Origin of the sequence: Actinomadura sp. NPDC048394 (genome assembly GCF_040651755.1) — a bacterium.
Taxonomy (GTDB): domain Bacteria; phylum Actinomycetota; class Actinomycetes; order Streptosporangiales; family Streptosporangiaceae; genus Spirillospora; species Spirillospora montaniterrae.
The window spans coordinates 110835-165394 of record NZ_JBEZJL010000012.1 but is presented as its reverse complement, the minus strand read 5'-3'; the positions used below and the strand labels follow the sequence as shown (position 1 = coordinate 165394).

At 73.2% G+C, this 54560-nt stretch carries 58 protein-coding genes (2 of these 58 cut by a window edge); 24 read left to right on the top strand and 34 right to left on the bottom strand.

Annotated elements, in window-relative coordinates:
- Window positions 1-183, bottom strand: the 5' portion of a protein-coding gene (locus tag AB0C78_RS11005) for a nuclear transport factor 2 family protein (protein ID WP_360745133.1). The gene continues 150 nt to the left of window position 1, outside the view; only the first 183 of its 333 coding nucleotides appear in the window; it begins with the start codon at window positions 181-183; its stop codon lies off the left edge, out of view.
- Window positions 180-1574 carry an MFS transporter gene (locus tag AB0C78_RS11000; RefSeq protein WP_360745130.1) on the bottom strand — a complete coding sequence of 465 codons (1395 nt, stop codon included), beginning with the start codon at window positions 1572-1574 and terminating at the stop codon, window positions 180-182. The genes AB0C78_RS11005 and AB0C78_RS11000 overlap by 4 nt, the downstream gene beginning before the upstream one ends.
- Before the next feature lie 85 nt (window positions 1575-1659).
- Between AB0C78_RS11000 and AB0C78_RS10995 the strand changes: the two genes are divergently transcribed.
- The 3 genes from AB0C78_RS10995 (at window position 1660) to AB0C78_RS10985 (ending at window position 4143) form a co-directional block, all read left to right on the top strand.
- Window positions 1660-2370 (top strand): TetR/AcrR family transcriptional regulator, encoded by a 711-nt coding sequence (locus tag AB0C78_RS10995; RefSeq protein WP_360745127.1) that lies wholly within the window; start codon window positions 1660-1662, stop codon window positions 2368-2370.
- A gap of 25 nt (window positions 2371-2395) precedes the next feature.
- A complete protein-coding gene (locus AB0C78_RS10990; RefSeq protein WP_360745124.1) occupies window positions 2396-2872 on the top strand; it encodes an Rrf2 family transcriptional regulator in 477 nt (158 codons plus the stop codon).
- A 65-nt stretch (window positions 2873-2937) separates the two neighbouring features.
- Window positions 2938-4143 carry an MFS transporter gene (locus AB0C78_RS10985; RefSeq protein ID WP_360745121.1) on the top strand — a complete coding sequence of 402 codons (1206 nt, stop codon included), beginning with the start codon at window positions 2938-2940 and terminating at the stop codon, window positions 4141-4143.
- A 19-nt stretch (window positions 4144-4162) separates the two neighbouring features.
- Here the strand turns inward: AB0C78_RS10985 and AB0C78_RS10980 are convergent, their stop codons facing one another.
- Window positions 4163-4612 carry a DUF6194 family protein gene (locus AB0C78_RS10980; RefSeq protein WP_360745118.1) on the bottom strand — a complete coding sequence of 150 codons (450 nt, stop codon included), beginning with the start codon at window positions 4610-4612 and terminating at the stop codon, window positions 4163-4165.
- A 21-nt stretch (window positions 4613-4633) separates the two neighbouring features.
- Here AB0C78_RS10980 and AB0C78_RS10975 point away from each other — a divergent pair, with 21 nt between their 5' ends.
- The gene (locus AB0C78_RS10975) at window positions 4634-5392 is read left to right on the top strand and encodes a MerR family transcriptional regulator (RefSeq protein ID WP_360745115.1); all 759 of its coding nucleotides are present in this window, start codon (window positions 4634-4636) and stop codon (window positions 5390-5392) included.
- Between the two features lie 21 nt (window positions 5393-5413).
- Here AB0C78_RS10975 and AB0C78_RS10970 read toward each other — a convergent pair whose 3' ends face one another.
- The gene (locus tag AB0C78_RS10970; protein ID WP_360745112.1) at window positions 5414-6013 is read right to left on the bottom strand and encodes a TetR/AcrR family transcriptional regulator; all 600 of its coding nucleotides are present in this window, start codon (window positions 6011-6013) and stop codon (window positions 5414-5416) included.
- 83 nt (window positions 6014-6096) lie between these two features.
- Between AB0C78_RS10970 and AB0C78_RS10965 the strand changes: the two genes are divergently transcribed.
- Window positions 6097-6852, top strand: coding sequence for an SDR family oxidoreductase (locus AB0C78_RS10965; RefSeq protein ID WP_360745109.1), 756 nt, complete (start codon window positions 6097-6099; stop codon window positions 6850-6852).
- Between the two features lie 27 nt (window positions 6853-6879).
- Here AB0C78_RS10965 and AB0C78_RS10960 read toward each other — a convergent pair whose 3' ends face one another.
- From AB0C78_RS10960 to AB0C78_RS10890, 15 genes are all read right to left on the bottom strand, one after another.
- Window positions 6880-7845, bottom strand: a complete 966-nt coding sequence (locus tag AB0C78_RS10960) for a pyridoxal-phosphate dependent enzyme (RefSeq protein ID WP_360745106.1) — start codon at window positions 7843-7845, stop codon at window positions 6880-6882.
- 42 nt (window positions 7846-7887) lie between these two features.
- Window positions 7888-8682: a MaoC/PaaZ C-terminal domain-containing protein gene (locus tag AB0C78_RS10955; RefSeq protein WP_360745103.1), complete on the bottom strand. Its 795-nt coding sequence runs from the start codon at window positions 8680-8682 to the stop codon at window positions 7888-7890.
- Window positions 8679-9854 carry a lipid-transfer protein gene (locus AB0C78_RS10950; RefSeq protein WP_360745100.1) on the bottom strand — a complete coding sequence of 392 codons (1176 nt, stop codon included), beginning with the start codon at window positions 9852-9854 and terminating at the stop codon, window positions 8679-8681. The genes AB0C78_RS10955 and AB0C78_RS10950 overlap by 4 nt, the downstream gene beginning before the upstream one ends.
- Window positions 9851-10285: a MaoC family dehydratase gene (locus AB0C78_RS10945; protein WP_360745097.1), complete on the bottom strand. Its 435-nt coding sequence runs from the start codon at window positions 10283-10285 to the stop codon at window positions 9851-9853. Before AB0C78_RS10945 ends, AB0C78_RS10950 begins: the two co-directional genes overlap by 4 nt.
- Complete coding sequence (locus tag AB0C78_RS10940; protein WP_360745094.1) at window positions 10282-11352, bottom strand: acyl-CoA dehydrogenase family protein; 1071 nt, start codon at window positions 11350-11352, stop codon at window positions 10282-10284. Before AB0C78_RS10940 ends, AB0C78_RS10945 begins: the two co-directional genes overlap by 4 nt.
- Window positions 11352-12341: a bifunctional MaoC family dehydratase N-terminal/OB-fold nucleic acid binding domain-containing protein gene (locus tag AB0C78_RS10935; RefSeq protein ID WP_360745091.1), complete on the bottom strand. Its 990-nt coding sequence runs from the start codon at window positions 12339-12341 to the stop codon at window positions 11352-11354. Before AB0C78_RS10935 ends, AB0C78_RS10940 begins: the two co-directional genes overlap by 1 nt.
- Window positions 12338-13501 (bottom strand): acyl-CoA dehydrogenase family protein, encoded by a 1164-nt coding sequence (locus AB0C78_RS10930; protein ID WP_360745088.1) that lies wholly within the window; start codon window positions 13499-13501, stop codon window positions 12338-12340. The genes AB0C78_RS10935 and AB0C78_RS10930 overlap by 4 nt, the downstream gene beginning before the upstream one ends.
- 73 nt (window positions 13502-13574) lie before the next feature.
- Window positions 13575-15230, bottom strand: coding sequence for an AMP-binding protein (locus tag AB0C78_RS10925; protein WP_360745085.1), 1656 nt, complete (start codon window positions 15228-15230; stop codon window positions 13575-13577).
- Complete coding sequence (locus AB0C78_RS10920) at window positions 15223-16422, bottom strand: NADH:flavin oxidoreductase (RefSeq protein WP_360745082.1); 1200 nt, start codon at window positions 16420-16422, stop codon at window positions 15223-15225. The genes AB0C78_RS10925 and AB0C78_RS10920 overlap by 8 nt, the downstream gene beginning before the upstream one ends.
- A 117-nt stretch (window positions 16423-16539) precedes the next feature.
- Window positions 16540-16890: a hypothetical protein gene (locus AB0C78_RS10915; RefSeq protein ID WP_360745079.1), complete on the bottom strand. Its 351-nt coding sequence runs from the start codon at window positions 16888-16890 to the stop codon at window positions 16540-16542.
- Window positions 16891-16892: 2 nt separating this feature from the next.
- On the bottom strand, window positions 16893-17606 hold the full coding sequence (locus tag AB0C78_RS10910; RefSeq protein ID WP_360745076.1) for an ABC transporter ATP-binding protein: 714 nt from the start codon (window positions 17604-17606) through the stop codon (window positions 16893-16895).
- A gap of 50 nt (window positions 17607-17656) precedes the next feature.
- Window positions 17657-18385: an ABC transporter ATP-binding protein gene (locus AB0C78_RS10905; protein ID WP_360745073.1), complete on the bottom strand. Its 729-nt coding sequence runs from the start codon at window positions 18383-18385 to the stop codon at window positions 17657-17659.
- Complete coding sequence (locus AB0C78_RS10900; RefSeq protein ID WP_360745070.1) at window positions 18372-20621, bottom strand: ABC transporter permease; 2250 nt, start codon at window positions 20619-20621, stop codon at window positions 18372-18374. Before AB0C78_RS10900 ends, AB0C78_RS10905 begins: the two co-directional genes overlap by 14 nt.
- Window positions 20622-20655: 34 nt before the next feature.
- On the bottom strand, window positions 20656-22077 hold the full coding sequence (locus tag AB0C78_RS10895; protein WP_360745067.1) for an ABC transporter substrate-binding protein: 1422 nt from the start codon (window positions 22075-22077) through the stop codon (window positions 20656-20658).
- A 98-nt stretch (window positions 22078-22175) separates the two neighbouring features.
- Window positions 22176-22937 carry an SDR family oxidoreductase gene (locus tag AB0C78_RS10890; protein WP_360745064.1) on the bottom strand — a complete coding sequence of 254 codons (762 nt, stop codon included), beginning with the start codon at window positions 22935-22937 and terminating at the stop codon, window positions 22176-22178.
- Between the two features lie 190 nt (window positions 22938-23127).
- Here AB0C78_RS10890 and AB0C78_RS10885 point away from each other — a divergent pair, with 190 nt between their 5' ends.
- Window positions 23128-24756, top strand: coding sequence for a class I adenylate-forming enzyme family protein (locus AB0C78_RS10885; RefSeq protein ID WP_360745061.1), 1629 nt, complete (start codon window positions 23128-23130; stop codon window positions 24754-24756).
- 7 nt (window positions 24757-24763) lie between these two features.
- Here AB0C78_RS10885 and AB0C78_RS10880 read toward each other — a convergent pair whose 3' ends face one another.
- The 5 genes from AB0C78_RS10880 to AB0C78_RS10860 all read right to left on the bottom strand — a co-directional run bounded on the left by AB0C78_RS10880 (window position 24764) and on the right by AB0C78_RS10860 (window position 32078).
- Window positions 24764-26191, bottom strand: a complete 1428-nt coding sequence (locus AB0C78_RS10880) for an AAA family ATPase (RefSeq protein WP_360745058.1) — start codon at window positions 26189-26191, stop codon at window positions 24764-24766.
- Window positions 26192-26261: 70 nt separating this feature from the next.
- A complete protein-coding gene (locus tag AB0C78_RS10875) occupies window positions 26262-26873 on the bottom strand; it encodes a PaaI family thioesterase (RefSeq protein ID WP_360745056.1) in 612 nt (203 codons plus the stop codon).
- Entirely contained in the window at window positions 26873-29137 is a 2265-nt protein-coding gene (locus tag AB0C78_RS10870) for an acyl-CoA dehydrogenase (RefSeq protein WP_360745053.1), read from the bottom strand. The genes AB0C78_RS10875 and AB0C78_RS10870 overlap by 1 nt, the downstream gene beginning before the upstream one ends.
- A gap of 12 nt (window positions 29138-29149) precedes the next feature.
- Window positions 29150-30310: a steroid 3-ketoacyl-CoA thiolase gene (locus tag AB0C78_RS10865; protein ID WP_360745050.1), complete on the bottom strand. Its 1161-nt coding sequence runs from the start codon at window positions 30308-30310 to the stop codon at window positions 29150-29152.
- 79 nt (window positions 30311-30389) lie between these two features.
- Window positions 30390-32078, bottom strand: coding sequence for an AMP-binding protein (locus tag AB0C78_RS10860; protein WP_360745047.1), 1689 nt, complete (start codon window positions 32076-32078; stop codon window positions 30390-30392).
- Window positions 32079-32250: 172 nt separating this feature from the next.
- On the opposite strand from AB0C78_RS10860, the gene AB0C78_RS10855 reads away from it, so the two are divergent.
- A complete protein-coding gene (locus tag AB0C78_RS10855) occupies window positions 32251-33171 on the top strand; it encodes a 3-oxoacyl-ACP reductase (RefSeq protein WP_360745044.1) in 921 nt (306 codons plus the stop codon).
- A gap of 93 nt (window positions 33172-33264) precedes the next feature.
- On the opposite strand, the gene AB0C78_RS10850 is transcribed toward AB0C78_RS10855, so the two are convergent.
- From AB0C78_RS10850 to AB0C78_RS10840, 3 genes are all read right to left on the bottom strand, one after another.
- Window positions 33265-34041, bottom strand: coding sequence for an SDR family oxidoreductase (locus AB0C78_RS10850; RefSeq protein WP_360745041.1), 777 nt, complete (start codon window positions 34039-34041; stop codon window positions 33265-33267).
- Between the two features lie 55 nt (window positions 34042-34096).
- Window positions 34097-34843, bottom strand: coding sequence for an SDR family oxidoreductase (locus tag AB0C78_RS10845; protein ID WP_360745038.1), 747 nt, complete (start codon window positions 34841-34843; stop codon window positions 34097-34099).
- A gap of 61 nt (window positions 34844-34904) precedes the next feature.
- Complete coding sequence (locus AB0C78_RS10840; RefSeq protein WP_360745035.1) at window positions 34905-35591, bottom strand: TetR family transcriptional regulator; 687 nt, start codon at window positions 35589-35591, stop codon at window positions 34905-34907.
- 164 nt (window positions 35592-35755) lie between these two features.
- Here AB0C78_RS10840 and AB0C78_RS10835 point away from each other — a divergent pair, with 164 nt between their 5' ends.
- Window positions 35756-37282 carry an FAD-dependent oxidoreductase gene (locus AB0C78_RS10835; RefSeq protein ID WP_360745032.1) on the top strand — a complete coding sequence of 509 codons (1527 nt, stop codon included), beginning with the start codon at window positions 35756-35758 and terminating at the stop codon, window positions 37280-37282.
- Window positions 37279-38457, top strand: coding sequence for an alpha/beta hydrolase (locus AB0C78_RS10830; protein ID WP_360745029.1), 1179 nt, complete (start codon window positions 37279-37281; stop codon window positions 38455-38457). The genes AB0C78_RS10835 and AB0C78_RS10830 overlap by 4 nt, the downstream gene beginning before the upstream one ends.
- Window positions 38458-38530: 73 nt before the next feature.
- Here the strand turns inward: AB0C78_RS10830 and AB0C78_RS10825 are convergent, their stop codons facing one another.
- Both AB0C78_RS10825 and hsaA read right to left on the bottom strand, forming a co-directional pair.
- The gene (locus AB0C78_RS10825; RefSeq protein ID WP_360745026.1) at window positions 38531-39283 is read right to left on the bottom strand and encodes an alpha/beta hydrolase; all 753 of its coding nucleotides are present in this window, start codon (window positions 39281-39283) and stop codon (window positions 38531-38533) included.
- Window positions 39284-39469: 186 nt separating this feature from the next.
- Window positions 39470-40636 carry a 3-hydroxy-9,10-secoandrosta-1,3,5(10)-triene-9,17-dione monooxygenase oxygenase subunit gene (gene hsaA, locus AB0C78_RS10820; protein WP_151540075.1) on the bottom strand — a complete coding sequence of 389 codons (1167 nt, stop codon included), beginning with the start codon at window positions 40634-40636 and terminating at the stop codon, window positions 39470-39472.
- A gap of 154 nt (window positions 40637-40790) precedes the next feature.
- Here hsaA and AB0C78_RS10815 point away from each other — a divergent pair, with 154 nt between their 5' ends.
- The 4 genes from AB0C78_RS10815 to AB0C78_RS10800 are packed head-to-tail and all read left to right on the top strand — an operon-like array spanning window position 40791 to window position 43768.
- Entirely contained in the window at window positions 40791-41951 is a 1161-nt protein-coding gene (locus AB0C78_RS10815) for a Rieske 2Fe-2S domain-containing protein (RefSeq protein WP_360745022.1), read from the top strand.
- The gene (locus AB0C78_RS10810) at window positions 41948-42190 is read left to right on the top strand and encodes a ferredoxin (protein WP_360745019.1); all 243 of its coding nucleotides are present in this window, start codon (window positions 41948-41950) and stop codon (window positions 42188-42190) included. Before AB0C78_RS10815 ends, AB0C78_RS10810 begins: the two co-directional genes overlap by 4 nt.
- Window positions 42183-42983, top strand: a complete 801-nt coding sequence (locus AB0C78_RS10805; RefSeq protein ID WP_360745016.1) for a glucose 1-dehydrogenase — start codon at window positions 42183-42185, stop codon at window positions 42981-42983. The genes AB0C78_RS10810 and AB0C78_RS10805 overlap by 8 nt, the downstream gene beginning before the upstream one ends.
- The gene (locus AB0C78_RS10800; protein WP_360745013.1) at window positions 42980-43768 is read left to right on the top strand and encodes an SDR family NAD(P)-dependent oxidoreductase; all 789 of its coding nucleotides are present in this window, start codon (window positions 42980-42982) and stop codon (window positions 43766-43768) included. Before AB0C78_RS10805 ends, AB0C78_RS10800 begins: the two co-directional genes overlap by 4 nt.
- A 140-nt stretch (window positions 43769-43908) precedes the next feature.
- Here AB0C78_RS10800 and AB0C78_RS10795 read toward each other — a convergent pair whose 3' ends face one another.
- On the bottom strand, window positions 43909-44343 hold the full coding sequence (locus tag AB0C78_RS10795; RefSeq protein WP_360745010.1) for a MarR family transcriptional regulator: 435 nt from the start codon (window positions 44341-44343) through the stop codon (window positions 43909-43911).
- Window positions 44344-44395: 52 nt separating this feature from the next.
- Between AB0C78_RS10795 and AB0C78_RS10790 the strand changes: the two genes are divergently transcribed.
- The 3 genes from AB0C78_RS10790 (at window position 44396) to AB0C78_RS10780 (ending at window position 46703) form a co-directional block, all read left to right on the top strand.
- Window positions 44396-45232, top strand: coding sequence for an alpha/beta hydrolase (locus tag AB0C78_RS10790; protein ID WP_360745007.1), 837 nt, complete (start codon window positions 44396-44398; stop codon window positions 45230-45232).
- A gap of 68 nt (window positions 45233-45300) precedes the next feature.
- A complete protein-coding gene (locus tag AB0C78_RS10785) occupies window positions 45301-45819 on the top strand; it encodes a sigma-70 family RNA polymerase sigma factor (RefSeq protein WP_360745004.1) in 519 nt (172 codons plus the stop codon).
- Window positions 45816-46703, top strand: a complete 888-nt coding sequence (locus AB0C78_RS10780; protein WP_360745001.1) for a hypothetical protein — start codon at window positions 45816-45818, stop codon at window positions 46701-46703. Before AB0C78_RS10785 ends, AB0C78_RS10780 begins: the two co-directional genes overlap by 4 nt.
- A gap of 346 nt (window positions 46704-47049) precedes the next feature.
- On the opposite strand, the gene AB0C78_RS10775 is transcribed toward AB0C78_RS10780, so the two are convergent.
- Window positions 47050-47496: an ATP-binding protein gene (locus tag AB0C78_RS10775; protein ID WP_360744998.1), complete on the bottom strand. Its 447-nt coding sequence runs from the start codon at window positions 47494-47496 to the stop codon at window positions 47050-47052.
- A 113-nt stretch (window positions 47497-47609) separates the two neighbouring features.
- Here AB0C78_RS10775 and AB0C78_RS10770 point away from each other — a divergent pair, with 113 nt between their 5' ends.
- The 6 genes from AB0C78_RS10770 to AB0C78_RS10745 are packed head-to-tail and all read left to right on the top strand — an operon-like array spanning window position 47610 to window position 50112.
- The gene (locus AB0C78_RS10770) at window positions 47610-48419 is read left to right on the top strand and encodes a helix-turn-helix transcriptional regulator (RefSeq protein ID WP_360744995.1); all 810 of its coding nucleotides are present in this window, start codon (window positions 47610-47612) and stop codon (window positions 48417-48419) included.
- Window positions 48416-48604, top strand: coding sequence for a DUF397 domain-containing protein (locus AB0C78_RS10765; RefSeq protein WP_360744992.1), 189 nt, complete (start codon window positions 48416-48418; stop codon window positions 48602-48604). The genes AB0C78_RS10770 and AB0C78_RS10765 overlap by 4 nt, the downstream gene beginning before the upstream one ends.
- Window positions 48605-48616: 12 nt before the next feature.
- Window positions 48617-48805, top strand: a complete 189-nt coding sequence (locus AB0C78_RS10760; protein ID WP_360744989.1) for a DUF397 domain-containing protein — start codon at window positions 48617-48619, stop codon at window positions 48803-48805.
- Window positions 48805-48990: a DUF397 domain-containing protein gene (locus AB0C78_RS10755; RefSeq protein WP_360744986.1), complete on the top strand. Its 186-nt coding sequence runs from the start codon at window positions 48805-48807 to the stop codon at window positions 48988-48990. Before AB0C78_RS10760 ends, AB0C78_RS10755 begins: the two co-directional genes overlap by 1 nt.
- A 10-nt stretch (window positions 48991-49000) precedes the next feature.
- Window positions 49001-49522 carry a GNAT family protein gene (locus AB0C78_RS10750; protein WP_360744983.1) on the top strand — a complete coding sequence of 174 codons (522 nt, stop codon included), beginning with the start codon at window positions 49001-49003 and terminating at the stop codon, window positions 49520-49522.
- A 56-nt stretch (window positions 49523-49578) separates the two neighbouring features.
- Window positions 49579-50112 carry a DUF488 domain-containing protein gene (locus AB0C78_RS10745; RefSeq protein ID WP_360744980.1) on the top strand — a complete coding sequence of 178 codons (534 nt, stop codon included), beginning with the start codon at window positions 49579-49581 and terminating at the stop codon, window positions 50110-50112.
- 11 nt (window positions 50113-50123) lie between these two features.
- Here AB0C78_RS10745 and AB0C78_RS10740 read toward each other — a convergent pair whose 3' ends face one another.
- The 3 genes from AB0C78_RS10740 to AB0C78_RS10730 all read right to left on the bottom strand — a co-directional run bounded on the left by AB0C78_RS10740 (window position 50124) and on the right by AB0C78_RS10730 (window position 53309).
- A complete protein-coding gene (locus AB0C78_RS10740; RefSeq protein ID WP_360744977.1) occupies window positions 50124-50531 on the bottom strand; it encodes a nitroreductase family deazaflavin-dependent oxidoreductase in 408 nt (135 codons plus the stop codon).
- Window positions 50532-50628: 97 nt separating this feature from the next.
- Window positions 50629-51837 carry an MFS transporter gene (locus tag AB0C78_RS10735; protein ID WP_360744974.1) on the bottom strand — a complete coding sequence of 403 codons (1209 nt, stop codon included), beginning with the start codon at window positions 51835-51837 and terminating at the stop codon, window positions 50629-50631.
- 149 nt (window positions 51838-51986) lie between these two features.
- Window positions 51987-53309 carry a hypothetical protein gene (locus AB0C78_RS10730; protein WP_360744971.1) on the bottom strand — a complete coding sequence of 441 codons (1323 nt, stop codon included), beginning with the start codon at window positions 53307-53309 and terminating at the stop codon, window positions 51987-51989.
- A 140-nt stretch (window positions 53310-53449) separates the two neighbouring features.
- Between AB0C78_RS10730 and AB0C78_RS10725 the strand changes: the two genes are divergently transcribed.
- On the top strand, window positions 53450-54385 hold the full coding sequence (locus AB0C78_RS10725) for an NADP-dependent oxidoreductase (RefSeq protein ID WP_360744968.1): 936 nt from the start codon (window positions 53450-53452) through the stop codon (window positions 54383-54385).
- A protein-coding gene (locus AB0C78_RS10720) for a VOC family protein (protein WP_360744965.1) crosses the window boundary here: on the top strand, window positions 54375-54560 show its 5' portion. 249 nt of this gene lie beyond the right edge of the window; 186 of the gene's 435 nt are visible here — the first part of the coding sequence; its start codon is at window positions 54375-54377; the stop codon falls past the right edge of the window. The genes AB0C78_RS10725 and AB0C78_RS10720 overlap by 11 nt, the downstream gene beginning before the upstream one ends.

The following is a 54560-nucleotide window of genomic DNA, read 5'->3' as shown; positions in this document are numbered from 1 at the left end:
GAAGTTCGCCTGGGCGCGCCCGATCGCCTCCGACAGCTCGGCGTGCCCGCGCAGGCCCTCGTAGTCGGGGTCGCTGTAGATCGAGTCGCCGGTGAGGACGGACTTCATGAGCGCCTCCCGGGCGGCGGCGTCCCGCTCGTTCCAGATGTCGAGATAGGCGTTGATCAGGTCGGTCGTGGTCACTTGAGGGCTCCTTCGAGAGAGAGGGACTCCCGTTCCGCGCCGCCGGGACGGGAGGGCTTGAGGGCGAGGGCGACCAGGCCGCCCGCCGCGGTGGCGGCCGCGGCGACCCAGCCGGCGGCGTGCAGGCCGTGCAGGAGGTCGCCCGGGGCGTTGGCGATCGCGACGAACACCGCCAGCCCGAGGGCGCCGCCGATCTCCTTGGCGCTGCTGGCCAGCCCGGACGCGACGCCCTGCTGGTCCGCCGGGACGCCCGCGCCGGCGGAGGCGAACAGCGTCACGAACGCGACGCCGCCGAACAGGCCCCAGACGGCGCTGCCGGGCAGCAGCGTCCAGAAGCCGCCGCCGGCCGTGGTGCCGGCGACCATCGCGGCGATGCCCGCGCCCGTCCCGATCGTCGAGACGGCGAGGGTGGCGCGGATCCCCCAGCGTCCGAGCACCACCGGGGTGATCTTGAGCGCGGCGAGCATGCAGACCAGCGTCAGCGGCAGGAACGCCAGCCCCGCCTCCAGCGCGCTGTAGCCGAGGACGGGCTGCAGGTAGGAGGTCAGGATGTAGTAGCCGCCGCCGAGCGTGCCCTGGAAGACGGCGATCACGATCATGGTGGTGGCGAGGCCGCGGCCGCGGGCCAGCCGCAGCGGGATGAGCGGGTCGCGGGTGCGGGCCTCCACCGCGAGCAGCACCGCGAACAGGACGGCCCCGGCGGCCAGCGACCCGGCGGCGCGCGGGGACGCCCATCCGGCGTCCGGCCCGCTCGCCAGCCCGAACACCAGCAGCGCCGACGCCGCGGTGGCCAGCGCCGCGCCCGGCACGTCGAACGAGCCGGGCGCGCGGGCGGGGTCGGCGGGCAGCAGCCGCGGCGCCGCGACCGCGCAGGCGAGCGCCAGCGGCACGTTGACGAAGAACACCCATTCCCAGCCGAGGTAGTTGGTGAGCACGCCGCCCAGCAGGGACCCGGCGGCGAGCCCCGCGCTGCCCGCCATCCCCCAGGCACCGAGCGCCTTGTTGCGCGCGGGGCCCTCGGCGAAGCCCCGGTAGATGAGGGTGAGCGTCGCCGGGGTCAGCAGGGCGCCGCCCGCGCCCTGCACCGCGCGGGCGGCGACGAGCATCCCCGCGCCGGATGCGAGGCCGCCCGCGAGCGAGGCGGCGCCGTACAGCGCGAGGCCGGTCATGAACATCCGGCGGGCGCCGAGCCGGTCCACGGCCCGTCCGCCGAACAGCAGGAGCCCGCCGAGGCCGACCGAGTAGGCGCTGACCACCCACTGGACGGACGACGGCCCGAAGCCGAGCGCCGTCCCGATCCCGGGCAGCGCCACGTACACGATGTTGTAGTCGAGAGCCACGATGAGCTGCGTCGATGCGAGCAGCGCGAGGCGTGCCCGATGCCGTTCCATGCCATCTCCTGCATGCCGTTGATTTACTACACGCCGTTCAAAGTGAGCACGCCGTACAGTAGTCCAACGCTGTAGAGTGTCAAGCGTGAACGACCCCACCCCGAGCCGCCGCGCCCGGCTGCGCGCCCAGACCAGCGACGAGATCAAGGCGATCGCGCTCGAACTGATGGCGAAGGGCGGCCCGGACGCGATCTCACTGCGCGCCATCGCCCGCGAGATGGGCATGACCGCCGGCGCGATCTACAGCTACTTCGCCACCCGCGACGACCTGGTCACGACGCTGATCGGCGACGTGTACGGCGCGCTGGTCGCCGCGGCGGAGGGCGCCCGCGACGCCGTCCCGGAGTCCGACCCGGGCGGCCGGATCCTGGCCTGGGCGCAGGCCGTGCGGGAATGGGCGGTGGCGAACCCCGAGGGCTTCCGGCTGGTCTACGGCGACCCGGTGCCCGGCTACCAGGCGCCCGACGACGGCCCCGGCAAGGCCGCCGCGCTGCGCGCCTGCACCGGCCTCGTCGGGCTCGTCGCCGCCGCCTGGCCGTCCGCCGCCGCGCTCCAGCGGGACGGGCGCCGCTACGCCTGGGACGACTTCGACCCGGGGCTCGTCGGCCACGTCCGGGAGGACTTCCCCGGCCTGCCACCCGAGGCGCTCGCCCTGACCCTGCGGGTCTGGGGGCGGATGCACGGGCTGATGGCCCTGGAGATCTACGGCCACCTGCGACCGCTCGTCCACGACCCGGCCGCCGTCTACCGGGACGAGATGCGCGACCTGATCGCCGCCCTGGGGCTGACCGCGTAAACCGGGACGTGTATAGTCCCGGTTCATGCGGATGGGCGAGGGCGTCGAGTGGGGACTGCACTGCTGCGTGACGCTCGGCTGGCTGGACGACGCGGCACCGGTCTCGATCCGGCGGCTCGCCGCCTGGTTCGACCTGCCGCAGGAGTACCTGAAGAAGCGCCTCCAGCCGCTCGCCCGCGCCGGGATCCTGACCTCCGCGCCGGGCGTGCGGGGCGGCTGGTCGCTCGCCCGGCCGCCCGAGAAGATCACGGTGATGGAGGTCGTCACCGCGCTCGAAGGGCCGCTCGAGGCGTTCCGCTGCACCGAGATCCGGCAGCGCGGGGCGGGCGGGCGCGACGCCGGCCGGGAGTTCGACGGCCCCTGCGGCATCTCCGCCCTGATGCGCCGCGCCGAGCTCGCCTGGCGCCGCGAGCTGGCCGGCACCACCATCGCCGACCTGATGGAACGCGCCCCCGAGGGAGCCGCCCGCACGCGGCGCAACTACGCCCGCCTCACCGACTGACCGCCTGAACCGCCTGACCGACCGCCGCCCGGCCCCCGGGCTATTTTGGAGAGGAAACAGGGACCTTGAATACCCCGATACATCGGTATGAGACGGCACGGACCGGAGCGGACGACGCGGGCGCCCCGCGCGGGCTCGGCTCGACGCTGATCCTCGGGCTCGGCACCTTCGCCGTCGGGACGGACGCCTACGTCGTCGCCGGGTTCCTGCCCGACATGGCGTCCTCCCTGCACGTCTCCGAAGGCACGGCCGGGCTGTCCGCGACCGCGTTCGCGATCACCTACGCCGTCCTGTCCCCGGTGCTCGCGACCGTCCTCGCCCGCGTCCCCCGCCGCGCCCTGCTCGTCGGCGCCCTCGCCGTGCTCGCCGCCGCCAACCTCGGCTCCGCGCTCGCGCCGGACTTCGCGGTCCTGATGGTCTCGCGCATCGCCGCCGCGTCCGGCGCGGCGGCCTTCACCCCCAACGCCGGAGCGGTCGCCGCGTCGCTCGTCGCCCCCGCCCAGCGCGCCCGCGCCCTGGCCGTCGTCGTCGGCGGGCTCACCGTCGCGACCGCCCTCGGCGTCCCGCTCGGGAACCTCGCCGCCCGGGCCCTCGACTGGCACGCCGCGCTCGCGCTGGTCGCGGCGTTGTGCGCGGTCGCCGCCGCGGGCGTGCTCCGCGCGATGCCCGCGCTCCCCGGCGGCCCCCGCATCCCGCTTCGCCGGCGGCTCGCCGCGCTGCGCCACCCCGGCGTCGTCGCCGTCCTGCCGCTCACCGTCCTCGGCATGGCCGCCGGGTACGGGCTGTACGCCTACGCCGTCCCGATCATGCGGGCCCTCGGCGCCGGCGAGGGCGCCGAGCCCTGGCTCCTGTTCCTGTACGGCGCCGGAGCGGTCGCGGGCAACCTGACGGCCGGGGCCCGCGTCGACCGGCACGGGCCCGTCCGCGTCCAGGTCGCCGGCTACACCGCCCTCGCCGCGACCCTCGCGCTGCTCACCTGCGCGGCCGCGACGGGCACGTCCTGGCTCCCGGCCACCGCGCTCCTGATGATCGCCTGGGGCGCCACCACCTGGTTCCAGACCCCGGCCCAGCAGGTCCGCCTCATCAACGCCGCCCCGCAGGAGACCGCGGTCGTCGTCGGCCTGAACGCCTCCACCCTCTACGCCGGCATCGGCATCGGCACCGTCCTCGGCGGCGCCCTCCTCCCCCACGGCGCCACGGCGGCCCTCGCCGCCTGCACCGCCCTGGCCGTCCTCTGCCTGGTCCACCTGTTCTTCACGCGCCGCCATTGACCCGCGCCGCCGGCACCGCTCAGGGCTGCCGGAGGGCCGAACGCCGCTCGTAGCGCTGCCGGGCCCGGCCGTGCGCCGTGCGGAGCAGGTCCCGGAGCGCCGCCTCGGTCGCCGGCCCCGGGTTCACCACGGCGAGCCAGCCCGCGTCCCCGTAGACGGGATGCGCTTGCAGGACGTCCACCGCGCTCGGGTCCGTGGATTCCGTCCACCGCTCGAAGGCGTCCTTCCCAACGGCGGTGTTCACCCGGAACGCGCCGGGCCGGTCCAGCCGCGATCCCTCGTCGCCGGGATAGTCCTTCGTCACGATCGTCGCGAACGGCTGCGTCGCGGTCGGGACGTTCCCGTCGGGCGCGTAGTAGAAGAACACGTCACCCCAGGCGATCTCCGGCGAGCCGTCGCCCGCCTGGGGCCGGAGGACCAGCACGCCCTCGAAGCCGCCCACGAACTCGATGATCTCGTCGATGCCCATGCATTCGAGCGTTTCATTCAAGTGCTTGTGGAGACTTGGCGCGGCAGCATCCAAGGTAGAGGCGTGGTAGGTCTCCAATCGCCTCTGCGCACGGTCGATGTCGCGCGCCGTGCGGGGTGCTCCGTCCAGCAGGTGCGGAACCTCGAACGCGACGGCGTGCTCCCGCCCGCGTCGCGCACCGCCTCGGGCTACCGGCGCTATACCGAGACCCACGTCCGTTCCGCCGTCGCGTACCGGGCCCTCGCCGCCGGGACCGGCCCCGTCGAGGCCAAGCGGATCATGCGGGCCGCGCACGCCCACCCGGACTCCGGCCTGCTCGCCCTCCTCGACGCCGCGCACGCCCGCCTCGCCGCCGAGCGCCGGGACCTCGCCCTCGCCCGGGAGGCCGCGGCGGCGATCACGGCCGAGCCCATCGGCGACGTCCGCCCGTCCGACGCGATGACCGTGTCCGAGCTGGCCTCCGCCCTGGGCGTCCGCGCCTCCACCCTGCGCCACTGGGACGCCGAGGGCCTCGTCGTCCCCGCCCGGACCGTCCCGCGCGGCACCCGCCGGTACTCCCCCGCCGACGTCCGGGACGCGCGGATCGTCCACCAGCTGCGCCTGGCCGGCCACCGCATCGCCCCGCTCCAGGCCCTCATGCCGGAGCTGCGCCGCGCACGCCGATGGGACGATCTGACCGCCGCCCTCGCGGCCCGGGACGCGGACATCGACGCCCGCTCCAGGGCCCTCATCCGGGCCGCCGCCGCCCTCGCCCCCCTGCTCCCAGCCGAGGAGCCATGAGGTGGATCACGGCGCGGGGGCTTAAGGCCAGGCGGCGAGGGCGAGTTCGGCCACCGGCCGCAGGTCCGCGGCCGTCGCGCCGTCGGCGGCCCGCTGGGAGAAGCCCTGGAGGACGGTCGCCAGGTACTGGGCGAGCGCCCGGGTGTCGGTGGAGCCGGGGAACTCGCCCGCGCGGACGGCCTCGTCGAAGCGGCCGGTGAAGGCGTCGACGTTGGCGTTGCGGATGTCGCGCAGGAACGCCTCGATGTCGGTGTCCTTGGGCGTGACGTTGGTGGCCGAGCGCATGATCAGGCAGCCCGCCGGGTGGGACGGGTCGGTGTAGATCTCGGCGGCCTCGCGCACGATGCGCGCGACGACGTCCCGGGCGGTGCGCTCCTCGCGGAGGGCGGCGCCCGCGAAGCCCGCGGGCTCGGACGCCTGGTAGGCGGCGACGGCCTCCTTGAACAGGGCCTTCTTGTCGCCGAAGGCGGCGTACAGGCTCGCGGGCCGGATGCCCATCGCCGCGGTCAGGTCGCCGACGGAGGTGGCCTCGTAGCCGCGCTCCCAGAACATCTCGACGGCCGTGGCGAGCGCCCGGTCGCGGTCGAAGGTGCGGGGACGTCCCCGGCGGCTCTCGGTCATGACCGAATTCTAGAGCAAACACTCAACAAACCGTGCTACGTTTCTTCTTGAACGATCACTCAACAAGTGGATGGAGCATCGCCATGGAACGTCTCGCGAGCAAGGTCGCGCTGGTCACCGGCGGCAGCCGCGGCATCGGACGGGCCGTCGCGCGGCGGCTGGCGGCCGACGGGGCGACCGTCGCGCTGACCTACGGGTACGACGCCGCCGCCGCGGACGAGACCGTCCGGACCATCGAGAAGGACGGCGGCCGCGCGGTCGCCCTGCACGCCGAGCTGGGCCGGCACGGCGACGCGGCGGCGCTCTGGGAGGCGTTCGACGCGCGGACCGGCGGCGCCCGCGTCGACATCGTGGTCAACAACGCCGGCATCGGCCGCAGCGCGGACCTGGCCGGCCTCACCGAGGAGGCGTTCGACGAGGTGTTCGCGGTGAACGTCCGCGCGCCGTTCTTCATCGTCCAGCAGGCGCTGCCCCGGCTCAACGACGGCGGTCGGATCGTGAACGTCTCCAGCGGCGCGGCCCGCCTCGCGATGCCCGAGGCGATCGCCTACGGCTCGACCAAGGGCGCCCTGGACACCTTCACCCTCAACCTCGCCAAGGCGCTCGGCCCGCGCGGGATCACGGTCAACTCCGTCGCCCCCGGGATCATCGACACCGACGTCAACGCCGGATGGCTGCGCGGGAACGCCGAGGCGTGGGAGCACGCGTCGTCCCTGTCCGCGCTCGGCCGGGTCGGCACCCCCGAGGACGTCGCGGACGTCGTGGCGTTCCTCGCCTCCGACGACGCCCGCTGGGTGACCGGACGCGTCGTCGACGCCACCGGCGGCTCCGCCCTCTGACCACCGCCCGAGGCGGGGCGGGGCAGGTCAGGGGGCCATGCCGACCCAGCGGCGGTAGGCGTCCATGTCGACGTTGCCGCCGCACACGATCGTGGCCACGTGCCGTCCGGCGAAGCGGTCGCGGTCCTCGAGGACCGCCGCGACGCCGAGCGCGGCCGACGGCTCGACGACGAGGCCGGCGTGGTCGAGGAGCATCCGCATCCCCGCGACGATCGACGCCTCCCGGACCAGGACGGCGTCGTCGGCGACCAGGAGGAGGTCGTCCAGCACGGCCGGGATCGGCCGCCGGCCGGCGACGCCGTCGGCGATGGTGTCGGTCGTCTCGGTGGTGACGACGCTCCCGCGCCGCCATGAGAGCGTCATCGCCGGGGCGCCCAGCGGCTGGACGCAGATCACCTCGACGCCGGGTGCCAGCGCCTTGAGAACGTGCCCGACACCGGTGGCCATCGCCCCGCCGCCGAGCGCGATCAGGACGGCGTCGAACGGCGGCGCGGCGGCCGCGAGCTCCAGGCCGATGGTCGCCGCGCCCTCGCAGGTCTCGATGTCGAGGCTGTCCTCGACGAGCCGGATCCCGTCCCGGGCCGCGATGGCCGCGGCCCGGGCGCGGGCCATGTCGAAGTCGCCGTCCACGAGTTCCAGCACGGCACCCAGGGCGCGGATGCGGTCGAGCTTGGCCGCGGGCGCGGAGCGGGACGCCACGACGGTGACGTCGATCCCCCGCCCGCGCCCCGACCAGGCAAGGGCCTGGCCGAGGTTGCCCGCGCTGGCGCACACCGCGGCCCGCGCGCCGGAGCCGGCGAGCCCGCTCGCGACCAGCTCGGTGCCGCGCGCCTTGAAGCTGCGGACCGGGTTCGCGGTCTCGAGCTTGATGCTCACCGCGCATCCGAGCCCGGCCTCGAGCGCCTCGCAGCGGTACAGCGGGGTGTCGAGGAAGGCCGGATCGATCACCTCGCGGGCCGCCCGGACCCGCCCGACGTCAAGCCGCGTCCCCACCACGGCACAGCACCCTAGCCCCGCCCGCCCTTCAGAAGCGGGTCAGGCGAAGGTCGCCTGGGCGGCGGAGAGGACGGTCGTGCCGTCCACCGCGGCTTCGAAGGCGGTGGCGTCGCCGGCCTTCCAGGCGTCCACGGCGAGCTCGTCGCCGGGGAAGACCGGTGAGGCGAAGCGGGCTTCGAGTTCCCGCAGGCCGGCGGGGTGGGCGCCGACCGCGGCGGCCAGCGGCAGCGTGACGGCGGCCAGGGTGCACAGGCCGTGCATGAAGGGGCGCGGCATGCCCGCGGCCTTGGCCGCGTCCGGGTCGATGTGCATGTGGTGGCGGTCGCCCAGCAGCCGGTACAGCGCGGCCTGGTCCGGGTCCGTCCGGACGGGCAGGGAGAGGTCGGGCGCCTCGGCGGGCCGGGGCCGCGCCGACGGGCCCCGCTCGCCGCCGAACCCGCCGGAGCCCGGCGCGAACAGCGACCAGGTCGCCTCGAAGAAGTCGCTGGTGACGGTGACGTCGAAGACGGCGGCGCGGCCCTTGTCCCAGACGTCGGAGACGTGCGCCGACATCTCGACGGCGCCCGAGCGCGGCAGCGGCGCGAGGACGCGGAGCCGCTGCGTGCCGTGCACCGCCGTCCGGACGTCGAAGGCGCCGGCGGAGCCGAGCGCGTCGGGCGCCCACTGCGCGAGCGTCAGCGCGAACGTCGGCAGGACGCGCAGCCGCTCCTCGAAGACGAGGTCGAGGTCGGTGGCGTGCGCGCCGACCGCGAGCGCGTAGAGGATCGGGCGCGTCTCGTCGTAGGAGACGGTGCGGGTGCCGAGGGGGCGGCCCTTCCATTCGCCGGCGTTCACTGGTCCGCTCCGAGGATCAGGCCGCTGGTCGGGACGCCGGTTCCGGCGGTGACCAGGACGTTGTGGACGTCGCCCGGCTGGTTCACGGACGTGCCGCGCAGCAGCCGGACGGCTTCGGCGATGCCGTTCATGCCGTGGATGTAGGCCTCGCCGAGCTGGCCGCCGTGGGTGTTGAACGGCAGGCGGCCGGTGAGGGAGAGGTTGCCGTCGGCGATGAAGTCCTTCGCCTCGCCCTTCGCGCAGAAGCCGAGCTCCTCCAGCTGCGGCAGGACGAGCGGGGTGAAGTGGTCGTAGAGGATCGCGGCCTGGATGTCGGCGGGCGTCAGGCTCGACTGGGCGTAGAGCTGGCGTCCGACGAGCCCCATCTCGGGGATGCCGGAGATCTCGGAGCGGTAGTAGCTCGTCATCATGTGCTGGTCGTTGCCCGAGCCCTGCGCGGCGCCCCAGATGAGGGCGGGCTTGTGCGGCAGGTCGCGGGCGCGCTGGGCGGAGACGATGACGAGGGCCTGGCCGCCGTCGCTCTCCTGGCAGCAGTCCAGCAGGTGGAGGGGTTCGGCGATCCAGCGGGACGCCTGGTGCTCTTCGAGGGTGATCGGGCGCTCGTAGAACCACGCCTTGGGGTTGGTGGCGGCGTGCGCGCGGTCGACGACGGCGACGCGTCCGAAGTCCTCGCTGGTCGCGCCGTACTCGTGCATGTAGCGGGTGGCGAACATGGCGACCCACTGGGCGGGGGTCGACAGCCCGAACGGGGTCATCCACGAGTAGGCGGCGCGGTCGGCGCTGACGTCCATCGGGCGGTTCGCCTGGCCGAGGCCGTAGCGCTCGCCGGACCGCTCGTTGAACGCGCGGTAGCAGACGACGACGTCGGCGACGCCGGTCGCGACGGCCATCGCGGCCTGCTGGACGGTGCCGCAGGCCGCGCCGCCGCCGTACCCGACGCGGGAGAAGAACGTCAGCTCGCCGATGCCGAGGTTGCGCGCGATGTGGATCTCGCTGCTGGTGTCGGCGGTGAAGGTGACCAGGCCGTCGACGTCGGACGGCTCCAGCCCCGCGTCGGTGATGGCGGCGAGGACGGCCTCGCACGCGAGCCGCAGCTCGCTGCGCCCGGACTCCTTGGAGAACTCGGTGGCGCCGATGCCGGCGATCGCGGCGGCGCCGGGCAGGACGCTCACGCGGCGCCTCCCTGCTCGTGGCCGGACGGGAGCTGGACGACGACGGTCCCGGTGACGTGCGGGCCGATCGCGTTGACGCCGCGGACGGCGATCTCGACGCGGTGGCCGTCGTCGTGCTTTCCGGAGACGGTGCCGGTGAGGACCATGGTGTCGCCCGGGTAGTTGGGGGCGCCGAGCCGGATCCTGATCGCCTTGACCCGGGCGGCGGGTCCCGCCCAGGAGGTGACGTACCGGTCGACGAGCCCGTTGGTGGTCAGGATGTTCATGAAGACGTCCTTGGAGCCGCGCTCCGCGGCGAGGGCCGGGTCGTGGTGGACGTCCTGGTAGTCGCGGCTCGCGAGGGCGGTCGCGACGATCATCGTGCGGGTCAGCGGGACGGACAGCTCGGGCAGCTCGTCCCCGACGGCGACCTCGTCGAAGGCGCGGCTCACAGGGCGGCGCCCAGGGCCTCGAGGTCGGCGGACGCGCCGCCGAGCATCCCGGAGATCTGCTTGCCCCACAGGAAGTGCCGGTGGACGGGGTAGTCGACGTCGACGCCGATGCCGCCGTGCAGGTGCTGGACGCGGTGGACGACGTTCAGCCCGCCCTCGTCCGACCACCACTTGGCGACGAGGACGGCGGTGTCGGCGTCCTCGCCCGCCGCGATCAGCGAGGCGGCGTGCCACACGCAGACGCGCAGCGCGTCGATCTCGATGTAGCAGTCGGCGAGCTGGTGCTGCGCGGCCTGGAAGGTGCCGAGCGGGCGGCCGAACTGCTCGCGGGTGGAGAGGTAGTCGGCGGCGAGCCGGAGCGCGCCGTCGGCGACGCCGGTCTGGACGGCGGCGAGCGCGACGCGCGCCAGCCGCAGCGCGGTGCCGAGGGACCCGGCGGGGAGCTGCTGCGCGGGCGCGCCGTCGAGGACGAGGGTTCCGGCGCCGTCGTGCGCGGTGGTGCCGGTGTGCTCCCAGCTCGTCCCGTCGACGCCGGTGCCGAGCAGGAACAGGCCGGGGCCCCCCGGGGTGCGGGCGGCGACGAGCATGAAGTCGGCGCCGTTGGCGTAGGGGACGCAGGCCTTGGTGCCGGTGAGGCGCCATCCGTCGCCGTCGCGGACGGCCTCGCAGCGCGGTTGCGCCGGGTCGGCGGGCGCGAACTCCTCCAGCGCGAGCGTGAGCCGGGCCGTCCCGTCGACGACGCCGGACACCAGCAGGCCGGAGGTGTTGTGCGCGGCGAGGGTGAGCGCGGCGGCGAGCGACGGCCACAGCGGGACGGGCGCGACGGTGCGTCCCTGCTCCTCCAGCAGGACGCACATCGCCTCGACGCCGAGGCCGGCGCCGCCCGCGTCCTCGGGCAGCGCGACACCGAGCAGGCCCGCGGACGCGAGCTCGGCCCAGAGCGCCTGGTCGGTGCCGGTGCCGGACTGCTCGGCGGCGCGGATCCGCTCCTGCGTGGCGTGGTCGGTGAAGATCTGCCGGGCCAGGTCCCTGACCGCTTCCAGCTCCTCGCCCAGGGTGAAGTCCATCAGCGCTCCTCGTGTGCGGCCGGGCGGAACACCGGCAGCGAAAGGTCAGGGTCGGGGTCGATCCAGTCGAGGACGACGGGCAGGCCGACCTCGACGTCCGCCGGCTCGACGCCGGTCATGTTCGCGATCAGCCGGGTGCCCTCGGCCAGCTCGATCACCGCGACGACGAGGGGGTAGTCGAACGCGGGGTGCCGGGGGTGGTGGTTGACCGTGAAGGTGTAGACGTGGCCCCGGCCGGACGACTCGACGGTGTCCCAGGCGAACGAGCCGCACTGGGGGCAGCAGGGGCCGGGCGGGTGCCGCAGCGACTTGCAGTCGGCGCACCGCTGGATGACGAGGCGGTGCTCGCGGGCGGCCTCGAACCAGAACGCGTTGTCCGGGTTGATCGCGGGCCGCGGCCGCAGCGCCTTCGGCTTCTCCTCCGCCGGCTTCTCGGCCGCCGCCTTGGCGGGCGCGGCCTTCTCGGCGGGGCGGAACCGGAGCGTCCGCCACCGCTGCGTGGCGACGACCTCGCCGGACGCGTCCCGGTACGTCTTCACCGTGCTGACGAACCGGCCCGCACCGAGCCCCGTCTTCTTCTCCGGCGAGATCGACTCGACGTGCTCCTCGACGGAAACGTGGTCGCCGGGGACGAGCTCGCGCTCGAACTCCAGCTCGGAGTCGGTGGCGACGACGGAGGTGTAGCCGCCCTCGGCGAGCAGCGCGACCAGCTCGTCGAACCCGCTCGGCTCGGCCGGCGGGCGGACGGTCGCGGCGTAGCCCCGCATCGTCCACGCCTGGATCATCGACGCGGGCGCCACGACGCCGTCGCGGCCGGTGGCCTTCGCGGCGTCCTCGTCCAGGTAGATCGGGTTCGCGTCCTCCATCGCCTCGACCCAGTGCCGGATCATCGGCACGTTCACCGGGTCCTGGCCGGGGCGCCGCGCGACCAGCTCGCGCCCGACCCACGCCTGGAGGCGCTCCTCGTAGTCCTCGCCGGCGCCGCTCATGCGCGCTTCACCCGCGGCAGCCCGAGCCCCTGAACGGCGACCATGTCGCGCAGCACCTCGTTGACGCCGCCGCCGAAGGTGTTGACGATGCCCTGCCGGGACAGCTGCTCGATCTGCCCGTACAGCACCGCGCCCGGCGACTCGGGGCGGATCCGGCCGGCCGCGCCGAGGATCCCGGTGAGCGTCCGCTGCACGAAGATGTGCGTCTCGGTGCCGTAGGACTTCGCGGCGCCCGCCTGCGCGCCGGTCAGCTCCCCGGCCTCGACGGCCATCGTCATCTTCCAGTTCATCAGCCGCATCGCCTCGAGCCGCGCGTAGGTGCGGGCGAGGTCGGCGCGGACCCACGGCAGGTCGATGACGCCGTTCTCGCGGGCCCAGTCCCGGACGTCCTCCCACAGCCGGATCATCCGGCCGCCGAGCGCGGCGAGCCCGATCCGCTCGTGGTTGAGCTGCGTGGTGATGAGCCGCCAGCCGCCGTCGACCTCCCCGACGACCTCGGTCGCCGGGACCCGGATGCCGTTGTAGTACGTCGCGGTCACGACCATCCCGCCGACCGTCTGGATCGGGCTCCAGGAGAACCCGTCCGCGCTGGTCGGGACGATGATGATCGAGATGCCCTTGTGCTTCGGCACGTCCGGGTTCGTGCGCGCGGCGAGCCAGACGTAGTCGGCGGTGTTGGCGCCGCTGGTGAACACCTTGTTGCCGTCGACGACGTAGTGGTCGCCGTCCAGGACGGCCTTGGTGCGCAGCGAGGCCAGGTCGGTGCCGGCGTCGGGCTCGGAGTAGCCGATCGCGAAGACGATGTCGCCGGCGAGGATGCCGGGCAGGAACCTCTTCTTCTGCTCCTCGGTCCCGTACCGCATCAGCGTCGGGCCGACGGTGTTCACGGTGACGAACGGGAACGGCAGGCCCGCGCGCTGCACCTCGTCGAAGAACACGTACTGCTCGGCGATCGACTTGCCCTGCCCGCCGTACTCGGCGGGCCAGCCGTAGCCGAGCCAGCCGTCCTGGCCGAGCATCTTGACGATCTCGCGGAACGTGCCGCCGCCGACGCCCTCCTCGCCGGCCCGGCGGCGGACGTCCGGGGGCAGCAGGCCCGCGAAGTAGGCCCTCAGTTCCGCGCGCAGTTCCTGGTGCGCTGCGGACTCACGCAGATCCATGTACGCCTCTCGTGGTCGTCGGGTCGGTTCGGCCGTGTCCGGGGGTCGGGCGGGTCGGGGCTGGTCGGGCGGGTCAGGGCAGGAAGCGTTCGCGGCCGCTGGCGGTGAACTCCTCGCGGAGCGCCGCCTTGTCCGCCTCGGTCATCGGACGGTAGTCGGGCGCGCCCCGGCCAGCCCAGCGGTAGACGGGGTCGGTGGTGCGCCAGCCTTCGAGCTGCAGCTGCTTCTTGCTGAGCTTGCCGGAGCCGGTCGTCGGCAGCGCATGCGAGACGCGGACGAAGCGCGGCGCGCCCTTGGTGCCGAGGTCGTCCTGCGCGGTGAGGAACGCGGCGAAGTCCAGGTCCTCGAACTCCACGCCGTCCGGCAGCTCGATCGCGGCCATCACCTGGTCGCCGGAGCGCGGGTCGGGGACGCCGAACGCGACCGCGTCCACGATCCTCGGGTGGCGGCGGATCACGGTCTGGGTGAGCAGCGCGGAGATGTTCTCGGAGTCGACGCGGATCCAGTCGCCGGACCGCCCCGCGAAGTACAGGAACCCGGCCTCGTCGATGTAGCCGAGGTCGCCCGTCCAGTACCAGCCGTGCCGGACGCGCTCGGCGTCCGCCTCGGGGTTCTTGTAGTACCCCTCGAACTTCTCGGCGCCGTCGACGTCGACGATCTCGCCGACCGCCTCCTCCGGGTTGACGACGCGGCCGAACCCGTCGAGGACGGCGCGGGCGCACGTCTCGCGGGTCTCCGGGTTCACGATGCGGACGCCGTCGTGCATCGGCACGCCGAACGCGGTCGGCGGCGCGTCCGGCACCCGCTTGATCATCCCGGCGCCCTCGCTGGACCCGTACCCCTCGACGAGCTGCGCGCCGAAGCGGCGCAGGAACGCGGCCTTGTCCTCCGGGGACGCCTCGGTGCCGAACCCGTGCGTGAGGGTGTTGTCGGCGTCGTCGGGCTGCTCGGGCGTGGTGAGGATGTAGCCGATCGCCTTGCCGACGTAGGTGAAGAACGTCGCGCCGTAGAAGCGGACGTCCGGCAGGAACCCGGACGCGGAGAACTTCGGCGTCAGCACGACGCACGCGCCGGCGGCCAGCGACGGCGCCCACAGCGCCATCAGCGCGTTGCCGTGGAACAGCGGCATCGGGCAGTAGCTGATGTCGTCGCGCTTGACGTCGTACTTGGCGCTGTTGTTGCGGCCCAGCTCGGCGAGCCGGCCCTGCGAGCAGCGCGCCGCCTTGGACGCGCCGGTCGTCCCGGAGGTGAACAGCAGCAGCATCTGCGTCTTCGGGGTGATCGCCGGGTCGCGCTCGGGCTCGCAGGCGTGCCGCTCGACGAGCGGCGCGTAGCCGGGGTCGTCGATCAGGAGGAAGCGGTCGCGGGGGACGCCGACGTCCAGGCCGTCCAGCAGCTTCGCGCCCGCCGCGTCCGTGATGATCAGCTGGAGGTCGGTGTGCCGGACCTCCTGCTCCAGGTACGCGCCGGTCCGGGTCGGGTTGATCCCGACGATCGTCGCGCCGCTCAGCGCCGCCGCGCCCAGCCACAGCACGTACTCGGGCACGTTGTCGAGCAGCACGCCGATGTGGAACGGTCCGTCCCGGCGCAACCCGCGGGCCAGCGAGGCGCGCGCCGCGCTGTCCCGGACGACCTCGTCCCACGTCCACGTCCGCTCGCGGCTGCGCAGGCCGGGCCGCTCGTCACCGAGCCTCGCCAGCAGCAGGTCCGCGATCGTCTCGTCACGCACTCGCGGCACCCCAGGCCGGCTCGGTGGACAGGACGCAGTGCGTGCCGCCGTAGATCGCCGTCATGCACTTGTTGCAGTGGATGCACAGCGACCCGGTGGCGGGCTCGTCCTTGATCCGGTTGATCAGGTCGGGCTCGCGCAGCAGCGCCCGCGCCATCGCGACGAACTGGAAGCCCTCCGCCATCGCCGTGTCCATCCCGGCCCGGTCGGTCACGCCGCCGAGCAGGATCATCGGGAGCTTCACCGCGGCGCGGATCTGCCGGGCGTCTTTCAGCAGGTAGAGGTCCTGGTACGGGTAGGACTTCAGGAAGTGCTTGCCGATCAGCTTGATGCCGAGCTTCGTCGGCTGCTTCATCACGGCGGCGAACTCGTGCAGCGGCGCGTCGCCCTTGAACAGGTACATCGGGTTGAGCAGCGAGCTGCCCGCGGTCATCTGGAGGGCGTCGACCGAGCCGTCCTCCTCCAGCCACCGCGCGACCTGGATGGCCTCGTCGATCCAGAAGCCGCCGGGCACGCCGTCGTCCATGTTCAGCTTCGCGGTGATCGCGATGCGGTCGCCGACGGCGTCGCGGACGGCGCGGCCGATGTCGCGCGCGAGCCGGGCCCGGTTCTCCAGCGACCCGCCGTACTCGTCCTTGCGGTGGTTGACCTTGGGGCTGAGGAACGAGCTGGTCAGGTAGTTGTGCCCCATGTGGATCTCGATCGAGTCGAAACCCGCCTCGATCGCCATCCGGCCCGCGCGGGCGTGCGCGTCGACGACCCGCGCGATGTCCGCGTGCGTGGCGGCCTTGGCGACGGTCTGCGTCGTCAGGTGGAAGTGGCGGCTCGGCGCGAGCGAGGGCAGCTTGTTGCTCTTCGGGTTGGCGACCGGGCCCGCGTGCCCGATCTGCGCCTGGACGGCCGCGCCCTCGGCGTGCACGGCGTCGGTCAGCTTGCGCAGGCCGGGCATCGCCTCGTCCCGCCAGTGGATCTGCCGGCTGTCGGTCCGGCCCTCCGGCGCCACCGCGCAGTACGCGACGGTCGTCATCCCGACGCCGCCGCGCGCGTGCCGGACGTGGAAGTCGATCAGCGCGTCGGTGACCTGCCCCTTCCTGGTCAGCCCCTCGTAGGTGGCCGCCTTGATGGTGCGGTTGCGCAGCGTGATCGGCCCCAGCTTCGCCGGGGTGAACACATCGGGGGTTTCCTTGGTCATCGAGTTCCCTGGGTGAGTCTTGCGGGTCGCCGCGGGCCCGAGGTGGGTGGCCACTCGACGTTAATCAGCGGGATGCCCGGACGTTCCGGACATCCCGCTGACTGGGAGCGACAGGCCTCAGCGCGATTCGAGCGCCGCGGTGATCTGGTCGGTGTGGGACTGCGATTCCATGAGCTGGCGGAGGAGCCACAGCCGCAGGACGCGGGTGACGGCCGACGCCAGGTACAGCGCGGCGCCGAGCACCGTCACCGCCAGGAAGCCGATGGCGAGCGTCTGCAGCGACCCGACGTCGCGCATGTCGTCCTGCGTGAGCGAGACGTTGTAGGCGACGAACGCGCCGACCACCCCGACGACCATCGCGAGCGCGCCGGCGATGCGGAGCGCCCCGTCGAAGCGCGGGCCGTCGGCCCTCAGCTTCTGCCGGGCCACGTCGTCCTTGAACCTCTCGCGTCGTTCCTCGGTGAGCATCGTCAACCTCCCAGGTAGTCGCCGGCCATCCGGCCCTCGATCTCGGCGGGCGTCCCGGTCGCCACGACCCGCCCGTTCAGCATCAGCGCCGCGGTGTCGGCGATCGGCAGCACGGCGCGCGCGAACTGCTCGGCCACCAGCACCGACAGGCCCTCCTCGACCAGCCCGGCGACCGTGTCGTACATCTGCGTGACGATCATGGGCGCGAGGCCCATGGACAGCTCGTCGAGCAGCAGCACCGCGGGGTCGGTGCCGAGCGCCCGCGCCAGCGCGAGCATCTGCTGCTCGCCGCCGGACATCGACCCGGCGAGCTGGTCGCGCCGCTTCCCGAGGATCGGGAAGCGGCCGTACGCCTTCTCCTCCAGGTCGGCGAGCCGCGCGCCGGTGCCGGTCGCGGCCCACAGGTTCTCCCGGACGGTCAGGTTCGGGAACACGCCCCGGCCCTCCGGGATCGAGCAGACGCCGAGCTTCGCGGCGTCCTGCGCGGAGATGCCGTTCACCTTCCGTCCGGCGAGCCGCAGTTCCCCGCCCGTCGCCGGGTGCAGGCCCGCGCACACACGCATCGTGGTGGACTTGCCGCCGCCGTTGGGGCCGAGCAGCGCCAGCAACGAGCCCGGCTTGAGGGCGAGGTCGACGCCGTGCAGCACCTCGATCGCGCCGTATCCGGCGCGGACGCCGGCCAGTTCCAGCAGCGGCTCCGCCTCCGTCCCGGTCATGCGTGCGCCCTGTGGGGGGACGACCCCCCACACCCCCCGGTTCGCTTCGCTCATTTGAGAGCCTCCTCGGTGCCGATGTAGGCGGCGATGACCTTCGGCGACTCGCGGATCTCCCGCGGCGTCCCGGACGCGATCAGCTCGCCGTAGTCCAGCACGTGGATCGCCGAGCACAGCCGCATCACGAGCGGCAGGTCGTGCTCGACGAGGCAGATCGCGAGGCCCTCGGCGGCCAGGCCGGTGAGCATCTCCGCGAACGCCTCGGTCTCCCGCTCGGTCTGCCCGGACGCGGGCTCGTCGAGCAGCAGGACGCGCGGCGAGGTCATCAGCGCCCGCGCCACCTCGACGACGCGGGCCCGCCCGATCGGGACGTCCGACACGTCGCGGCCCGCGATGTCGGTCAGGCCCGTCCGTTCGAGGACCGCGTCGGTGGCCTCGTCGAGCTGCTTGCGGGACCCCTTGCGCAGGACGTCGCCCGCGACGCGGACGTTGTCGCGCACCGACAGCGACAGGAACAGCTCCAGCCGCTGGAAGGTGCGCGCCATGCCGCGCCGCGCGCGCTTGGCCGGGGACAGTCCGGTGATGTCGGCGCCGTCCAGCAGCACCTGCCCGGACGCGGGCTTCTGGAGCCCGGTGATGGTGTTGAACATCGTCGTCTTGCCGGCGCCGTTCGGCCCGATGAGGCCGGTGATCTGCCCTTCGTCCATGGTGAGGCCGACGCCGTCGACCGCGGTGTTGCCGCCGAACCGGACGGTGATGTCCCGGGTTTCAAGCAGGGGCATTCGCTTCTCCCCTCAGGGCGGGCACGGGACGGGACGGCCGGTGCGCGGCCGGCAGCCCGAGCGCGCGGTCGATCCTGGCCCGCAGCTCGTCGCTGTACGGCTCGTCCACGCCCGCCAGTTCCGGCGGCGTCTCGCGGGCGCCGCGCTCTTCCGTGATCATCCGTCCGACGACCGGCAGCAGCATGACCACGCACAGCGCGGCGATCGCGAACGTCCAGGCGCCGATCACATCGGTGACCGCCAGGACGTACAGCACCGCGCCCACCGCGCCGCCCCCGTACAGGACGGGCCTGGCGCCGCGCAGCCTCCGGTAGGAGTCGGCGATGTCGTGGACGAACCCGCTCGGGTTGCGGCCGACGCCCATCCCGACCAGCGCGGTCATCACCAGGACGAGGTGGCCGAGCGCGGTGTAGATGTTCGCCATGCTCTCGTGGCTCAGCGCCAGGTCGTTGAACGTGGCGACCAGTACGGCGGACCCGACGCCCGCCATCAGCCCGCCGGCCAGCGCGCCGCTGATGTAGCCGATCCCGGCGACCACGACGAGCATCAGCAGGCCGAGGCTGCCGACGAAGGTGAAGTTCTCCTGCGCGACGGTGCCGGTCGCGGACGCCATCAGCACGCCGCCGAGCCCCGCGATCGCCGCGGAGATCATGAAGACGCTCAGCTTCAGCCGGATCAGGTTCTGCCCGAGCATCGCCGTCGCGGCCGGGCTGTCCTTCATCGCCGCGAGCCGCCGCCCGTACCCGCTGCTGCGCAGCGCCGCGAGCCCGACGCCGATCAGCGCGAACAGCACGGTCGCCGTCATCAGCGAGGACGTCCCGTCCCGCAGGTCGAGCGGCCCGATCTTCAGGGGTGGGACGACCAGCGACCCGCCCGGGAACAGGGTGAACTTCACCCCGAACAGCTTGTGCTCGGTCGTGTCGCGCAACACCATGTTCGACAGGAACTCGCCGAACGCGAGCGTGGCGAGCGCCAGGTACAGGCCGCGCAGCCGCAGCGCCGGGAGCGCGACGAGCCCGCCGACCAGCGCCGCCGCCACCACGGCCAGCAGGATCCCCTGCACGTTCAGCCGCGCGTCCAGGCCGGTGCCGTGCACCCCGAAGTGGAAGGCGACGACCGTCGCGACCGCGCCGAACGACAGCGGCGCGAGGTTCAGCTCGCCCGCGTAGCCGGTGAGGACGGTCAGCGACAGCGCGATGATCGCGAACGTCATGCCGAGCGCGAACGTCGTGATGCCGGAGTCCGACAGCAGCAGGCTGTACAGGTACACGCCCGCGACCAGGACCGCGCCCCACACCGCCGCCGAGCGGACGGTCGGCGGCCGGTACCGCTCGCGGGTCCGGACGGCTGCGCCGCGCAGCCGGTCCTGCGGCAGCACCACCAGCACCACGAACAGAATGATCATCGGCAGCGAGACCCGCAGGTTGCCGGTGAACGTCCCGGCGGACGGCAGGTACGCCAGCACGTAGTTCGCCGCGAGGCCCAGCACCATCGCGCCCGCGAACGTGCGGGGGATGCTGCGCAGCCGGCCGAACATCGCCGCCGCGAACGCGTCGATCACCAGCAGGGTCAGCTGGTCGGCGTCCAGCGCGCCGCCGCTGATCGGCACGATCAGCACCCCGGCGAGGACCGCGAGGGTGGAGCCGAGCGCCCACGACAGCATCGCGGCGCGCTCCGGGTCGTGCCCGTTCAGGCGCAGCAGGTCCGGGTCGTCGACCGAGCCGCGCATCACCACGCCCGCGCGGGTGCGGGTGAACAGCACCCGCAGGCCGGCGGCGATCGCGACCGCCGCGGCCAGGCATACCAGCTCGTGGTAGCGGATCTCGACCCCGCCGAGCGTGATCTTCGCGCCGGAGCCGAAGAACATGTCCACGGTGCGGGCCTCGTCGGGGTCCCAGACCCACTGCGCGAGGTACACCGTGCCGAGCAGGACCGCCACCGTCACGATGATCTTCGTGACGTCCGCGGTGCCGCGCAGCCCCTTCATGATCACGGCGTGCAGGGCAGCGCCCATCGCCGGGCCCACCACCCCGATCACCGCGACGAGCGCCAGCCACGCCGGCCAGCCCCACTGCTGGACCTGCCAGTACAGGAACGTCCCGAACATGGCCTGCGCGCCGTGCGCGAAGTTGAAGATGCCCGAGGTGGTGTAGGTCAGCACCAGCCCCGACGCCGCGATGGAGTACACCGCGCCGAGCACCAGGCCGAGGATCGTGTAGGTCAGGAACGTCGTCATTGATTCACCGCCATATGTCGCGCCTCCGGCGGAATCAGGAGGACTGGGGCTTGATGACGTCGCCGGTCAGGAACTTCGTCGACGTGCGGTCGCCGTTCAGCGAGGTGCCCCAGGTCTTCGGGTCGGTCTTGACCACGAAGTCGCCGCCGCACTCGAACTCGCCGACGTTCTTCGGGAAGACCTGCTCGAACTTCGTCCCGTTCAGCCGCACCATCAGCGCGCAGGACGCGGGCTTGTTCGCGCCCGGGTCGGTCGGCGCGTGCAGCCCGCCGCCCGTCCACTCGTGGACCTTCGCCAGCTCGTTCACCATGCACTGGCGGGTCAGCTGCGACCCGCAGGTCTTGGCCGCCTGCGCCCACAGCAGGAACGCCGACGTCGCCTGCATGCCGAGCAGCGCGACCTTGCCGTGGTGGGCGTTGACGATGTCCATGTACTGCTTGACCGCGGGCACCTTCGCCGCGTTCTCGAACGGCTGGAAGATCATGCCGACGTTGATGTTGTTGCCGATCCCCGCCTTGTTCCACTGCGAGACCAGCGTGCTGTACCAGGTCGCCTCGAACAGGTAGGTCGGCTTCACGCCCGCCCGGTCGATCGTCTCCAGCAGGCTGAACTGCCCGGGGTCCGGCGAGTCGGACGTCCACAGGTACTGCGCGCCGCACTTCTTGATCTTCTGCGCGAACGGCATGTAGCTGCTCTCACCGGCGTCGTTCAGCTTGATGCCGCAGTCCATCGGCTTGACGCCGATCGAGTTCATCGCCGCGGCGACCTTGCCGGAGCCGGTCTCGACCGCCGGGGACGTCGAGTGCAGCACGTCCGTCTTGCCCTTGAAGTCGGGGAACTGCTTCTCCGCGATCCGCAGCGCCCCGATGTTCATCATGTCCACCGGGTACGGGACGGCCTCGAACTTCATCGGCCCCATCGCCGCGTTCGGGCCGACGGTGTAGCCGGCGACGGTCGGCAGCTTGCAGCCGACCCGGTACTGCTCGGCGGCGTCGTCCATCGCGAAGCCCTGCCCGACCAGCATGAAGTCCTGCTTGCAGGCCTGCTGCACCACCTTCACCGACTGGGTGTAGGCGGCGTCGTACTGGTCGCCCTTGATCGTGCGCCCGTTGATGCCGCCCTGCTGGTTGCACCAGTCGATCATGGCGCTGACCGCGTCGCCCATCTCCTTGGACAGGCCCGGCGCGGAGGTGAACCCACGGTCGTCGCCGAACCCGATGCGGATCTCGCCGTCGGTGACGCCCTGGTCCGTGGACCCCTTCGCGTCGCCCTTGCCGCACGGGGACGGCAACGTCCCGAACGACGTGGCGGACGCGGCGGCGCCGGTCGTGCCGCCGTCGCGCGTCCCGCCGCCGCCGGACGTCGTGTCCGTGCCGGACCGCGAGCTGGCGCAGGACGCCAGCAGCGTCACCGCGAGGGCGCCCGCAGCGAGGCGCCCGATCTTCTCGACCTTCATTCGGCCGTGTCTCCTTTCACCGGCCGCGGCGAAGCGGCGGTGGGGTGGGTGGGGTACGGCGGGGGGCGTGGTCTCGTGATCAGCCGAAGCGGGCGGTGTCAGCCGAAGTAGGCCTGGCCGCCGTCCAGCGGCACGGTCGCGCCGGTCAGGTAGCGCAGGCCCGGCTGGACGAGGGCGACGACGGCGTTGCCGATGTCGGCCTCGCAGTCGCCGATGTAGCCGAGCGGGATCGTCTTGCGGAACTCCTCCGCCGCCTCCGGGAACGCCTCCGTCCACCGCTTCAGCCCAGGTGAGAGGGCATGCGGGGCGATGGAGTTGGCGCGGATCCCGTCCGGGCCCCACTCGGCGGCGGCCGTCCGGGTCAGCGACCGCAGCGCCTGCTTGGCCGCCGCGTACGCGCCGTACGTCGTCGGGTCCCAGCGCACCATCGCCGACGTCACGAGGTTGACGATGTTGCCGCCGCCCCGCGCCTTCATCAGCGGATGGCACGCCTTCATGAACGCGAACGCCGCGAACGGGCCGGACACGAAGCCCCGCTGGAACTTCTCGTCGCTCATCTCCAGCAGCGGCCCGTACCCGCCCGAATAGGCGTTGTTGACGAGGATGTCGACGCCCCCGAACCGGCCCGCGACCGCGTCCACCACGCCGGGGATCGCCCCCGTGTCGGCCACGTCGCAGGCGAACGGCTCGGCGTCCGCGCCCCGCTCCCGGACCAGGTCGCACGTCGTCTCCAGCTTGTCGGGCGTCCGGCCGAGCACGGCGATCGCCGCGCCCTCCGACGCCAGCGCCAGCGCGATGCCCTGGCCGACGCCCTGGCCCGCACCGGTGACGATCGCGACCTTGCCGTCGAGGCTTCCCATGTCATCCCCCCTGCATCCGTCCTGGTGCGGTCATGGTGATGTGACGCGGCCCACGCAATAGCCGCAGTCCCGCTCACCGGGAACGCTCCAAGCAGGCCGGGTACCCTGCGGTCCGGTCTCGCTCAGCGGAAAGACCCGCTGGTCCCCGCGGCCGGGGTGAGAGCCTTCGGCCACGCGAGGAGGAGGCTCGATGCCCACGACGGCGATGGAGATCATGCAGCGGCTGACCGGCCCCGGCGGCGAGTTCGAACTGCGCGAGGAGGAGGTGCTCGGCACCCGGCTGCCGGTGTTCGCCGGACGGGCCCGCAGCCTCGGCGAGGTGCTCGCCCGGTCCGCCGCCCTCGGCGACCGCGACTACATCGTCACCGCGGACCGCCGGCTGAGCTTCGCCGAGCACGCCGCGCAGGCCGCGTCGCTGGCGAAGGCGCTGCGCGACGAGCACGGCGTGCGGCCCGGCGACCGCGTCGCCATCGACGCCGCCAACACCCCGGAATGGATCGTCGCGTTCTGGGGCGCGATCGCGGCGGGCGCCATCGCCGTCGGCTACAACGCCTGGTGGGCGCCCCGCGAGATCGAGTACGCCCTCGGCCACACCGAACCGGCGCTCGTCATCGCCGACGCCAAGCGCGCCGCGCAGATGCCGTCCGGTACCCGCGTGCTGACGATCGAGGAGGACGTCCCGGCACTCGCCGCCCGGTACCCGTCCGCCGGTTTCGACCTGCCGGACGTCGCCGAGGACGACCCGGCGGTCATCCTCTACACCAGCGGCACGTCAGGCCGCCCGAAGGGGGCGGTGCACTCGCACCGCAACCTGACCTCGGTGATCGAGTACCACCGGCTGAACGACGCGCTGCTGACCGCGTTCGGCGACCCCGCCGACCCCGCGTCCCGCCGCTACCTCCTCGCGCTCCCCCTCTTCCACATCGCCAGCCTGCACAACCTCGCCGTCCCCCGGCTCGCCACCGGCACCGCCATCGTCATGCACGAGGGCGCGTTCGACGTCGACAAGGTCCTGCGGCTGATCGAGAAGGAGCGCGTGACGAACTGGGGCGCCGTCCCGACGATGGCGAACCGGATGATCGAGCACGGCGACCTGTCCCGCTACGACACGTCCTCGCTCACCGGGTTCGCGCTGGCGTCCGCGCCGTCCTCCCCGGCGTTCAAGGAGAAGCTGCGCGCCGCGTTCCCGCCCGCCGCGAACGCCCTCGTCGACAGCTACGGCCTCACCGAGACCTGCACCGGCGTCGCCGTCGCGTCCCCCATGGACCTCGCCGAGGCGCCGGGCACGCTCGGCCGCCCCGTCGCCGGCGTCGCGCTGGAGATCCGCGACGCCGGCGGCAAGCCGCTGCCCGAGGGCGAGGAGGGCGAGGTCTGCGTCCGCAGCGCCTACAACATGCTCGGCTACTGGCGCGACGACGAGGCCACCGCCCGCGCCATCGGCCCCGGCCGCTGGCTGCGCACCGGCGACATCGGCACGGTCGAGCAGGGCCGCCTCCGCCTCACCGCCCGCCGCTCCGACCTGATCATCCGCGGCGGCGAGAACGTCTACCCGGCCGAGATCGAGAACGCCCTCGCCGAGTACCCGGGCGTGCGCGAGTGCATCGTCCTCGGCGTCCCGCACCCCGACCTCGGCCAGGAGGTCCTCGCCGTCGTCGTCTTCGGCGGCGCCCCCGCCGCCGAGGCGGACCTGGCCGCGTTCGCCCGCGACCGCCTCGCCTACTTCAAGGTCCCGTCCCGCTGGAAGATCACCACCGACCCGCTCCCCCGCAACGCCACCGGCAAGGTCATCCGCCGCGAGGTGGAGAAGACCCTCGGCTGATCCGGGATCAGGAGCGCCAGGCGGCCACCACGTCCTCCGGCGTCCAGACGAGGTCGACGCCGTCGCGCGCCTGGACGCCGGACAGGGACACCACCACGAGCCCGGCCGCGGCCGGGTCGAGCCCCGGGACCTGGACGGCCGCGCGCCGCAGCCCGGCGAGGTCGTGGTCGTCGAAGGGGCCGGCGAGCCACTTGACCGACCCGGCGAACGCGATGCGGCCCGCGACGGGCGCGCGGTCGGCCCCGACCAGGTCGACCTCGGGATCGAACCGCCGGTTCCACCATCCGCCGACCGCCTCCACCTCCGGCCAGGGCAGGTCCGCGCGCTCGAGGGCCTGCCGCACCAGCGGCTCGACGGCGCGCCCGCGCCACGAGGTCCAGCGCCGCCGGACGATCCGGAAGCCCGCCTCCGGGCGGCCCCGCCGCGCCTGCTCGTGCGCCGCCCGCAGCGCCGCCAGGTACAGCCGCAGGTTGCTGTCGGCGATGCGGTAGAGGGCGGGCTTGCCGGGCCGCGCCGACAGCGGCTCGTCGACCGCGATGATCCGCTTCTCCTCGGTGAGGCGCCGCAGCAGGGGCGAGAGCGTCCCCGACGGGAGGGCGCCGTCGCGGCTGCCGGCGGACGCCGCGATGTTGGCGTGCGTGCGGTCGCCGGCCCCGACCGCCTCGATGACGCGGCGGGAGACGTCGGGGTTGGGGAACTCGGCGAGCAGCGACGCCTCCGGGACGCCGAACAGCGCCGCCGCGGGGTCGCCGCACTCCTCCTCGAGGAACTCCAGCGCGGGCGTCCCGTGCGGCCAGGTGCGGACGATCCCGGGCAGCCCGCCCGACACCAGGTGCGCGTCGATGGCGTCCGCCGCCCCCAGCCCGAGGGCGTCGCTCAGGTCCGCCGGGTTCAGCGGGCCGAGGGCCATGGTGTCGGCGCGCCCGTAGAACGGCCGGTCGTAGGCGGTGAGCCGCTCCATCATGTGCACGTCGCTGCCGAGCAGCAGGAGCAGCACGGGCTTGGACGACAGGAGCCGGTCCCAGCCCGTCTGCAGCGCGCCGTCGAACAGCGCGTCCTGCTCGGCCAGCCAGGGCAGCTCGTCCAGGACGAGGATGGACGGCGCGTCCGGCAGCACCGAGGCCAGCACCCGGAAGGCGTCCGGCCAGCTGCCGTTCTGCAGCGTCGGCACGAGTTCGGGGTCCGCCGGCAGCGCCGACTCCCTGACGTCCCGGAGGAAGGCGTCCACCGCCTCGATCGGCGAGGCGCCCTTGGTGGCGGTGGAGAACACGTACGGCACGCCGGCGCGGTCGCAGAACTCCTGGACGAGCCGGGACTTGCCCACCTGCCGCCGCCCGCGCAGCGCGAGTGCCGCTCCCGTCCCGGTCCTGGCGACCCGTTCCAGCCGCTTGCGCAGGACGGCGAGCTCCGCGTCCCGCCCGATGAACCCCGCCAATGTAGCTCCACTCTACGTAGACGGCATCTACATAGATTAGCCCAATCACCGTACGGGCGGGTGGCGCCGGTCAGCGGGGGCGGGGTGGGTATTTGGCTATGAACAGGCCTTCGGCGGTGACGCAGTCGCGGCCGTTCGCGCTGATGGCGCCGGTGGTGCGGATCTTGCGGCCGTCGACGGAGACCTGGCGGGCGGTGACCGTCAGGGGCTCGAACAGCGGCGTCAGGTGGTGGTAGCGGAGGGTCAGCTCCGCCGTCATGCCGGACGTGCCGGCCCACCCGTTCGCGACGCCGAGGGTGTGGTCGAGCATGAGGGCGGAGACGCCGCCGTGGACGCTGGACGGCGGGCCCTGGTAGGGCAGGTCCAGCGTGACGGTGCTCTCGATGGATCCGTCGGGGCGGCCGACGTAGGCGAGCGGCGGCGCGATCGGGTTCTCCGGGCCGGTCGCCGGGTCGTGGCGGGTGTTGCCGTCGCCGCGCCACATGTTCACCAGGCGGTCGCGCAGCGGCGGGGCCTGGGCCTCGAGGTCGTCGGCGACGGCGTTGAGGCGGTCGGCGATGTCGGCCATGTCGGCGCCGGAGATGTCGCCCGCCCGGACGAGCGCGCCGATCACCCGGCGGGCCGCGGCGGCGGCGCCGTCCACGCCGCAGGAGCGGCGGTCGGCCTGCAGGTCCATCGGCATCAGGCCCTCCCGGCGGGCTGCGGGTCGCGGGGCAGCCCGAGGAGCCGCTCGCCGATGATGTTGAGCTGGACGTCTGTGGTGCCGCCCGCGATCGACATGTTGCGGGAGTTGAGGAACATCCAGGTCGGGTCCCCCATGCCGCCGGGGCCCTCGCCGGTCAGCGCGTCCGCGCCGATCCAGTCGACGGCGGTCTCCCACACCTGCTGGATGTGCTCGACGCCGATCAGCTTGCCGATGCTGGACTCGGCGCCGGGCTGGCCGCCGGCGAGGGAGCGCAGCGTGGTGCGCAGCCCGAACAGGCTGCTGGACTGGGCGTCGCAGAGGATGCCGCCGAGGGTGGTGAGGCGCTCGTCGTCGGCGCCCCCGGCGGCGAGCTGGAGGAGGGCCTCGCCGCCGCTGCCGAGGGACGAGTCGTTGGACAGCGAGACGCGCTCGTTGGCGAGGGTGGTGCGGGCGAGCTTCCAGCCGTCGCCGGGCCCGGCGACGAGCAGGTCGTCGGGGATGAAGACGCCGTCGAGGAACACCTCGTTGAACAGCTCGTCGCCGGTCAGCTCGCGCAGCGGGCGGATGTCGATCCCGGGCGACTTCATGTCCAGCAGGAAGTAGGACAGGCCCTTGTGCTTGGGGACGGACGGGTCGGTGCGGGCGAGCAGGATCCCCCAGTCGGCCTGGCGGGCCATGGACGTCCAGACCTTCTGCCCGGTGATCGTCCAGCCGCCGTCGACCTTCTCGGCGCGGGTGGACAGGGCGGCGAGGTCGGAGCCGGCGCCGGGCTCGGAGAACAGCTGGCACCAGCGGATGTCGCCGCGCAGCGAGGCGGGCAGGAAGCGCTCGTGCTGGGCGGGCGAGCCGTGCGCGATCAGCGTCGGGACGACCCAGTTGCCGATGATCATGTCGTGGGCGCGCAGGTCCGCGGCGCGCATCTCCTCGGAGATGACGAGCTGGGCGACGGCGTCGGCGCCCTTGCCCCAGGGGGCGGGGAAGTGCGGGGCGGTGTAGCCGCGGTCGGCGAGGTAGCGGGTGCGCTCCTTGTCGGTGAGGGCCTTCGCGGGTTCGAGTTCGGCGCGGATCTCGGCGCGGACGGCCTCGGCCTCCGGCGGCAGGTCGACGCCGAGTTCGCGGCGGACGCCGGCGAGGGTGAGGGACGCGACGCGGCGCCGCCACGACGCGGTGGAGCCGAGCAGGACGCGCAGCGTCTGGGTGCGGCGCAGGTAGAGGCTCGCGTCGTGCTCCCAGGTGAAGCCGATGCCGCCGAGGGTCTGGATGCAGTCCTTGGCGGTCTGGAACGCGGCTTGGACGCTGGTGGCGCCGGCGACGGCGGCCGCGAGGGACGCCTCGCCGCGCTTCGCGCCGGATCCGTACTGGGCGCCGGATTCGTGCTGGGCCCCGGATCCGTGCTGGGCCCCGGATCCGTGCTGGGCGCGGGATTCGTCCTGGGCGCGGGCGGCGTCCCAGGCGCAGGCGCGGGCCTGCTCGGCGTGGGCGAGCATCCGGGCGCAGCGGTGCTTGACGCCCTGGAACTGGCCGATGGGGCGGCCGAACTGCTCACGGACCTTGGCGTACTCGGCAGCGGTGGTGGTCGCCCAGTCGGCGAGGCCGGACGCCTCGGCGGCGAACAGCGTCGCGGCGAGGTCGAGGACGTCCTGCGAGTCCAGGTTCACAACCGACTCCGCGGGGACGGTTGCGTTCTCCAACCCGACCCTGGCCAGGCGCCGGGTGAGGTCGTGGCTCGGCAGCGCCTCGACGGTGACGGCGTCGCGCGGCAGGACGACCCATGCCGTCGCGTCGCCGTCGGTAGCGGGCAGCACGAACACGTCGGCGAGCTGCCCGCCGAGCACCGGCGCGGAGACGCCGGTCAGCGTGACGACGCCGCCGGAACGCGACAGCGTCAGCCCGCCCGCCTCCAGCCCGACCGCGCCGAGCGTCGCGCCGGACGCGAGCCCTTCCAGGTGCGCGGAGTGCCCGGCCCGGTGCAGCACCGCGCTCGCGAGGACGGTCGGCAGGAACGGCCCGGGGGTCATCGCGCGGCCGAGCTCCTCGACCACGACGGCCAGCTCGACCAGCCCGTACCCGGCGCCGCCCGCATCCTCCGGCAGGTGCAGGCCGAGCAGCCCCTGCCCGGCGAGGTCGTCCCAGAACGCCGGCGCCTTCTCGGCCCCGGCGTCGACGGCCGCGCGGACGGCGGCCTGCGTCACCTGCCGGGACGTGAAGGCCCGCACCGCGTCGCGCAGGTCGCGGTGCTCCTCGGTCAGCCCGATGGTCATGTGCGTGAGTCCTCAGATCCGTTCGATGATGGTGGCCGTGGAGTGCGCGCCGCCGGCGCACATGGTGACGAGCGCGGTGGACTTGTCCGCGCGCTCCAGCTCGTTCACGGCCTGGGTGATCAGGCGGGCGCCGGTGGAGCCGACGGCGTGGCCGAGGGCGATGGCGCCGCCGTTGACGTTGACCTTGTCCATGTCCGGCTCGTGCACCGACGCCCACGACAGCACGACCGACGCGAACGCCTCGTTGATCTCGACGAGGTCGATGTCGGAGAGCTTCATCCCGGCGCGGTCGAGCACGTGCGAGGTCGCCTCGACCGGGCCGTCCAGGTGGTAGTAGGGGTCGGAGCCGACCATGCCGGACGCGACGATCCGGGCGCGCGGCCGCAGCCCGAGCGCGGCGGCCTTCTCCGCCGACATCAGCAGCACCGCGGCGGCGCCGTCGCTGATCTGCGAGGAGTTCCCGGCGGTGTGGATGCCGTCCGGGATGACCGGGTTCAGCTTCGCGAGCGCCTCGGCGGTGGTGTCGCGCAGCCCCTGGTCGCGGCTGACGACGGCGGTCTCGCCGGTCGGGCCCTCCCTGGTCATGACGGGCGCCTCGATCTCGACGATCTGCCCGGCGAACCGGTCCTCGTCCCACGCGCGCCGCGCCCTGGCCTGCGACGCGACGCCGAGCGCGTCGGCGTCCGCACGGGTGATGCCGCGCTTCCTCGCGATCCGCTCGGCGGCGGTGAACTGGTCGGGGTAGTCGATCTCCCAGCCGTCGGGCGCCGGGCTGCCGGTGCCGGGCGCGAGGGCCTGGCCGAGGAACACCCGGCTCATCGCCTCGACGCCGCAGCCGATGCCCGCGTCGATCGCGCCGGCCGCGATCAGCCCCGCGACCAGGTGCACCGCCTGCTGCGACGAGCCGCACGCGCAGTCGATCGTCGTGCAGGCCGTCGTGAACGGCAGGCCCGCATACAGCCAGGCGTTGCGGGTGACGTTGTTGGACTGCTCGCCGACCTGTGTCACGCAGCCGCCGACGACCTGCCCGACCGCGGCGGGGTCGACGCCCGCGCGCTCCAGCAGCCCCTTCTGCGCCAGGCCGAGCAGCTGCGCCGGATGCAGCCCGGACAGCGCGCCGTAGCGCTTGCCGACCGGCGTCCGGACGGCGTCGACGATCACGGCCTCGGCCATGAGGATCTCCTTCTCGAGGTTCGTCGTTGAGCTGTGGCGCGCCCTCGCCCGCGCCTGAACGAGGGCGGCACGCCGCAACTCAACGGGAGGTGGTGAGGAAGCGCTTGGCCCAGCGGTAGTCGGCCTTGCCGCTCGGCGAGCGGACGACCGCGTCCGTGAACGCGACCAGCGCCGGGATCTTGTAGCCGGCGAGGTGCGCGCGGCAGTGCGCCCGCAGGTCTTCGGCGGTGGCGGACGCGCCGGCGCGCAGCTCGACGACGGCGGCGACGCGCTCGCCGAACCGGTCGTCCGGGACGCCCGCGACCAGCGCGTCCATGACGGCGGGGTGCGCCTTGAGGGCCTGCTCGACCTCCTCGGGGAAGACCTTCTCGCCGCCGGTGTTGACGCAGCCGGAGCCGCGGCCGAGCACGACGGTGGTGCCGTCGGCCTCGACGCGGGCCATGTCGCCGAGGACCGCCCACCGCGTCCCGCCGATCACGGGGAACGTGCGGGCGGTCTTCTCCGGGTCGTTGTGGTAGCCGAGCGGGACGTGTCCGGACCGGGCGACGACGCCGATCTCGTCCGAGCCGGGCGGGATCGGGTTCATGGCATCGTCGACGACGGTGAGGCGCGGGCTCGGGGCGATCCGCATCAGCCCGTCCGCGCCGACCTGGACGCTGCCGTCCACCCCGGACTCGGACGCGCCGAACCCGTTGTTGATGTAGACGCCCGGGATCAGCTCGGCGATCTCCTCCTGGACGCTGCGCGAGAAGATCGCGCCGCCCGAGCCGACGACCTTCACCGACGACAGGTCGGCTTCGGCGCCGTGCGCGCGGATCGCGTCGGCGAGCGGACGGGCGATCGCGTCGCCGACCACCGTGACGATCATCGGCTTCTCGCGTTCGATCAGGCGCAGCGTCGCGACCGGGGCGAAGCGGCGCGCCAGGATCGCGTGGGAGCCGGTGAACAGGGCGATGAGCAGCGTGTAGGCGGCGGCGCCGTGCATCAGCGGCATCGTCAGCAGGTAGCCGAACCCGGTGCCGGCCTTCGCGGCGGCGGCCAGGTCCTCGGCGGTGAGGTGCGGGTCGCCGTACGGGTTCCCGCCGCTGACGGCGGCCATGTAGAAGTCCTCGTGCCGCCACACGACGCCTTTGGGCAGCCCGGTCGTCCCGCCGGTGTAGAGGACGTAGTGGTCGTCGGGGCTGCGGCCCTCGCGCAGGGACGGGTCGGCCTCGCCCGGTTCGGCGTCGTAGTCGCGGACGCTGATCCGCGACGGCCACTCCAGCCCGCCGCCCGCCACGCCGCCCCCCACGCCGCCCGCCACGTCGCCTGCCGCGTCGCCTGCCGCGCTGCCTGCGGCGTTTGCGGCGGGCTCGTTTGCGGCGGTCGGGTCCGGGCGGACGATCTCGACGTGGCGGAGGCGGGGGCAGTCGTGCGCGACGCGCGCGGCGGCCGGCGCGTACTCCTCGTCGACGACGAGGGCGGCGAGCCCCGCGTCGGTGTAGAGGTGGCGCAGCTCGCGGTCGGTGTACCGGTAGTTGATGTTGACCGGGACGGCCCTGGCCTTCAGGCAGCCGAGCAGCGTCTCGACGTACTCGGTGCCGTTCGGCATGTGGACGCCGACGTGCTCCCCTGGGCCGATGCCCGCCGTGCGCAGCGCGCGCGCCACGGCGTCAGCGCGCGCGTCGAGCTGCTCGAAGGTCAGCCTGCGCCCGCCGCAGACGACGGCGAGGCGGTCCGGCACGGCCGCGGCCACCGCCTCGAACAGGGTCGCCAGCTGAAGTGTCATGGCGGCGAGACTAGAATTCGTTCTTGCGGCTGGCAAACGACGTCCCACTCACCGGTCCCCGCTGACCACGGACGCGGGACGGGCCCGCTGAGCGGGACCGTCGCCGCGCGCCAACTAGAATACGTACTAGTCTCCGGTCCGGCCGAAACGCACGGACATACCGGGAGCACCGATGAACGCTGACCTCTCCCTGGCGGGCCGCACCGCCATCGTCACCGGCGCGGGCGCCGGGCTGGGCCGCGCCGAGGCCCTCGCGCTGGCCGCGCAGGGCGCCAACGTCGTCGTCAACGACGTGGGCCCGGCCGCCGAGAAGGTCGTCGCCGAGATCACCGGGGCGGGCGGCAACGCGATCGCGGTCACCGGGGACGTCGGCGACTGGTCCATGGGCGACACCCTCGTCTCCGCCGCCGTCGACACCTACGGCTCGCTGGACGTGCTGGTCAACAACGCCGGCGTGCTGCGCGACAAGATGCTGTTCAACCTGTCCGAGTCGGACTGGGACGACGTGATCCACGTCCACCTGAAGGGGCACGCGGCGGTGTCGCGCGCCGCGGCCGTGCACTGGCGGGCGGCGAGCAAGGCCGCAGGCGGCCCGGTCTACGGCCGCGTGGTCAACACCGCGTCCGAGGCGTTCCTGTTCGGGTCGGCGGGCCAGCCGAACTACTCCGCCGCCAAGGCCGGCATCGTCGCGCTCACCCTGTCCACGTCCGCCGGGCTCGGCCGGTACGGGGTCCGCGCCAACGCGATCTGCCCGCGCGCGCGCACCTCGATGACCGAGGCGACCTTCGGCGAGGGCACCTCCCCCGGCGGCCTGGACGCGATGGCGCCCGAGCGCGTCGGCACGTTCGTCGGCTACCTCGCCTCGCCCGCGGCGGAGAAGATCAGCGGCCAGGTGTTCATCGTGTACGGCGACATGGTCGCGCTGATGGCCGCGCCGACCGTCGAGCAGAAGTTCACCGCCGCGGACGGCGTGTTCTCCGTCGAGGAGTTCGGCGCGCAGGTCACGCCGTACTTCGCGGACCGCGACCCGCACCGGACCTACGCCGCCTACAGCGTGGCGAAGCTGGACACCACCGGCACCAACGCCGGCTGACCCCGCGAACGCCCGAAGGCCGCCCCCGGCGCGGAGGGGCGGCCTTCGGCGTCTTCCGGTCACACGACCGTACAGCTCAGAAGACGGTACAGGTCAGAAGACGGACGGGCCCCGGAGGGTCGCCTCGGCGCCGCCGTCCACGTAGACGACCTGGCCCGCCATGTGCGAGTTCGCGGGCGACACCAGCCAGGCCAGCGCCTCGGCGATGACGATCGCGTCCGCGTAGCCGTTCAGCGGCATCGGCACCGCCTCGTTCATGATCTTGAACATCTTCTCGTCCTCGAACAGCGGCGCGCTCATCGGCGTCCGGACGACGCCGGGCGCGATCGCGTTCAGCGGGATCCCGGCGCCCGCCCACTCCGGCGTCACCGCCACGCGCCGCAGCCACTGCGCGAGCGCCGACTTCGACGACGGGTAGAGCCGGTTGCCCTGCTTCGCCGCCAGGACCCGGTCCGCCGCCGCGAGCGCGGCGGGCTCGTCGCCCTCCAGGCAGGCGCGCAGCACCGCGTCGTCCACCGGCTGCGTCCCGGAGATCGAGCCGACCACCGCGGCGCGCGGCGCCTCCGCCTCGGCGAGCGCCGGGCGCAGGCCGTCCAGCAGCGCGACCGCGCCGAAGTAGTTGACCTGGACGGTCAGCGGCGTCGGGCCGGTCACCCCGGCGCAGGCGACGGCGCCGTCGAGCGCGCCGCCGGAGCGTTCCAGCACCTCCGCGACGGCCTGCATCCGCCCCTCGGCCGTGCTGAGGTCGGCGCACACCTCGGCGTCGCGCAGATCGACCCCGACGACCTCGTCGCCCTGCTTGCGCAGCAGCTCCGCCAGCGTCTTCCCGATGCCGGAGGCCGACCCGCTCACGGCGATGGTGCGTCCCATGTACGTCTTCCTTTCGATGTCCCGGACGAGGCCGCGAGGCCGGACGTGCCGGGGGCTACAGGTGCGAGCCGCCGTCGACGCGCAGCTCGGCGCCGGTCAGGTAGCCGGCGTCGGACGACCCGGCGAACGCGATGACGGACGCGATCTGCGCGGGATCGGCGACCCCGAACGGCGACACGATCCGCGTGAAGTAGCTGAGGTCGGTCCCCTCGGGGAACATGTCGGCCCTGGTCAGCGGGGTGTCGACGGTTCCGGGGGAGATCGGCACGACGCGGATGCGGCGCGCGGTCAGCTCGGCCGCGAGGCTCAGCGAGAACGCCAGCACGGCGCCCTTGGACGCCGAGTAGGCCGTCATGTACGGGTTGCCCTGCGTCGCCGACAGCGACGAGGTGTTGATGATGACGCCGGTGCCGTCCGGGAGGTGCTTGAGGGCCTCCCGGCAGAACAGCGCGGTGCCGACGAGGTTGACGTTGAAGATCCACGTCAGGTCCGCGACCGACAGCGTCCCGATCGGGGTGGTCTTGTGCACGCCCGCGACGTTGACCAGGACGTCGATGCCGCCGAGCGTCTCCGCCGCGCCGGCGACCGCGGCGATCACGGCGGGCTCGTCGGTGACGTCGGCGACCCGCGTGGCGACCGTCCCCGGGCCGGGGGCGCCGGCGGCGGTCTCGGCGAGCCCGTCCGCGGACCGGTCCACGGCGTAGACCGCGGCGCCCTCGGCGGCGAGCCGGTGCGCGGTGGCGCGTCCGATGCCCGACGCGGCCCCGGTCAGGAGCACTTTCACGCCGTCGTAGCGATTCATGCCGGAACGCTAACCGCGGCCCGGTATGCCCCGCCGGGACGATCCCGATGAACGGGAGCGCCTACTCGGGGGCCTTCCCGGGGGCGTTCCCCGCGGCGTTCCCAGGCGCGTTGCCATGCGCATTGCCGGGCGCGTTCCCGGGGGCGTTCGAGCGCGGCGCGAGGAGGAGCTTGCAGGCCAGCCGGATGTCGCTCTCCACGTCCGCCATGGACGCGCGCCCGTTGAGGCTCGACTGGAGCACGCCGTACCAGCACTGCATCAGCAGCCGGACGAGCGTGACGTCCTGCGCGGTCGGCACCTCGATGCCCACGGCGCGCAGCAGGATCTCGCGGAAGGTGTTGTCGATGTGGACGGTGTCGGCGACCGTCGCGACGTGCGCGGTGTTGGACGCGTGCAGCATCGACGTCGACAGCACCGGCTGCGCCATCAGGTACCGGCTGGCCTGCACCAGCAGGTCGGCGACGGCCTCCTCGGGCGCGGTGTCCGGGTCGGGCTCGGTGACCTGGTCGCGGAGCCGGTCGACCTGCGCGGCCATCACGCCGGTGAACAGGTGGACCTTCGACGGGAAGTACCGGTACAGGGTGCCGATCGCCACGCCGGCGGCCTTCGCCACCTCGTGCATCTGGACGCGCTCGAGGGACTTCTCCGCGCCGATGCGCGCCGCCGCGCGCAGTATGCGCTGGCGGCGGTCGTGCTGCTCGGGTGAGCTCGGCTCGGCGGACAGCCTCGCCGACGCGATCCTCGCCACGATCCTCCCCCACGTCCTTTCCGGTGCTGACAAGGAACAATATCCGGAGTCCCGGCACGTCCCGCGATCGTCGATACCGGTCAGTGGGACCGGGCGTCCCGGTGCGCCGCGGCCCCGCTTACCTTGTGGCCGCGCCAGCACCCGAGGCTCGGAGGGGACGTCACGTGGGAAACGCCGGGGAATCGTGGGACGACGAATACGACGTGGTGGTGGCCGGTTCGGGGGCCGGCGCGATGGCGGGGGCGCTCGCCGCGGCCTCGGCCGGGCTGCGGACGGCGGTCCTGGAGAAGACGGGGGTGCTCGGCGGGACGTCGGCGTACTCGGGGTCGGCGATCTGGCTGCCCGGCACGCGGGTGCAGGAGCGGGCCGGGATCGGCGACTCGACCGAGTCGGCGCGCACCTACCTGCGGGCGCTGATCGGCGACGGGACCGCCGCGCACCGGGAGGCGTTCCTGGAGACGGCGCCGGAGCTGGTGGACTTCCTGGAGAAGGACCCGGCGATCGAGTTCGAGTTCCAGCCGTTCCCCGACTACTACGACGCGCCCGGCCGGATGGACATGGGCCGGTCGTTCGTCCCGCTGCCGCTGCCCGCCGAGCGGCTCGGCGACCTGGCCGGGCTCGTCCGGCCGCCGGTCGACCGGGACCGGGCGGGACGCGGGCACTCCGCGTCCAAGCCGCTGGTGCAGGGCCGCGCGCTGATCGGTCGGCTGCTGCTGGCGATCACCGCGACGGGCAACGGCGACGTCCGCACCGGCACCGCGCTGACGGACCTGGTCGTCGAGGACGGCGAGGTCACCGGCGTCGTCGCGGCGGCGCCGGACGGCCCGCGCCGGCTCCGCGCCCGGCACGGCGTGCTGCTCGCGGCCGGGGGCTTCGAGTCGTCGGCCGCGCTGCGCGGCGAGCGCGGCGTCCCCGGCGGCGCCGCCTGGACGATGGCCCCGGACGGCGCCAACACCGGCGACGCGATCACCGCCGCCGTCGCGGCCGGCGCGTCCACCGGCCTGCTCGACCAGGCGTGGTTCTGCCCCGGCGTCCTCACGCCGGACGGCCTGCCCGCGTTCACGCTCGGGTTCCGCGGCGGGCTCGTCGTGGACGGCTCGGGCCGCCGGTTCGGCAACGAGTCGCTCCCGTACGACCAGATGGGGCGGCGGCTCGCGGCGGCCGAGGGACCGTTCCACCTGATCTTCGACGCCCGCTCGAAGGGCCTGCCGGCGATCTCCGTCCCGCCGGTGGCGCTGGAGGAGCAGGTCGCGTCCGGCACATGGATCGAAGCAGGCTCCCTCGCCGAGCTCGCCGCCGCGACCGGCCTGCCCGCCGGCACGCTCGCCGCGACCGTGGAACGCTTCAACGGCCTCGCCGCCAAGGGCGTCGACGAGGACTTCCACCGCGGCGAGGACCCCTACGACCTGTTCTTCACCGGCGGGAGGCCCGGCCTCGTCCCGGTCGACGAGCCGCCGTACTACGCCGCGGAGATCGTGCTCAGCGACCTCGGGACGAAGGGCGGGCTGCGCACCGACCCCGACGGCCGCGTCCTCGACGGCGCCGACCGTCCCATCCCCGGGCTCTACGCCGCGGGCAACACCAGCGCATCGTTCACCGGCCCCGTCTACCCCGGGCCGGGCATTCCGATCGGATCAGCGATGGCCTTCGCCTACCGCGCCGTCCAGGACATGAGGAGGAACCGCACGTGAGATTCGCCAGGGGGCGCCTGACCGCCGCCGCGACGGCCGCCGTGGCCGCCGCCGGGCTCGCCGCCACCGCCGTCCCCGCGCACGCCGAGCCCGCGCACGCCGATGCCGGGCATCGCGGGACGCTGCTGGCGAGCGCGCCGCTGCACACCGCCGCGGCCCTGCCGTCCGCCTCCTTCACCCGCGCGATCCGCTACGTCTCGGAGGGCGTCGGCGGCAAGCGGATCGCGGTGACGGGCACCGTCGCCGTCCCGAAGGGCAAGGCGCCGCGCGGCGGCTGGCCCGTGATCAGCTGGGCGCACGGCACGACCGGCACCGCCGACGCGTGCGCGCCGTCCCGCGACACCGCCACCGGCCCGGCGCACGACTACCTGTCGATCACCGAGGGCTACCTCGACAAGTGGGTGGCGCACGGGTTCGCCGTCGTCCAGACCGACTACGAGGGCATGGGCACGCCGGGCGGGCACCCGTACATGAACGGGGCGAGCGAGGCGAACACCGTCATCGACATCGTCCGGGCCGCGCACGGCGTCGACCCGCACATCGGACGGACCTTCTACGTCGCCGGGCACAGCCAGGGCGGGCACGCGACGCTCTTCACGGCCGCCGAGAAGACCCGCGACGTGCGGCTGAAGGGCGCCGTGTCGATCGCGCCCGGGTCGCACATGGCGGAGACGGCGACGTACGTCCAGGCGCGGTACCCGGGCGCGGAGCTGGCGCTGCCGTTCCTGTTCGTGCTGCTCAACGGGGCCGAGGCGGCGAACCCGTCCTTCCACCCGGAGAAGCTGCTGACCGACCGGGCCGCGGCGGTCCTCGCGTCCGGCCGGACGACCGCGTGCCTCGCGCAGCTCCGCGAGGCGGGCTCGTCGATCCCGCTGGACCAGGTCTTCCGCCCGGACGCCGACCTGACCGCGTTCGAGACCTACTTCAACACGCAGGAGGCCACCGGCCTCGACCTGCGGGTCCCGACCCTCGTCGCGCAGGGCACCGCCGACACGTCGGTCTCCCCCGCCGCGACGAAGGCGCTGGTCGCCGACCTGTGCAAGCGGTCCCCGGCCATCGCGTACCGCGAATACGCCGGCGCCGACCACCGCGCCGCCATCGGCGCGTCCTTCGACGACGCCCTGGCCTTCGTCCAGACCCTCCAGTCCGGAGGAACCCCGCCCACCACCTGCTGACGGGACCACGTCCGCTCGCGGCGAGTCGTCGTTATGGAACCGCCCATAACGACGACTCGCCGCAATTCAGCGGCTAGGCGGCGTGGGGGAAGTGGCGGGCGAAGAAGAGGACGGCGTTGTCCACCTCGAACCTGGGGAGTTCCTTGTGCGCGCCGGCATTGGCGTGCAGGGTCTTCTCCTTCGAGGCGAAGGCGTCGAAGAGCGCGAGACCGGATTCACGCGGGATGTGCTCGTCGTCCCACTGGAGGTCGAACTCGATCGGAACGGTGATCCGCCGCGCCGCGTCGGCCAGCGCGTCGGGCCAGTGCAGCCCGAAGACGGCGGCGGAGATCCGGGGTTCGGACGCCACGAACGGGACGCCGATCGCGGTGCCCATGTTCAGGCCGAAGAAGCCGACCGGCCCGCCGGGGCCGATCTCCGGCAGTTCCTGGAGGGCGTCGAGGGTCGCGCGGTATTCCGGGACGGCCTGTTCCGCCAGGTGGGCGTTGTACCGGACGACGATCGGCCCTTCCGGTTCGCCCGCCGCCCTCGCCCGGAACAGCTCGGCGATCTCCCGCTCGTCGTGGGGCGTGCGGGGACGGTCGCCGTGCCCGGGCGCGTCGATGACGGCGACGTGGAAGCCGCAGCCGGTGACGAGGCGGTGCGCGCGGCCCGCCATCGCGGGCGACTTCTTGTGGTTGCCGCCGCCGTGGGCCATCAGGATCAGGGGCGCGCGGCCGGTGCCGGACGCGGGGGACCAGAGGACGCCGGGAACACCGTCCACGGTGAAGTCGCGTTCGCGGACGCCGTTCGACGACGTCTCGGCGGTGAAGTGCAAGGAATGCATGGTGTTGCCTTTCGGGAGTGCCTTTTCGGGCGCTCCCGGCGACACCTGTGTCAGCCGTAAGACCGTGACGAAAGGGGGAGCACCCACCTCGATCCAGCGTTCATGGGTCTCACCTCCTCGCGTTCCTTCACGATCCCGTGCAAGCTACCAGCCCGGCCCCATCCCGCCCAAGCCCTTTTCCCGGCGTCAGACGAGGTTGTCCTCCACCGCGAGGCCGAACTCGCCGCGGCCGTACATCGACAGCGCGTGCTCCACGTCGTTCGCCACGTGCACGCTGCCCGCGTGCGCGTCCCGCCAGGCCCGCTCGATCACGTTGCCGCGGTGCAGCGAGTTGCCGCCCGCCGTCTTGAACAGGATGTCGATCGCCTCGATGGCCCGCTCGGTGCCGCGCACCTGGTCGCGGCGCGCGCGCAGCCGCAGCTCCATCGGGATCTTCTCGTTGCGGACCGCGTACGCGTAGATCTCCCGGACGTTCCGGTCGGTCTGCAGGATCGCCGCGTCGATCTCCGACGCCGCCCGCGCCACCGCGACCTGCGCGAACTGGTCCTCGACGAACCGGCCGCCGCCGAGGCTGAGCCGGATCCGGTCGCGCATCCGCTGCACGTACAGGTCGTGGCAGCCCGCCGCCATCCCGATCACGCTGGCCGCGACGGTGGTGGTGAAGATCGTGCCGAACGGCAGCCGGTACAGCGGCCCGGTGTTGACCTTGCGGCCCGCGGTGCGCAGCTGCGCCTGGTCGAAGTTGCGCATCGCGCGGTGCGCGGGCACGAACGCCCGCTCCACCACGATGTCGTCGCTGGCGGTGCCGCGCAGGCCCATCGAGTCCCACACCTGGCGGATCTCGTAGTCCGCCTTCGGGATCAGCACGGTCATGAAGTCGACCGGGCGGCCCTCCGCGCCGACGACGAGGCCGCCGAGCAGCGCCCAGTCCGCGAACTCGCAGCCGGACGAGAACGCCCACCGCCCCGACACCTCGAACCCGCCGTCCACGGGGGTGAGCCGGCCGATCGGCGCGTACGACGAGGCGACCAGCACGTCCGGGCCCGGCTCCCACACCTCCTGCTGCGCCTCGTCCGGGAAAAGGCCGAGATGCCAGGAGTGGACGCCGAGGACGGCGGTGACCCAGCCGGTGGAGCCGCAGGCGCCGGAGACCGCCCGGACCACCTCGTAGAAGGCGACGGGGTCGTCCTCGGCGCCGCCGTACCGGGACGGCTGCAGCATCCGGAACACCCCGGCGGCGGTGAGCTCCTTCATCGTCTCGGCCGGGATGCGGCCCTTCTCGTCCACGGACCGGGCCCGCTCGGCGATGCCCGGCAGCAGCTCCCGCACGGCTTCCAGGACCTCGTTGCTCATGCCCGCTCCTCGCTCCCGCCTTTTCCGTTCCGGCCCTCGCAGGACACCATGTCACCGTGCCGCCGCGGGGACGCGCGTCCCGGCCACTGAGACTTCCGGGACCGGACCGCGGCGCTCGACCTACCGTTCGAATCACCCGTCCATCGCTGAAGGGATGATCCACGTGACAGCAACCGAGCCGGACGCCGTCCGCAAGATCGAGGCGGAGGCCATCTCCTCCCGTTTCGCCCGGGGATGGCACTGCCTCGGGCTGGCCGAGAAGTACAAGGACGGCAAGCCCCACACGGTGAACGCGTTCGGGCAGAAGCTCGTGGTCTTCACCGGTGAGGACGGCAAGACCAACGTCCTGGACGGCTACTGCCGGCACATGGGCGGCGACCTGTCGGACGGCACCGTGAAGGGCAACGAGATCGCGTGCCCGTTCCACGACTGGCGCTGGGGCGGCGACGGGCGCTGCAAGAAGATCCCGTACGCGCGGCGCGTTCCGCTGCGCGCGCGCACGGCGGCGTGGCCGACGATGGAGAAGAACCAGCTGCTGTTCGTCTGGAACGACCCGGAGGGCAAGCAGCCGCCGGAGGACGTGACGATCCCGCTGATCGAGGGCGCCACCCGCGACGACTGGACGGACTGGCGCTGGACGGAGCAGGTCGTCCACACCAACTGCCGCGAGATCATCGACAACGTCGTCGACATGGCGCACTTCTTCTACATCCACAACTCGTTCCCGACGTACTTCAAGAACATCTTCGAGGGCACCGTCGCGACGCAGATCATGAAGGGCAAGAGCCGGCCGGACGCGCGCCGCGAGAGCAGCGGCAGCGGCGGGCCGCGGATGCTCGGCAACAGCTCCGTCGCGTCCTACCACGGCCCGTCCTTCATGATCGACGAGCTGACGTACCACTACGAGGGCTACGACCTGAACTCGGTGCTGATCAACTGCCACTACCCGATCGACGAGCACTCGTTCTCGCTGCACTCGGGGATCATCGTCCAGCACAGCGACAAGCTGCCGCCGGAGGTCGCCGAGGCCACCGCGGAGAAGCTGTCGACGTTCATCCTCACCGGGTTCGAGCAGGACGTCGCGATCTGGAAGCGCAAGGCCCGCATCGACAACCCGCTGCTGTGCGAGGAGGACGGCCCGGTCTACCAGCTGCGCCGCTGGTACCAGCAGTTCTACGTGGACGTCGCCGACGTGCAGCCGGAGATGACCGACCGGTTCGAGTTCGAGATCGACACGACGCGGCCGGTCGAGTCGTGGGAGAAGGAGGTCGAGGAGAACCTCGCGCGCCGGGCCGCCGAAGGGGCCTCGGCGTGACGGTCCGCCAGGACGAGCGGCTGGTGGACGGGCCGCTGCTGCCCGTCCGCTGCCGCCGGTGCGCCGCGGAGGTGCTGGTCCGCAAGTCGAGCTGGGAGCAGACGAGCATCCAGTGGACGGCCGAGGCCCGCGCCGCCTGCCCGGAGCTCGCCGCGGACCCGTTCGAGACGTGCCCGGCGCTGCGCTCGGCGATCCAGGAGGCCGCGCTGACCGGGTCGATCACGGTGATCGATGAGTGACGCGCTGGCCGGCCGGTCCGCGATCGTGACGGGCGCGGGCGACGGCATCGGGCGCGGTATCGCGCGCCGGTTCGCCGCCGAGGGCGCCCGCGTCCTGGTCGCCGAGCTGAACGTGGACGCGGGCGAGCGGGTCGCGCGGGAGCTGGCCGAGGAGTTCGGGGCGGACGCCCGGTTCGTCCCGACCGACGTCACCGACCGCGCGCAGGTCGAGGCGATGGTCGCGTTCTGCGCCGACCTGTGGGGCGGCGTGGACGTCCTGGTCAACAACGCCTGGGGCGCCGGGACCGTCAGCCGCGTCGAGACCAAGACCGACGAGCAGCTCGCCCGCGGCTTCGCGATGGGCTACTACGGCCCGTTCTGGGCGATGCGCGCCGCGTTCCCGCACATGAAGCGGCAGGGCTGGGGCCGCGTCATCAACATGTGCTCGCTGAACGGCGTCAACGCGCACATGGGCACCCTGGAGTACAACTCGGCGAAGGAGGCGCTGCGCACGCTGACCCGCACGGCCGCCCGCGAGTGGGCGCCGACGGGCGTCGTCGTGAACGCGATCTGCCCGGGCGCGAAGAGCGCCGCGTTCCGCCGGATGGCGGCCGAGCATCCCGAGATCGAGGCCGCCGCCGACGCCGCCAACCCCATGGGCCGCCTCGGGGACCCCGAGACCGACATCGCGCCGGTCGCGGTGTTCCTGGCCTCCGACGGCGCCCGCTACCTGACCGGAAACACCCTGTTCGTGGACGGCGGCTCGCACGTCAACGGCGTCGCCTGGACCCCGGACCTGGACGGAGAACAATGATCGACCGCTATGGCCCGTGGGCCGTCATCGCCGGCGGCTCCGAGGGCGTCGGCTCCGCCTTCGCCCACCGGCTGGCCGACGCGGGGCTGAACCTCGTGCTGATCGCCCGCAAGCCCGGGCCGCTGGAGCGCACCGCCGAGGAGGTCCGCGCGAAGGGCGTGGAGGTCCGCACCCTGGAGCTCGACCTCGTCGCCCCCGACCCGCTGAAGCGGATCCGCGAGGTCACCGACGGCCTGGACGTCGGGCTCCTGATCTTCAACGCGGGCGCCAACAGCTACGGCCACGAGTTCGTGTCCGGCGACCTGGAGCGCTTCCAGGGCGTCATCGACCTGAACATCACCGCGCAGCTCGCGCTCACGCAGCACTTCGGCGCGCTGATGAAGGAGCGCGGGCGCGGCGGGATCCTGCTGGTCGGCTCGCTCGCCGGCTACATGGGGCAGCCGCAGATCAGCATCTACGCCGCGGTGAAGGCGTTCGGCCGCGTGTTCGCCGAGGGGCTGTGGCTGGAGATGCGCGAGCACGGCGTGGACGTGCTGGAGCTCGTCCTCGGCGTCACCCGCACCCCCGCGATGGAACGCGCCGGCCTCAACATGGACATCCCGGGCCTGAACGTCGCCGAGCCCGACGACATCGCCCGCGAGGGCCTGGAGCACCTGTCCGACGGGCCGGTCTGGGTCGCGGGCGGCAACTACAAGGCCGCCCAGAAGCGCGCCGGCTTCCCCCGCGACGCCCTCGTCGCGGGCGCGCACGAAGCCATGAAGCGCATGCTCCCGAAGCCGTCCTGACCCCGTTCACCCGAGCCGGCCGCTGCCGTCGCCCCGTCCACCGCGGCCGCTGCCGTCGCCCCGTTCACCGGGTCGGCCGCTGTCGCCTTGCTCATCGGGGTCGGCCGCCGTCGCCCTGTTCGCCGGGGTCGCGGCCGCCGTCATGCCGGGCCGTCGACGTGTGACGCGTAGAGCCGCCTCAGCAGCAGGTTCAACTGGGCGCGCTCGGCCTGGTCGAGCGCGCGCAGGAACCCGTCCTGCTCCTCGGCCGCCGCGTCGGCGACCGCCGTGACGAGCGCTTTCCCCCGCTCGGTGAGCGCGACGGTGCGGCGGCGCCTGTCCGCCTCGTCCGGGCGCCGCTCCACGAGCCCGCGCCCGGCGAGCGCGTCGAGCACGGCGACGATGTTGCGCGCGTCCACGGCGACGAGCCCGGCGAGGCGCCGCTGCCCCTGCGGGCCGTGCTCGGCGAGCGTCACCAGCACCGCGTACTGGCCCTGCGTCAGGTCGTGGGCGGCGAGGAACGCCGTCCACGACCGCGCGGTCAGCGAGCCCAGCCGGGCCAGGAGGAAGCCCGTCCCCCGCTCGTACGCGTTCACGTCCCCATCCTAGCTATTAGACATGCATCATGTGCTTTGATAGACATGGTTCATGTCAATCCGTCACGCGCGCGTCCCGGTCGGCGGCCACTCCCTACACGTCGCCGAGTCCGGCGACCCGGCCGGGCGGCCGTTCCTGTTCCTGCACGGCTGGCCCGAGTCGTGGCGGACGTGGACGGGCGTCATGGAGGCCGCGCCGCCCGGCGCCCGGCTGCTCGCCATCGACCTTCCCGGGATCGGCGAATCCAGCGGGCCCGCCACCGGCGGGTCGAAGGCCGCGCTCGCCGCGATCGTCCACAGCCTTGTGGAACACCTCGAACTGGCCGACCTCACCCTCGTCGGCCACGACGCCGGCGGCATGGTCGCCTACGCCTACCTCCGCCGACACGACGCCGCCCGCGTCGTCATCATGAACACCGTGATCCCTGGCGTGCCCCCGTGGGACGACGTCCTGCGCAACCCCTACATCTGGCATTTCGGCCTGCACGCCGTCCCGTCGCTGCCGGAGACCCTCGTCCGGGGCCACGAGCGCGAGTACTTCGACTACTTCTACGACGTGCTCTCCGTCGACCCGTCACGGCTCACCCCGGAGTCGCGGGACGCCCACGCCGCCGCGTACGGCGGCACCGCGCTCACCGCCGGCTTCGACCTGTACCGCGCGTTCGCCCAGGACGTGAAGGACAACACCGCCGCCACCGGCCCCGCCTCCACGCCGCTCCTCTACCTGCGCGGCGACGGCGAGGGCGGCGACATCGACGCCTACGCGCGCGGCTTCCGCGAAGGCGGCGTCCGCGACCTGACCACCGCCACCATCGAGGACGCCGGGCACTTCGCCCAGGAGGAGCAGCCCGCGCGGGTCTGGTCCCGGATCTCGTCCTTCGCCGGGTGAAAGATCCGGGGATCCCATGACATGTGCAGGTGACCGCCGAGGAGGCCACATGCGGAGGATCCCCGTCCATGGATAAAGAGGAGTTCGCGGCCGTCTACGCCACGACCTACCGGGCGCTGCTCGGCTACGCGCTGCGGCGCTGCGACACCCCCGAGGACGCCGCCGACGTCGTCGCCGAGACCTTCGCGATCGCCTGGCGGCGCGCCGCCGACGTCCCGTCCGGCGACGGGGCCCGGCTGTGGCTGTACGGGGTGGCGCGCCGCGTCCTCGCCAACCACCGGCGCGGCCTGCGACGCCACGCCGACAAGACGGCGGCGCTGCGCGCCGAGCTCACCGCGCCCGTCCACGACGACTCCCCCGTGACCGAGGTGTTCCGCGCCCTCCCCGACCGCGACCGCGAACTCCTCACCCTCGTCGCGTGGGAGGGACTGTCCGTCCCCGAGATCGCCGCGGTGCTCGGCTGCTCCCGCAACGCCGTGAGCATCCGCCTCCACCGGGCCCGCAAACGCTTCGCGCGCGCGCTGCGCGCCGCCGGAGTCGACCAACCGGGGCCGGGCAGGCCCGTCCTGAGGAGCGAGCTGGCATGACGAACCCGGTCGACGAACTCGTGGCGTCCCTGAACCCCGTCCGCGACGACGACATCACCACGTCCGACGAGACGGCCCGCGCCCTCCTGACCGCCATCACCACGGAAACGCCCCCGGCCCCGGCCCCGCGCCGCCGCTCCCGCCTCCACCTCCGCTTCGCCGCCCTGGCAGTGGCGACCGTCGCCGCCGCCGCGGCGTTCATCGTGTTCCCGGGCCGCGACTCGGGCCCGCTCCGCAGCTACGCGAACGCCGCCGTGCAGATCGACGTCACGGGCAAGGACGAGTACGCGGTCGAGGTCAAGGACGCCTACGCCGACCAGCGCGAGTTCCGCGAAGCGTTCGCGAAGTTCGGGCTGGACGTCCGGCTGAGCATCGTGCCGGTGTCCCCGGGCGAGGAGCGCCGGCTCATCCGCGTCGGCCCCCTGCACGCACCCACGGGAGACGAACCCGCGGGCGGCGTCACCGGCACGTCCGACACCGACCTGAAATGCCCGCCCGACCAGGGCGCCTGCCCTCTGCGGGTCACGCTCGGCGGCGCGATGTTCCACCTGGAGGGCGCCGACGTCGTCCTCGGCCGCAGGGCCCGGCCCGGCGAGCTCTACCAGGACGCCACCCCGGAGCCCGGCGACCGCCCGAAGAGCCTGCGCCTCACCGGCCGCACCGTCGACCAGGCCCTCGTGGACCTCGACCGCCGCGGCCTGACCTGGGCGTTCAGCCTCGGCGAGTTCAAGCCGGACGGCTCGGGCAGCAGCTGGAACGCGCCCGCGAACTGGCGTCCCGCCGGCGACCGGCGGATCACCGGCGCCTGGATGCGCAGTTCCGCCTCCGTCGGCCTCCTCGTCACCCCGGAACCGGGCGACCCGGCCCCCGACCCGAACAACTGACGCGCGCTTCACCACGTCGCCGGGAACATGCGGTGTCTGAGCAGGCGACCAACCCGCTCAGACGCCGCATTGACGTCCCCGCACGGGAACAGGAAGCGACTTCGTCCTCGCCGCACCTCGCAGTAGGCCCACCCATAACCACGCACAGCGCGCGCGCCGACAACAACGCCCACGTCCTCGGCGACGCCACTCGCATAAACCCACAACAACGGCTCTGGAAAAGGGAAGCGGTCGTCGCGATAGAACTTCACACAACGCCACCCGTCCATCCGCACCGCGACGGACAAGTGGTCCAGATACCGGACGGCGGTTTCGCGCCTCCGCCTCAGCGGGATACCGCCGGCCATCAGAAGGCGACCTCCGCCCAGACCCACTTGCCGGGCCGCGTCCGCTCCACCCCGCACCGGCTCGCCAGCGCCTGGACGATCGGGAGCCCCCACCCGCCCGTCCCGTCGTCGTGCCCCGCATCCAGCGCACACGCGTCGGGGACGATGTCGTCCAGCGTCATCTCCACGACCGGCCTGGCGACCGGCATCGCGTCCGAGGCGTCCCACACCATCAGCCGCACGACCCTCCCCTCCCGCACGAACTTGACCCGGATCTCCCGGTCCGGCGTGCTTTGTATCGCATTTGCGACCAGTTCCCCGGCGATCAGATGAACGTCCCCGGCCAACGCCCGAAGTCCCCATTCGGCGAGCCGGAACTCGATCAGCGCCCGCACCATTCCCGGCACCGTGGCCGCCGCCAGGCACACCACATCCAGTTCGCCCGAATTAGCGGCTTTAATCCCCATGACCTCCCCCTTCCTTCCCACGTTTTCCAGGACAAGAATGGGAGCGTCCGGCTACGTTGTCACCATTGCCCGAGAGGTTGGCAACTACCGCTCCCCCCGGAAGGCGGTCGATCATGGTCAGGCAGTCCCCCGACCCGGACGTGTCGCTCTACGCCCTCATCGCCTACTACCTGCGCTTCCTGCGCCTGAAGCACAACATGACGCAGGACGAGGTCGGAAAGATCATCGGCTGCACGAAGAGCCAAGTTTCCAAGTACGAGGGCGGCACCCGCCAAATCGACGAACGCGAGGCCGACATCCTGGACCAACTATGGGACACAGGCGGCATCCTCACGATCCTCCTGCGCTACGCCAAACTGGGCGTAGACCCCAACTGGTCCGAAAAGCTCCGCCGCTACCAGCGCAACGCGTCCGTCCTCCGCATCTACTACAACAACGTCATACCGATGCCCTTCCAGACCGAGGGCTACGCCAGATCGCTCCTCACCGCAGGGCACGACGCCCAACTGGTCGATGACGTCGAACGCGCTGTCGCGAAGCGCATGGAGCATCAGGAAGCGATGCTCGCCGACGATCCGGCGATCTGGGCGGTCTTGGACGAGGTCGCCCTCCGCCCGATGGCAGAGGCGGCGGTCATGGAAGAGCAACGCGATCTGTTGCTCAAGCTCAGCCTGCTTCGCCACGTCTCGATACGGGTGATCCCCGAGAAGGCTCTTCCCTACATCGGAGTGGACGGCGGGTTCAGCTGCTTCGAGCTTCCTCGCGGTCTCAGAGTGGCTTTCGCAGGGACAAGCCTTAACGTCGGCCGAGTCATAGAGGATCAAGTAGAGGCGGCCCGCGTGGCTGTACGCTTCGAAAAGATCGCAGCCCAAGCCTGGAGCGAAGTTCAGTCTCGCGAGTGGATATCAAGGATGCGCACATGATGACCTGGCGAAAGGCCAGCTACAGCGGAGCCGGCGGCACAGAGGAGTGTGTGGAAGTCGCGCGCCTCAGCGAAACCATCGCCGTCCGGGACAGCAAGAATCCCGAAGCGGAACACCTCGAACTCCCTCACCACGCCTTCGCCGCCCTCCTCGACCACCTGAAGAGCTACCGACCGACCACCTGACGAGGCGCTGCCATGACGACCTGGCGAAAGAGCAGCCATAGTGGCCAGGGGGGCACGGAGGAGTGCGTCGAGCTAGCCGCTTTCTCCACTGCCATTGGCATCCGTGACAGCAAGACTCCGGAGGCCGGCTACCTCGAAGTCCCTCGACCGGCCTTCGCCGCCCTTCTCGGCCACCTGAAGCGCCGCCAGACGACCGACTGATGGAGGCCATCATGACGACCTGGCGCAAGTCCAGCCGTAGCGACGAGACCGGGGGCCAGTGCGTCGAGGTGGCTGGCCTTTCTCGCGTCGTCTGTGTCCGCGACAGCAGGGATCCTGGGGGTGGGCATCTTCGGCTCTCCCGGTCGGCGTTTGCCTCGTTGGTGGGGCGGCTCAAGCGCGGTTAGGGTCCGTTTCATGGACCTTGATGGCCTGGTGCTGCGCCCGTTCTGTGAGGACGACCTGCCGTTCCTGCGGGGCTTCGTCACCGATCCCGAGATCGCCGGGGAGTTCGGCTGGCACGGCTATGGCGATCCCTTTCGCTGGGAGCGCCGTTGGCCGCAGGACGGCCTGCTCAGCGACGACAGAAGCATGATGCTGGTCGCGAACGGCGACGCCCGGCTCGGGTTCGTCGCCTGGAGCAAGGTCGTCGCCAGCCGTGTCACCCACTACTACAGTTTCGGGATCGGCCTGCACCCCGACGCCCGTGGGAAGGGCGTCGGAACCGAGGCGCAGCGGCAGCTCATCCGCTATCTGTTCGATTACTCGCAGGTCCACCGCCTGGAGGCGGACACCGAGGCCGAGAACATCGCCGAGCAGCGCGTCCTCGAGAAGCTGGGCCTCACGCGTGAGGGCGTCATCCGTGCCGCCGTGTTCCGTGACGGCGCCTGGCGCGACGGCGTCCGCTACTCCATCCTCCGCACCGACCCCCGCCCCTGAGACGCGCAGCTGTGCGGCGAAGACGGCCGCACGGTCTGGCTGGGAATGCTGGAGGTGTGGACGACACGGAGCCGTTGCTGACGTTCGGGCATGGGACGGCGGGGCGGGAGGAGCTCGTGCCGCTGCTTCGGGATGCCGGGGTCCGGGACGTGGTGGACGTGCGGACGGCGCCCGGCAGCCGCCGCAACCCCGACGTGCAGCGGGACGCGTTGCGCGAGTGGCTGCCCGAAGCGGGGATCGGCTACCGGTGGGAGAAGCGGCTCGGCGGCTTCCGCAAGGCCGCGCCCGACTCGCCCGACACGTTCTGGCGCAACGATTCGTTCCGCGGCTATGCCGGGTACACCCGCGACCCCGAGTTCGTGGCCGCGATGGACGCGCTGCTGCCGGAGGCCGATCGGGAGCGGACGGCGGTGATGTGCAGCGAGTCGGTGTGGTGGCGCTGCCATCGGCGGCTCATCGCCGACTTCGCCGTCCTCGCGCGCGGCCATCCGGTGCAGCATCTGGCGCACGACGGCCGTCTCACCGAGCACCCGCCCACGTCGGGCGCCCGCCTGCGCCCCGACGGCCTCCTCGTCTACGACGGCGAGTAGTGCGCGGCCGGTCAGGCCTCGGGTTCCACGAGGAAGACCGGGTGGGGACCACCGGCGGCGAAGGCGTCGCGGACGAACGGGACGATCCGGAACTTGTGCCGGTAGGCGCGCAGGACGCGCGGTGTGCGGTCGTCGTCGATCTCGGTGAGGCGCACGGGACGGAGCCGCCGCCCGCGCCCGAGCCCCACCCGCCCGTCGGCGCGCGCGTTGCGGACCCATTGGGTTTCGCCGAACGGGGAGACGAGCCACTGACGGCCTTCGAATTTCAGCAGGGCGACCGGCGCGGTGCGGGGCAGGCCGCTGCGCCGGCCGCGGGTGCGCAGCAGGACCAGCGGGCCCATCGGGACGCCCCAGCCGAGCAGGCGGAGCGGGCCGCGGCTCATCCGTGCCAGCTTCGGCGGGAGTTCAACGGAGGCCATGACGACTCCTTCGGTGGCGGGAGGCATCCTCCCGTCCCACATAAGCGGGGAATCAATCTCCACTTGAGCGTGGCACGCATTCCCTCGCCCGGCAACCCTAACCGGGGAATTTTTCCCCACTTTTCTCGTCATGGCCGGTCACGCGGCAGAGCAGGGCCATGGCGGCGGCGGTCGCACCGCCGAGCAGCATGACCGTCCGGACGGAAGCGTGGTCCAGGACGACGCCTCCGGCCAGGGCGCCGCTCGACAGGGTCGCCTGGAACGACGCCGTGAACAGGACCGACGCGGCCTCCGGGCTCTCGGGTGCCGCCCGGGCGAAGCACGCCTGCGAGCAGACCGGGACGGCGCCGTAGCCGATCCCCCAGACGACGAGCAGCAGGAGGGCGCCCGGTTCCGCACATCCGAGGAACGGCAACGCCAGGACGGCGACGGCGATCAGCGCTCCGGCGGCGCCGAACGCGGCCCGGGGCCGGCGCGCGGCGGCCGTCCCCGCGAGGAAGGTGCCCGCGACCCCGGCGGCGCCGTACGCGAGCAGGAAGAGCGTGATCCGCGCCGGCGGCACCTCGGTGACCTCCTCCAGGAACGGCGTCACATAGGTGTAGGCGCCGAAGTGCGCGAGGACGATGAGGAAGGTCAGCAGCAGGACTGACCGGGTGCCCGCGCCGCGCAGCAGGCCGCGGAGGACGCCGAGGCGCGCGGCCCGTTCCGCGGGCAGCGGGGGCAGCAGCAGGACGAGCGCGACCAGCACTCCCGCCGACAGCGCGCCCGGCATGAGGAACCCGGCCCGCCACCCGGCGAGGTCGCCGATCAGCGTTCCCAGCGGCACGCCGGCGACCGATCCCAGCGGGACGGCCGAGAACACGACCGCGGTGGCCCTGCCCGCCGACCGGGCGGGGACGAGCCGGGCGGCCGGCCCGGCGCCGATCGACCAGAAGCCGCCGATGACGATCCCGACGAGGACCCGGGAGAGCAGCACCGCCCAGTACGCCGGTGCGGCGGCGGCTATGGCGTTCGCGGCCGCCAGCAGGAACATGAAGGCGCAGAGCATCCGCCGGCGGTCGACGCCTGCGGTCGCGACGGTGATGGTGGGGGCGGCGGCCGCCGCGACGTAGCCGGGCATCACCATCGTCAGCCCGGCCATGCCGTCGGACACGGCGAAGTCCGCCCCGATCGGGGTGAGCAGGCCGATCGGCAGGATCTCGGTGGTGACGACGGCGAAGACGCCCGCCGTCACGGCGAGCACCGCCGGCCATCCGGACGTGGGAGGGGCGATCCGGCCGGGGGCCGGTGGGAGGGCCGTGCGCATCGGAGCCGTCCTGGGTCGGGGACGCGGGGACGCGTCACAGCCAACAGGCGGCGCCGGAGCAGGGCTGGCGGGTTACCGACGCCGACATGGGTGACGTCGTTTTCCTGCTCCCGGGCAGGGCGCGCTCTCCGCCCCTTCGTCGTGCGCGGTCAGTCGGCGGACGTGTCCTGGACGCCCCGCTGGGTGGCCTGATGGACGCGGACGGCGAGCACGGCGCGGGCGAACCGGGCGGCGAGCTCGCTGTCGAGGACGTCCGGGACCTGCTCGACGCCGATGAGCCCGCCGGGCTTGGCGATGATCGCGCCGGTCTCGCCGACGCGGACGCCCTGGTCCTCGCCGATCTCCTCGACGGCCGGGAGGTCGAGGGCCGCGCGCAGGGTGTCCTGCAGCGAGCGGACGGTGGCGGCGTCCCGGTCGGCGCGCTCGGCGGCGATCTCGGCGCGCTGCTCGGCCCGCTCGATGCGGGCGTCGGCGCCCTCGGCGCGGGCGGCGGTCTCGTCGGCGAGCTTCTCGGCGCGGTCGGCGCGCGCGGCCTGCTCGTCGGCGCGGGCCGTGGCGGACTCGCGCTCGGCGGTGAGCCGGGCGGCCTCGGCCTGCGCGGCGGTCAGCTCCTCGCGCAGCCGCCGCTCGGTCTCGGCGGCGGCGTCGAGCCGGGAGCGGGCCTCGTCGAGCTCGGCGCGGGCCTCCTTCAGCTCGGCGTGCGCGGTGGCGAGGGCGGTCTGTTCGCCGGCGAGGCGGCCGGCGAGGGCGTCGCGCTCGTTCTCGGCGTCGGTGCGGGCCTGGTGCTCGGTCCGCCAGGCGGCCTCGGCGTGCTTGCGGAGCCCGTCGGCCTGCGCGGCCTCGTTGGCGGCGGTGGCGCGGGCCTGCTGGGCGGCGCCGGCCTCCTTCCAGGCGCCGGCCTCGCTCTCCTGCGCGGCGGCGACGCTGGCCTTCGCGGCGGCCATGCCCTTCCGCAGCTCCTCGAGCGCGGCTGCGGCCTCCTCGCGGGCGGCCTCGGCGCGCGCCTCGGCCTCGCGGGTGCGGGCGTCGGCCTCGGCGGCGGCGGCGCGCTCGGCGCGCGCCTCGGCGAGCGCCTCCTCGGCGCCGTCGATCGCGCCGCGCACCTCGCCGTCGAGCCGTTCGCCGAGCGCGGCGGCGGCCTTGACGAGCTCGACGACCATGTCGCCGAGCCGTTCGACGTCGTCGCCGAAGGTCCGCAGGGCGACGGTCCCGGAGGCGTCGCGCTGCTCGGCCTCGCGCGCGTGCGCGGCGCGGTGCGCGTCGCTGCAGAACCGGGACGCGCCGGGCGGCAGCGGGCCCGCGCAGTGCTGGCAGATCCCGGGCTCGGGCCCGCCGGCGGCCGCTTCGCCGGCCGGCTCCGGGGCCGGGTCGTCGCCGCCCGCCGGGTCGTCGGGCAGCGGCCGCAGCGGCGCGGTCGCCAGGTCGAGGGCCTCGGTGGCGGCGGCCGGAGGGCCGTCTTGATCGTCGCGCACGGCAGCATCCTAGTGAGATATGACAAATCCGCACGTGACCGAGCGAATCGGGCATCACCTTTCCGGCCGGGGCGGCGGGGTTGACCTCAACATTGGTCGAGGTCCTAGCGTGCTGCGTGATCGACTCTGAGGGAGGAATCATGCGGGTCGCGGGGTTCGGCGCGCCGGGCGGGCCGGACGTGCTGAGGACGATGGAGATCGCGACGCCGGAGGCGGGGCCCGGCGAGGTCCGGGTCCGCGTCCGCGCGGCGGGGGTGCAGCCGTTCGACCTGGCCGTCCGGGAGGGGTGGACGCCGCCGGGGACGCCGGAGGGGTTCCCGCGCGTGCCGGGCAACGAGTTCGCGGGCACGGTCGACCAGGTCGGCGACGGGGTCGCGGGGTTCCGGCCGGGCGACGAGGTGATGGGCAACTGCCGGCTCAACGCCTACGCGGAGTACGTCGTCGTCCCGGCCGCGGCGGTGACCGCGAAGCCCGCGGGCATGCCGTGGGACGTGGCGGGCGGCTTCCCCGCGGCGGTGATGACGCCGCACATCGCGCTGGAGGAGATGGGCGTCGGCAGCGGTGACACCCTGCTCGTCCACGCGGCGGCGGGCGGGGTCGGCGCGATCGCCGTGCAGCTCGCGCGGATCGCCGGCGCGACCGTCGTCGGCACGGCGAGCGAGGCCAACCACGACTACCTGCGCTCGCTGGGCGCGATCCCGGTCGCCTACGGCGACGGCCTGGAGGAGCGCGTCCGGGACGCGGCGCCCGGCGGGGTCGACGCGGCGCTGGACGGAGCGGGCGGCGAGGCGCTGGAGGTGTCGCTGAAGCTCGTCCGGGACCGGAACCGGATCATCACGCTGGTCGAGCACGCGCGGGCCGCCGAACTCGGCGTCCGCGTCACCCCGGACAAGCGGTCGTCGGCGCGCGTCGCCGAGGCCGCGCGGTTCTACGCCGAGGGACGGCTGAGCCTGCACGTCCGCGCGACGTTCCCCCTCGACCGGGCGGCGGACGCGCACCGCGAGGTCGCGACCGGCCACGGCCGGGGCAAGGTCGTCCTCATGGTGCCGGACGAGGGGCGGGACGATGTGGCCTGAGCACCTGGACGTCGGGGCGGTGCGGTTCGCGCGGCCGACGGCGCGGTTCGAGGAGACCCTCGTCTTCTACCGGGACGTGCTGGGCCTGCCGGTGCTGGCCGAATGGCGGGATCACGCGGGCTACGACGGCGCGGTGTTCGGGCTGCCGGGGACGCCCGTGCACATGGAGATCACC

Bases quoted from the DNA above. Each gene is read 5' to 3' on its own strand.
- AB0C78_RS10900 (WP_360745070.1), bottom strand. From the start codon at position 20,621: ATGACGACGTTCCTGACCTACACGATCCTCGGCCTGGTGCTCGGCGCG.
- AB0C78_RS10910 (WP_360745076.1), bottom strand. From the start codon at position 17,606: ATGACCGGGACGGAGGCGGAGCCGCTGCTGGAACTGGCCGGCGTCCGC.
- AB0C78_RS10895 (WP_360745067.1), bottom strand. From the start codon at position 22,077: ATGAAGGTCGAGAAGATCGGGCGCCTCGCTGCGGGCGCCCTCGCGGTG.
- AB0C78_RS10825 (WP_360745026.1), bottom strand. From the start codon at position 39,283: ATGCATTCCTTGCACTTCACCGCCGAGACGTCGTCGAACGGCGTCCGC.
- AB0C78_RS10775 (WP_360744998.1), bottom strand. From the start codon at position 47,496: ATGGGGATTAAAGCCGCTAATTCGGGCGAACTGGATGTGGTGTGCCTG.
- AB0C78_RS10875 (WP_360745056.1), bottom strand. From the start codon at position 26,873: ATGCCGATGGACCTGCAGGCCGACCGCCGCTCCTGCGGCGTGGACGGC.
- AB0C78_RS10725 (WP_360744968.1), top strand. From the start codon at position 53,450: ATGCGGGTCGCGGGGTTCGGCGCGCCGGGCGGGCCGGACGTGCTGAGG.
- AB0C78_RS10760 (WP_360744989.1), top strand. From the start codon at position 48,617: ATGACGACCTGGCGAAAGAGCAGCCATAGTGGCCAGGGGGGCACGGAG.
- AB0C78_RS10905 (WP_360745073.1), bottom strand. From the start codon at position 18,385: ATGCCCCTGCTTGAAACCCGGGACATCACCGTCCGGTTCGGCGGCAAC.
- AB0C78_RS10735 (WP_360744974.1), bottom strand. From the start codon at position 51,837: ATGCGCACGGCCCTCCCACCGGCCCCCGGCCGGATCGCCCCTCCCACG.
- AB0C78_RS10890 (WP_360745064.1), bottom strand. From the start codon at position 22,937: ATGGGAAGCCTCGACGGCAAGGTCGCGATCGTCACCGGTGCGGGCCAG.
- AB0C78_RS10860 (WP_360745047.1), bottom strand. From the start codon at position 32,078: ATGACACTTCAGCTGGCGACCCTGTTCGAGGCGGTGGCCGCGGCCGTG.
- AB0C78_RS10865 (WP_360745050.1), bottom strand. From the start codon at position 30,310: ATGGCCGAGGCCGTGATCGTCGACGCCGTCCGGACGCCGGTCGGCAAG.
- AB0C78_RS10965 (WP_360745109.1), top strand. From the start codon at position 6,097: ATGGAACGTCTCGCGAGCAAGGTCGCGCTGGTCACCGGCGGCAGCCGC.
- AB0C78_RS10755 (WP_360744986.1), top strand. From the start codon at position 48,805: ATGGAGGCCATCATGACGACCTGGCGCAAGTCCAGCCGTAGCGACGAG.
- AB0C78_RS10845 (WP_360745038.1), bottom strand. From the start codon at position 34,843: ATGAATCGCTACGACGGCGTGAAAGTGCTCCTGACCGGGGCCGCGTCG.
- AB0C78_RS10920 (WP_360745082.1), bottom strand. From the start codon at position 16,422: ATGACCAAGGAAACCCCCGATGTGTTCACCCCGGCGAAGCTGGGGCCG.
- AB0C78_RS10785 (WP_360745004.1), top strand. From the start codon at position 45,301: ATGGATAAAGAGGAGTTCGCGGCCGTCTACGCCACGACCTACCGGGCG.
- AB0C78_RS10765 (WP_360744992.1), top strand. From the start codon at position 48,416: ATGATGACCTGGCGAAAGGCCAGCTACAGCGGAGCCGGCGGCACAGAG.
- AB0C78_RS10915 (WP_360745079.1), bottom strand. From the start codon at position 16,890: ATGCTCACCGAGGAACGACGCGAGAGGTTCAAGGACGACGTGGCCCGG.
- AB0C78_RS11000 (WP_360745130.1), bottom strand. From the start codon at position 1,574: ATGGAACGGCATCGGGCACGCCTCGCGCTGCTCGCATCGACGCAGCTC.
- hsaA (WP_151540075.1), bottom strand. From the start codon at position 40,636: ATGAGCAACGAGGTCCTGGAAGCCGTGCGGGAGCTGCTGCCGGGCATC.
- AB0C78_RS10740 (WP_360744977.1), bottom strand. From the start codon at position 50,531: ATGGCCTCCGTTGAACTCCCGCCGAAGCTGGCACGGATGAGCCGCGGC.
- AB0C78_RS10870 (WP_360745053.1), bottom strand. From the start codon at position 29,137: ATGACCATCGGGCTGACCGAGGAGCACCGCGACCTGCGCGACGCGGTG.
- AB0C78_RS10770 (WP_360744995.1), top strand. From the start codon at position 47,610: ATGGTCAGGCAGTCCCCCGACCCGGACGTGTCGCTCTACGCCCTCATC.
- AB0C78_RS10800 (WP_360745013.1), top strand. From the start codon at position 42,980: ATGATCGACCGCTATGGCCCGTGGGCCGTCATCGCCGGCGGCTCCGAG.
- AB0C78_RS10990 (WP_360745124.1), top strand. From the start codon at position 2,396: ATGCGGATGGGCGAGGGCGTCGAGTGGGGACTGCACTGCTGCGTGACG.
- AB0C78_RS10935 (WP_360745091.1), bottom strand. From the start codon at position 12,341: ATGAGCGGCGCCGGCGAGGACTACGAGGAGCGCCTCCAGGCGTGGGTC.
- AB0C78_RS10815 (WP_360745022.1), top strand. From the start codon at position 40,791: ATGATCCACGTGACAGCAACCGAGCCGGACGCCGTCCGCAAGATCGAG.
- AB0C78_RS10790 (WP_360745007.1), top strand. From the start codon at position 44,396: ATGTCAATCCGTCACGCGCGCGTCCCGGTCGGCGGCCACTCCCTACAC.
- AB0C78_RS10750 (WP_360744983.1), top strand. From the start codon at position 49,001: ATGGACCTTGATGGCCTGGTGCTGCGCCCGTTCTGTGAGGACGACCTG.
- AB0C78_RS10930 (WP_360745088.1), bottom strand. From the start codon at position 13,501: ATGGATCTGCGTGAGTCCGCAGCGCACCAGGAACTGCGCGCGGAACTG.
- AB0C78_RS10940 (WP_360745094.1), bottom strand. From the start codon at position 11,352: ATGGACTTCACCCTGGGCGAGGAGCTGGAAGCGGTCAGGGACCTGGCC.
- AB0C78_RS10980 (WP_360745118.1), bottom strand. From the start codon at position 4,612: ATGGGCATCGACGAGATCATCGAGTTCGTGGGCGGCTTCGAGGGCGTG.
- AB0C78_RS10850 (WP_360745041.1), bottom strand. From the start codon at position 34,041: ATGGGACGCACCATCGCCGTGAGCGGGTCGGCCTCCGGCATCGGGAAG.
- AB0C78_RS10805 (WP_360745016.1), top strand. From the start codon at position 42,183: ATGAGTGACGCGCTGGCCGGCCGGTCCGCGATCGTGACGGGCGCGGGC.
- AB0C78_RS10970 (WP_360745112.1), bottom strand. From the start codon at position 6,013: ATGACCGAGAGCCGCCGGGGACGTCCCCGCACCTTCGACCGCGACCGG.
- AB0C78_RS10885 (WP_360745061.1), top strand. From the start codon at position 23,128: ATGCCCACGACGGCGATGGAGATCATGCAGCGGCTGACCGGCCCCGGC.
- AB0C78_RS10855 (WP_360745044.1), top strand. From the start codon at position 32,251: ATGAACGCTGACCTCTCCCTGGCGGGCCGCACCGCCATCGTCACCGGC.
- AB0C78_RS10780 (WP_360745001.1), top strand. From the start codon at position 45,816: ATGACGAACCCGGTCGACGAACTCGTGGCGTCCCTGAACCCCGTCCGC.